General features: G+C 47.3%; 50 protein-coding genes (1 of these 50 running past the window's edge). 19 read left to right on the forward strand and 31 right to left on the reverse strand.

Going from position 1 to position 57,671, the window contains the following annotated elements; genetic code table 11:
* The 15 genes from C6G87_RS05800 to edd form a co-directional block, all read right to left on the reverse strand.
* The coding region (locus tag C6G87_RS05800) for a DEAD/DEAH box helicase (RefSeq protein WP_104752582.1) at positions 1 to 2,166 on the reverse strand (2,166 nt) is incomplete at its 3' end.
* A complete protein-coding gene (locus C6G87_RS05805; RefSeq protein WP_104752583.1) occupies positions 2,167 to 2,574 on the reverse strand; it encodes a bactofilin family protein in 408 nt (135 codons plus the stop codon).
* Complete coding sequence (locus C6G87_RS05810) at positions 2,487 to 3,428, reverse strand: M23 family metallopeptidase (RefSeq protein ID WP_104752584.1); 942 nt, start codon at positions 3,426 to 3,428, stop codon at positions 2,487 to 2,489. Before C6G87_RS05810 ends, C6G87_RS05805 begins: the two co-directional genes overlap by 88 nt.
* Positions 3,415 to 4,347 (reverse strand): M23 family metallopeptidase, encoded by a 933-nt coding sequence (locus tag C6G87_RS05815; protein ID WP_104752585.1) that lies wholly within the window; start codon positions 4,345 to 4,347, stop codon positions 3,415 to 3,417. The genes C6G87_RS05810 and C6G87_RS05815 overlap by 14 nt, the downstream gene beginning before the upstream one ends.
* Positions 4,337 to 5,503, reverse strand: coding sequence for a bifunctional folylpolyglutamate synthase/dihydrofolate synthase (locus tag C6G87_RS05820; protein WP_104752586.1), 1,167 nt, complete (start codon positions 5,501 to 5,503; stop codon positions 4,337 to 4,339). The genes C6G87_RS05815 and C6G87_RS05820 overlap by 11 nt, the downstream gene beginning before the upstream one ends.
* Complete coding sequence (lptE, locus tag C6G87_RS05825) at positions 5,500 to 6,003, reverse strand: LPS assembly lipoprotein LptE (protein WP_104752587.1); 504 nt, start codon at positions 6,001 to 6,003, stop codon at positions 5,500 to 5,502. Before lptE ends, C6G87_RS05820 begins: the two co-directional genes overlap by 4 nt.
* Positions 6,003 to 8,411, reverse strand: coding sequence for a leucine--tRNA ligase (gene leuS, locus C6G87_RS05830; RefSeq protein WP_104752588.1), 2,409 nt, complete (start codon positions 8,409 to 8,411; stop codon positions 6,003 to 6,005). Before leuS ends, lptE begins: the two co-directional genes overlap by 1 nt.
* Positions 8,411 to 8,752, reverse strand: coding sequence for a DUF6394 family protein (locus C6G87_RS05835; RefSeq protein ID WP_104752589.1), 342 nt, complete (start codon positions 8,750 to 8,752; stop codon positions 8,411 to 8,413). Before C6G87_RS05835 ends, leuS begins: the two co-directional genes overlap by 1 nt.
* A gap of 12 nt (positions 8,753 to 8,764) precedes the next feature.
* The gene (secF, locus tag C6G87_RS05840) at positions 8,765 to 9,736 is read right to left on the reverse strand and encodes a protein translocase subunit SecF (protein WP_104752590.1); all 972 of its coding nucleotides are present in this window, start codon (positions 9,734 to 9,736) and stop codon (positions 8,765 to 8,767) included.
* On the reverse strand, positions 9,723 to 11,348 hold the full coding sequence (gene secD, locus C6G87_RS05845; RefSeq protein WP_104752591.1) for a protein translocase subunit SecD: 1,626 nt from the start codon (positions 11,346 to 11,348) through the stop codon (positions 9,723 to 9,725). Before secD ends, secF begins: the two co-directional genes overlap by 14 nt.
* A gap of 3 nt (positions 11,349 to 11,351) precedes the next feature.
* Positions 11,352 to 11,666, reverse strand: coding sequence for a preprotein translocase subunit YajC (gene yajC / locus C6G87_RS05850; protein WP_104752592.1), 315 nt, complete (start codon positions 11,664 to 11,666; stop codon positions 11,352 to 11,354).
* 45 nt (positions 11,667 to 11,711) lie between these two features.
* Positions 11,712 to 13,034 (reverse strand): sodium/proton antiporter NhaA, encoded by a 1,323-nt coding sequence (gene nhaA / locus C6G87_RS05855; RefSeq protein ID WP_104752593.1) that lies wholly within the window; start codon positions 13,032 to 13,034, stop codon positions 11,712 to 11,714.
* A 19-nt stretch (positions 13,035 to 13,053) separates the two neighbouring features.
* Entirely contained in the window at positions 13,054 to 15,861 is a 2,808-nt protein-coding gene (locus C6G87_RS05860) for a RecB-like helicase (RefSeq protein ID WP_158653110.1), read from the reverse strand.
* Between the two features lie 2 nt (positions 15,862 to 15,863).
* Complete coding sequence (locus C6G87_RS05865) at positions 15,864 to 16,499, reverse strand: bifunctional 4-hydroxy-2-oxoglutarate aldolase/2-dehydro-3-deoxy-phosphogluconate aldolase (protein ID WP_104752635.1); 636 nt, start codon at positions 16,497 to 16,499, stop codon at positions 15,864 to 15,866.
* A gap of 10 nt (positions 16,500 to 16,509) precedes the next feature.
* The gene (edd, locus tag C6G87_RS05870) at positions 16,510 to 18,300 is read right to left on the reverse strand and encodes a phosphogluconate dehydratase (RefSeq protein ID WP_104752595.1); all 1,791 of its coding nucleotides are present in this window, start codon (positions 18,298 to 18,300) and stop codon (positions 16,510 to 16,512) included.
* Positions 18,301 to 18,379: 79 nt separating this feature from the next.
* Between edd and zwf the strand changes: the two genes are divergently transcribed.
* Genes zwf through C6G87_RS05900 form a run of 6 tightly spaced genes read left to right on the forward strand, consistent with a single transcriptional unit; the run spans position 18,380 to position 24,988 of the window.
* Positions 18,380 to 19,711 (forward strand): glucose-6-phosphate dehydrogenase, encoded by a 1,332-nt coding sequence (zwf, locus tag C6G87_RS05875; RefSeq protein WP_104752596.1) that lies wholly within the window; start codon positions 18,380 to 18,382, stop codon positions 19,709 to 19,711.
* A complete protein-coding gene (pgl, locus tag C6G87_RS05880; protein ID WP_233709037.1) occupies positions 19,702 to 20,409 on the forward strand; it encodes a 6-phosphogluconolactonase in 708 nt (235 codons plus the stop codon). Before zwf ends, pgl begins: the two co-directional genes overlap by 10 nt.
* 27 nt (positions 20,410 to 20,436) lie before the next feature.
* Positions 20,437 to 21,159 carry a 6-phosphogluconolactonase gene (locus C6G87_RS05885; RefSeq protein ID WP_104752597.1) on the forward strand — a complete coding sequence of 241 codons (723 nt, stop codon included), beginning with the start codon at positions 20,437 to 20,439 and terminating at the stop codon, positions 21,157 to 21,159.
* Complete coding sequence (locus C6G87_RS05890) at positions 21,140 to 22,126, forward strand: glucokinase (protein ID WP_104752598.1); 987 nt, start codon at positions 21,140 to 21,142, stop codon at positions 22,124 to 22,126. The genes C6G87_RS05885 and C6G87_RS05890 overlap by 20 nt, the downstream gene beginning before the upstream one ends.
* Positions 22,123 to 23,787, forward strand: coding sequence for a glucose-6-phosphate isomerase (gene pgi / locus C6G87_RS05895; RefSeq protein ID WP_104752599.1), 1,665 nt, complete (start codon positions 22,123 to 22,125; stop codon positions 23,785 to 23,787). The genes C6G87_RS05890 and pgi overlap by 4 nt, the downstream gene beginning before the upstream one ends.
* On the forward strand, positions 23,771 to 24,988 hold the full coding sequence (locus C6G87_RS05900; protein ID WP_104752600.1) for a sugar MFS transporter: 1,218 nt from the start codon (positions 23,771 to 23,773) through the stop codon (positions 24,986 to 24,988). The genes pgi and C6G87_RS05900 overlap by 17 nt, the downstream gene beginning before the upstream one ends.
* Positions 24,989 to 25,004: 16 nt before the next feature.
* On the opposite strand, the gene ligA is transcribed toward C6G87_RS05900, so the two are convergent.
* Positions 25,005 to 27,149: an NAD-dependent DNA ligase LigA gene (gene ligA / locus C6G87_RS05905; protein ID WP_104752601.1), complete on the reverse strand. Its 2,145-nt coding sequence runs from the start codon at positions 27,147 to 27,149 to the stop codon at positions 25,005 to 25,007.
* Between the two features lie 63 nt (positions 27,150 to 27,212).
* Between ligA and C6G87_RS05910 the strand changes: the two genes are divergently transcribed.
* From C6G87_RS05910 to ppa, 4 genes are read left to right on the forward strand one after another with little or no spacing between them, the layout of a single operon-like run.
* Positions 27,213 to 28,163, forward strand: a complete 951-nt coding sequence (locus C6G87_RS05910) for a chemotaxis protein (protein WP_104752602.1) — start codon at positions 27,213 to 27,215, stop codon at positions 28,161 to 28,163.
* 14 nt (positions 28,164 to 28,177) lie between these two features.
* Positions 28,178 to 29,920, forward strand: coding sequence for an aspartate--tRNA ligase (aspS, locus tag C6G87_RS05915; RefSeq protein WP_104752603.1), 1,743 nt, complete (start codon positions 28,178 to 28,180; stop codon positions 29,918 to 29,920).
* A 14-nt stretch (positions 29,921 to 29,934) separates the two neighbouring features.
* Positions 29,935 to 30,507 carry an adenylate kinase gene (locus C6G87_RS05920; protein WP_104752604.1) on the forward strand — a complete coding sequence of 191 codons (573 nt, stop codon included), beginning with the start codon at positions 29,935 to 29,937 and terminating at the stop codon, positions 30,505 to 30,507.
* 8 nt (positions 30,508 to 30,515) lie between these two features.
* The gene (gene ppa / locus C6G87_RS05925) at positions 30,516 to 31,037 is read left to right on the forward strand and encodes an inorganic diphosphatase (protein WP_104752605.1); all 522 of its coding nucleotides are present in this window, start codon (positions 30,516 to 30,518) and stop codon (positions 31,035 to 31,037) included.
* Between the two features lie 351 nt (positions 31,038 to 31,388).
* Here ppa and C6G87_RS05930 read toward each other — a convergent pair whose 3' ends face one another.
* From C6G87_RS05930 to C6G87_RS05950, 5 genes are all read right to left on the reverse strand, one after another.
* The gene (locus C6G87_RS05930) at positions 31,389 to 32,129 is read right to left on the reverse strand and encodes a glycosyltransferase family 2 protein (protein WP_104752606.1); all 741 of its coding nucleotides are present in this window, start codon (positions 32,127 to 32,129) and stop codon (positions 31,389 to 31,391) included.
* Positions 32,126 to 33,148, reverse strand: coding sequence for a glycosyltransferase (locus C6G87_RS05935; RefSeq protein WP_104752607.1), 1,023 nt, complete (start codon positions 33,146 to 33,148; stop codon positions 32,126 to 32,128). Before C6G87_RS05935 ends, C6G87_RS05930 begins: the two co-directional genes overlap by 4 nt.
* Entirely contained in the window at positions 33,142 to 34,368 is a 1,227-nt protein-coding gene (locus C6G87_RS05940) for a glycosyltransferase (protein ID WP_104752608.1), read from the reverse strand. Before C6G87_RS05940 ends, C6G87_RS05935 begins: the two co-directional genes overlap by 7 nt.
* The gene (locus C6G87_RS05945; RefSeq protein ID WP_104752609.1) at positions 34,365 to 35,141 is read right to left on the reverse strand and encodes a polysaccharide deacetylase family protein; all 777 of its coding nucleotides are present in this window, start codon (positions 35,139 to 35,141) and stop codon (positions 34,365 to 34,367) included. Before C6G87_RS05945 ends, C6G87_RS05940 begins: the two co-directional genes overlap by 4 nt.
* An 89-nt stretch (positions 35,142 to 35,230) precedes the next feature.
* Positions 35,231 to 35,830: a tetratricopeptide repeat protein gene (locus C6G87_RS05950; protein WP_233709038.1), complete on the reverse strand. Its 600-nt coding sequence runs from the start codon at positions 35,828 to 35,830 to the stop codon at positions 35,231 to 35,233.
* Between the two features lie 402 nt (positions 35,831 to 36,232).
* Here C6G87_RS05950 and C6G87_RS05955 point away from each other — a divergent pair, with 402 nt between their 5' ends.
* A complete protein-coding gene (locus C6G87_RS05955) occupies positions 36,233 to 38,422 on the forward strand; it encodes an SH3 domain-containing protein (protein ID WP_104752610.1) in 2,190 nt (729 codons plus the stop codon).
* Between the two features lie 93 nt (positions 38,423 to 38,515).
* Here C6G87_RS05955 and trpB read toward each other — a convergent pair whose 3' ends face one another.
* From trpB to C6G87_RS05990, 7 genes are all read right to left on the reverse strand, one after another.
* Positions 38,516 to 39,694, reverse strand: coding sequence for a tryptophan synthase subunit beta (trpB, locus tag C6G87_RS05960; protein ID WP_104752611.1), 1,179 nt, complete (start codon positions 39,692 to 39,694; stop codon positions 38,516 to 38,518).
* A gap of 217 nt (positions 39,695 to 39,911) precedes the next feature.
* The gene (miaA, locus tag C6G87_RS05965; protein ID WP_233709042.1) at positions 39,912 to 40,790 is read right to left on the reverse strand and encodes a tRNA (adenosine(37)-N6)-dimethylallyltransferase MiaA; all 879 of its coding nucleotides are present in this window, start codon (positions 40,788 to 40,790) and stop codon (positions 39,912 to 39,914) included.
* Between the two features lie 17 nt (positions 40,791 to 40,807).
* Complete coding sequence (gene rsfS, locus C6G87_RS05970; RefSeq protein WP_104752613.1) at positions 40,808 to 41,134, reverse strand: ribosome silencing factor; 327 nt, start codon at positions 41,132 to 41,134, stop codon at positions 40,808 to 40,810.
* Complete coding sequence (nadD, locus tag C6G87_RS05975; RefSeq protein WP_104752614.1) at positions 41,121 to 41,711, reverse strand: nicotinate (nicotinamide) nucleotide adenylyltransferase; 591 nt, start codon at positions 41,709 to 41,711, stop codon at positions 41,121 to 41,123. Before nadD ends, rsfS begins: the two co-directional genes overlap by 14 nt.
* Positions 41,695 to 42,147, reverse strand: a complete 453-nt coding sequence (gene nikR / locus C6G87_RS05980) for a nickel-responsive transcriptional regulator NikR (RefSeq protein ID WP_104752615.1) — start codon at positions 42,145 to 42,147, stop codon at positions 41,695 to 41,697. The genes nadD and nikR overlap by 17 nt, the downstream gene beginning before the upstream one ends.
* A gap of 47 nt (positions 42,148 to 42,194) precedes the next feature.
* A complete protein-coding gene (locus tag C6G87_RS05985) occupies positions 42,195 to 43,454 on the reverse strand; it encodes a GIY-YIG nuclease family protein (protein WP_104752616.1) in 1,260 nt (419 codons plus the stop codon).
* On the reverse strand, positions 43,444 to 43,887 hold the full coding sequence (locus C6G87_RS05990; protein ID WP_104752617.1) for a hypothetical protein: 444 nt from the start codon (positions 43,885 to 43,887) through the stop codon (positions 43,444 to 43,446). Before C6G87_RS05990 ends, C6G87_RS05985 begins: the two co-directional genes overlap by 11 nt.
* A 131-nt stretch (positions 43,888 to 44,018) precedes the next feature.
* Here C6G87_RS05990 and C6G87_RS05995 point away from each other — a divergent pair, with 131 nt between their 5' ends.
* The 4 genes from C6G87_RS05995 to C6G87_RS06010 are packed head-to-tail and all read left to right on the forward strand — an operon-like array spanning position 44,019 to position 49,043.
* Positions 44,019 to 45,149 carry an aminotransferase class I/II-fold pyridoxal phosphate-dependent enzyme gene (locus C6G87_RS05995; RefSeq protein ID WP_104752618.1) on the forward strand — a complete coding sequence of 377 codons (1,131 nt, stop codon included), beginning with the start codon at positions 44,019 to 44,021 and terminating at the stop codon, positions 45,147 to 45,149.
* Entirely contained in the window at positions 45,143 to 46,477 is a 1,335-nt protein-coding gene (gene murC, locus C6G87_RS06000; protein WP_104752619.1) for a UDP-N-acetylmuramate--L-alanine ligase, read from the forward strand. The genes C6G87_RS05995 and murC overlap by 7 nt, the downstream gene beginning before the upstream one ends.
* The gene (locus C6G87_RS06005) at positions 46,477 to 46,824 is read left to right on the forward strand and encodes a hypothetical protein (RefSeq protein WP_104752620.1); all 348 of its coding nucleotides are present in this window, start codon (positions 46,477 to 46,479) and stop codon (positions 46,822 to 46,824) included. Before murC ends, C6G87_RS06005 begins: the two co-directional genes overlap by 1 nt.
* Positions 46,821 to 49,043: an endonuclease MutS2 gene (locus C6G87_RS06010; protein WP_104752621.1), complete on the forward strand. Its 2,223-nt coding sequence runs from the start codon at positions 46,821 to 46,823 to the stop codon at positions 49,041 to 49,043. The genes C6G87_RS06005 and C6G87_RS06010 overlap by 4 nt, the downstream gene beginning before the upstream one ends.
* A gap of 192 nt (positions 49,044 to 49,235) precedes the next feature.
* Here C6G87_RS06010 and C6G87_RS06015 read toward each other — a convergent pair whose 3' ends face one another.
* The 3 genes from C6G87_RS06015 to C6G87_RS06025 form a co-directional block, all read right to left on the reverse strand.
* The gene (locus tag C6G87_RS06015; protein ID WP_104752622.1) at positions 49,236 to 50,384 is read right to left on the reverse strand and encodes an aminotransferase class I/II-fold pyridoxal phosphate-dependent enzyme; all 1,149 of its coding nucleotides are present in this window, start codon (positions 50,382 to 50,384) and stop codon (positions 49,236 to 49,238) included.
* Positions 50,385 to 51,704, reverse strand: a complete 1,320-nt coding sequence (locus tag C6G87_RS09145) for a methyl-accepting chemotaxis protein (protein ID WP_104752623.1) — start codon at positions 51,702 to 51,704, stop codon at positions 50,385 to 50,387.
* An 84-nt stretch (positions 51,705 to 51,788) separates the two neighbouring features.
* A complete protein-coding gene (locus tag C6G87_RS06025; protein ID WP_233709039.1) occupies positions 51,789 to 53,111 on the reverse strand; it encodes an outer membrane family protein in 1,323 nt (440 codons plus the stop codon).
* A 371-nt stretch (positions 53,112 to 53,482) separates the two neighbouring features.
* On the opposite strand from C6G87_RS06025, the gene eno reads away from it, so the two are divergent.
* The 4 genes in view from eno to C6G87_RS06045 are tightly spaced (at most 29 nt apart) and all read left to right on the forward strand, a layout consistent with a single transcriptional unit that may run on beyond the window.
* Positions 53,483 to 54,751 carry a phosphopyruvate hydratase gene (eno, locus tag C6G87_RS06030; protein ID WP_104752624.1) on the forward strand — a complete coding sequence of 423 codons (1,269 nt, stop codon included), beginning with the start codon at positions 53,483 to 53,485 and terminating at the stop codon, positions 54,749 to 54,751.
* Positions 54,748 to 55,236, forward strand: coding sequence for a shikimate kinase (locus tag C6G87_RS06035; RefSeq protein ID WP_104752625.1), 489 nt, complete (start codon positions 54,748 to 54,750; stop codon positions 55,234 to 55,236). Before eno ends, C6G87_RS06035 begins: the two co-directional genes overlap by 4 nt.
* A 29-nt stretch (positions 55,237 to 55,265) precedes the next feature.
* Entirely contained in the window at positions 55,266 to 56,753 is a 1,488-nt protein-coding gene (gene pta, locus C6G87_RS06040) for a phosphate acetyltransferase (protein ID WP_104752626.1), read from the forward strand.
* A 4-nt stretch (positions 56,754 to 56,757) separates the two neighbouring features.
* On the forward strand, positions 56,758 to 57,671 hold the 5' portion of the coding sequence (locus tag C6G87_RS06045; protein WP_104752627.1) for an acetate/propionate family kinase. The gene runs 286 nt beyond the window's last position; the window shows 914 of its 1,200 coding nt (coding positions 1-914); the start codon lies at positions 56,758 to 56,760; its stop codon lies off the right edge, out of view.

The raw sequence follows: 57,671 nt of genomic DNA on the forward strand, positions 1-57,671 counted from the left end.
GGGGGGGGTTTTGGAGTGGAGGGTTTGCACGCTCAAAGCAGGGAGCAGGTCTTGTAGCATTTTTTGGACAATGGGCATGCTTTGGATATGGTTGTAGATGTAAAACACCTGCCCCTTGCGCCGCAATTCTCTTAAAATAATCTCTTTGAGCAATCCGGGGGTTTTTTCTTTCACAAAGGTGCGCACGGGGGGTTTGCTCTCTGGGGGTGTGGCTAAGTAGCTGATGTCTTTAATGCGCGCTAGTGCCATGCTCAAGGTGCGCGGGATGGGGGTAGCTGACATGCTTAAAAGGTGCACATTTTGGCTTAAAGCCTTGATGGCTTCTTTTTGTTTCACTCCAAATTTATGCTCTTCATCTACTACCACCAAACCTAGATTTTTAAAGTTTGCCTCCAAGAGGGCGTGCGTGCCCACCACCACATCAATACCCCCCTCTTGCAAACCCTGTAAAACGCGCTTTTTATCCTTGCTAAAGCGATCGAGTTTGGCAATAGTGATGTTAAAGGGGCTCAAACGGGCTTGCAAGGTGGCAAAATGTTGGGTGGATAAAAGCGTGGTGGGCACAAAGAGCGCACTTTGGTACTTGGCTAGAGCGAGCGCGTAAATTGCCACAAGAGCGACCTCAGTTTTGCCAAAGCCAACATCTCCATTTAAAAGGCGATCCATCACCTGCGCGCTGGCTAGATCGCCTAACACCTCCTCTATGGCGCGCGCTTGATCCTCTGTAAGCTTAAAGGGGCGCGCGTTATGAAAGGCTTTTAATTGGGCAGGATGGGGGGCAATTCTCACCCCCTCAAGCAGCATGCGATTGGCGTGCGCGTGGATAATATCCCCAGCCAAGCTCAAGAGCTCGGCGCGCATTTTGGCTTTGATCTTGCTAAAGCTCCCCTTGCCTAGCTTATCTAGCGTGGGCGTGTTGGGGGCGATGTAGCGCTCCAATAGGTGTAGGTTTTCTACCGGCACAAAAAGGCGGTCTTGGTTTTGGTATTCTAGGGCGATGAAGTCGCGCACACTCCCCAAAACGCTTTGTTGTACCAGCCCCTGAAAAATCCCCACTCCGTAATCTTCATGCACCACAAAATCCCCGCTACTAAGCTCACTGAGCGCGAAGTTTAAGGGCTTGGCTTTGGGGGGTTTGGGGTAGGTGTGCAGGGAGATAAAAATGTGTGTGGGGGTGCTAAAATGCAACACGCAATCAGAAATGCAGGATCGGACATGCGACTCTAGGGGGGGTAAGTTGTCATAGGCGCGGTGTAATAGCGTGATTTGATGTTGGGGGTGCAAAGCGCAAAAATCGCCCAAATCTTTTAAAGGCAGGCGCAAATCCTGACAGCCCGGGGGGTGCTTAAGTTGGGGCAGAGCTAGGATTTTTTCTAATTGGGGGATATGCTCCAAATTGGCGTATTCTTGGGCTTCTTGGTACGCCTCAGCGCTCAAGAGGGTAGGGTACTCCTCCCACAAATAACCCCCCCAATCTTGTAACGCCCAAAAGCCCAAAGAGGCTATATCGGGCACTAAACTATCTGTGTTTAAATCTTCAAGGCGTGCTAAAAGGCTAGCATGTTGCTCTGAGGTGAGGCTAAAGAGAGCGGGGGGGATTTCTAGGCGTTCTAACAGCTCTGAGTCGCTCAATTGTGTGGCTAGCTCAAAGGTCTTAATGTCCTCGCACTCCTCCCCAAAAAAGCTCAGGCGGTGGGGTTTAGAAGACCCGGGGATAAAAATATCCACAATGTCCCCGCGCACGCTCACCTCCCCGGGCAACTCCACCATGTCCACAAATTCATAGCCATAGGCGCGTAAGCGTTCTTGCAAGGCTTCTAAGGGGCAGGCTTCTAGGGCTTGGATTTGGAAGTGTTGGCATAAAAAGGGTTTGGGCAAAGGGTATATTAGCGCGCTCAAAGGGGCGATGAGCAAGCACTCTTGGGCGCGCGCTTGGGCTTGGTAAAAGAGGCGCAACTGGCTTAAAAGCGCGCTTAATTCGGTATAGAAAGCGCGCATGTCGTCCAAATAATGGGCGCGTAGTTCCGGGAAAATAAAAAGGGCTTTTTGGGGGGCAAAAAAACGCGCCACTTGCAAGGCTTGGCGCGCCTGTGCCTCATCTTGCACAAGGAGTATTGTACTCTCAAGCCCCTTTAAAAGCGCGCTATAAAGGCTGGCTTGAATCAATTAGGCTTTCTTTTCTGCCAGCAAAGCATTTTTCTTATTTTCTAGCAGGGGGTGGGCATTGTCTTTAGGGCGGCTTTCTCCTACTAAAATCCCCTTGCGTTCAATAATAAGTTCTGAACTGGTAATCTTGCCATCCACAAAACCCAAGGGCATAATCTCAATCACATCTGCCTGAACATTGCCGTTGAGTTTGCCACTCACAACGAGTTTTAACGCCACAATATCTCCTAGTACTACGCCATTTTTTCCAATCACCACGGTATTGTTAGACTGAATAGAGCCTTCCACTTCACCATCGATGTGAAGATGGCAATTCATATTTAGAGTACCTTGGAGTTTAGTGCCTTGGGCGATGATGGTGGCGGAGCCATTAGTAGTTTGTTTATTGTCGTTAGTAAAGATTGCCATGCAATGTTCCTTTCTTGTGTGAAGATAAAATCGAAGTTTTTCATGTTCCATTTAATGAAAAAGATGGGGTTGATGGGTTTATCCATGAAGCGCACTTCGTAGTGCAGGTGCGGTCCCGTGCTCATTCCAGAGCTCCCGCTATAGGCAATAAGCTGTCCCTTTTTGACAAATTCCCCATCTTTGACGACAATTTTGTGCAAATGTGCATAATAGGTCTTAAATCCAAAGGGGTGGTAAAGCTTGATGAGCCGCCCATAACCCCCATTCCAACCATTGCGTGCCATGCCCACCACTCCATTAGCTGTGGCGTACACCAGCGTGTCAATGGGGGTGCTCAAATCCACACCGGTGTGGTTTTGCATGCGGTGCAAGATGGGGTGGTAGCGTTGTTGGAATTCACTAGAAATGCGGCGATAGGATTCTAGAGGGTTGTCATTGGGGATAAAGCGCATGATAAAACTTTTCTGCGCCCCTGTGATGCTAGCCACATCTAGGCGCGCGCTCAGGGGGGTCTTATCTTCTTGGGTGTCATTTTCTACTCCTACAAGGTCTTCTAAATTGCTCACCCGCTCTCCAGCCAAAAGTAAGTCTTCCACATATCCGCGTACTTTTTCATTTAAACGCGTGTGGGCTTGCGAACTCTTTTCAAATTCTGCATGCAAAAGCTTGGTTTGGGCTTTAGTGCGCGCAATCTGCGTATCAAAAGTATAGATCACAATCACCAAAAACAAGAGTACACTGAGCACCAGCAATAATAGGTAATAAACAATCTGTTTATAGATTGCGTGCACATTGATAGATTTACTGCCATCTTGATAGGTGAAGACAAGAATTAAACGCCTATTTAACCACACGGAATACATCTTTCAAAGATTCTAGCTTGGGTGTTACATTTTGGTAATCTTGGGTTTGAGCGATGTCTTCAATGCTGTAAAAAAGATTTTTCCAATTAATATTAGAGTCTGTGAAGAGTGTATCAAAATTCTTGAGACTCCAGCTAAGGTAAGAGGGCATATCCACTACCTGCCCTAAAAAACGGATTTCATAATGAAGACCTTGCGCGCGCGCATTTTTATTGTTGCCGCTGTAACCGACAAGTTGTCCTTTTTGTACAAAGCTGTGGGGCTTGAGCACAATGCGATCTAGATGGGCATAAATCGAGCTAAAGCCAAAAGCATGTTCTAAGCGCACCAAATTCCCATACCCCTGCTTGCTCAAAAGCACCACATCCACAATGCCACTAGCACTGGCATAAACGGGTGTGTTAGGAGGCGCGTCAAAGTCATAGCCCGCGTGTGCTTGTAGTCTGTTAGGCACGGGAGGAGTGAATGTTTTGCGTGTGTATGTGGCTAAAGGAATACCATTAGGAATCAAGGCTAGAGCTAAGTTCTTGCTCGCCAAAGGAAGGGATTTTAAATCGATATGACTATACACTTGTGCGTTCAAGGTGTCGCCTTTTTTAACCCGCAAAATACGCTCTAAATTCTTGATTTGACTGGTTACAAGGGCAATTTCGTGGCTTTTTTGTTTTACATCTTGTTTTAGCATATTATTCTTATGATAGAGCTCTTGGTAGTTAGATTCTACAATGCTCTTCTCTAAAGTCATTCTACCTAGCTTCTTAACCAAATAACCCAATCCAATCCCTCCGCCTACAACACTTATCAGCACAATTAAAGCAACGATGACAAGATATTTTTTCACATTCCTAGACAATCTGAGTTGTTTTGAACCGCTTTCATCAATAATAGTGAGCACAAGTTTATCTTGCATGATAGCCTTTCAAAAAGGCGCGCACCACGCTAAAAGACCCCCCCACCACCCAAAGCGCGCGCAACGCCTTAAAAGCTTCCCAATTAAAACGTGCCCATGCCACACCCACATCCTCTAAAACTAGTGCGAGTTCTTGCATGTCTATTAACTGGGGATCTTCAAATTCCAACACCCATACACGCGCGATAATGGGTTTTAAACATGCCAAGACACCCCGTACATCTTTTCTAGAGTAGCTATGATACACCAAGTGGATTTTTTGATCGCCAAAGTTCTCTTGCAAGGCTTCTTTTAACGCCTGCGCTCCGCTTACATTGTGCGCCACATCTATAATCAAATGCTCCTCTAGCCTTTCAAAACGCCCGCGTAAGTTTAAAGGAGAGGGATTTGTGGAGGGTTGGGGAATTTGGAGCGCTCCTAGAGCTGTGAGCGCGGTTTGGAAATTTTGGGCTAAAAAAGGGGGATAATAGTGTTGGCTGGCATAGATCATTGCCCTCTCTTGAGGGGGGCTGACGGAGAATAGCGCTAAACCGTATTCCTGTGCCATATGGTGGGCTTGTTGGGCTATCTTTGATTCTTGAGGGGCTAGAATCACGGGCGTGTTGGGGGTGAGTGTGCCCATTGTGGCTAATTTGGTGTGGGCGATTTGCTCTAAGGTGTTGCCCAAGCGATCGGTGTGATCTAAACTAATGGGTGTGATCACCAGTGCCGCGCGCGCGCGCAAATGTGTCGTGCTATCCCATTCCCCCCCAAGCCCAGCTTCTGTAATCATGTAGTCGCAACCCTGCGCGAGGATCACAGCCAGGAGGGTCATATATTCAAAAAAGCTAATCTTGGGGTCTAGGTGGAGCTCTTGTAGGCGCGCATGGGCATGTTCTAATTTCGCATCGTTCACTAGAGCACGATCTTTATAAAAGCGTTCGTTGAGGGTTAAAAGATGAGGGGAAGTGAAATGCAGGACTCTAAACCCGGCTTGCTCTAAAAGCAAAGTGAGAAAACGCCCCGTGCTCCCCTTGCCATTGGTGCCAACGATTTGGATTTTAGGAACATTATCTGCAAAAAATTCCAAAAAGTGCGCGTAAATTCTAGGAAAACGAGCGGGGTCAAAGGGGGCGTATTCTTGCGCGCGTGTGGCTAAAAATTCGCTCAAGCTCATTTGTTCAACTTGCCCTCATAAGCGATTTGGGAAACAAATTGGGTCAAAGTTTGATCTAGGGCTTGCGAGATCGCATAAAAGCGATTATTGTAAGTGGTGAGGGGGTTTTGTAAAGACACCGCATAGTTATAATACCCGCTATTACTATATTTTTTCACCACCCCTTTTTTGTTGTCATAGGTGTAATCCACATATACCGTAGCCCGGTAAAAGGTGGTGAAACCCTCTTGATTTTGGCTAATGGAAGTGTCCGCCACTTTGGTGATCTCTATGGTGATGATGGAGTCTGCTTGTTGCTCGCTAGTTAGGGTGTTTTGGAAGCGCTGCACAATCACGCGATTGAGCATATCCTTAAAAGCCACTGAATTCTTAGGGTTGGGTAGATTAACAACGAGACGCACGAAAATACCCTGCCCCAGCGCATTTTCTGCAAAGGTGGCAATGGGTTTATAGCCGCATGCCCCCAAGATGAAGATCAAACCCACAATCCACACTCTCATCAAATCACAAAATTGACCAATTTAGCAGGCACAACCACTTCTTTACGAATCTCTTGATTCTCTAGCCATTTATGTGCCTCTACTTTGGCTTGGGCTAGCAACGCGTCGCGATCTAAATCCTTAGCCACGACCATGCTCGCGCGCTTTTTGCCATTGATGGTGATGGCGATCTCGATGCTCTCTTGCTCTAGGGCTGTTTTGTCCACCTCTTGAGGTTTGAAATTTTGGCATTTAAAGAGACGATTGGCGATTTCAGAGCACACATGGGGGATGATGGGCTCTAGAATATGGGTTAAAATGTAATAGGCTTCGCTCCACAGGGCGGGATTAGAAGTTTTTTCTAACGCATTGAGCGCCTCCATGCTTGCGGCAATGAGGGTGTTAAAGGGGTAACCGGGTTGTTTTTTCTCAAAGATGGCATGGCATTTTTGCAAGGCGGTATGCACCTTGGCGCGCGCCTGTTTTTCTTGGGCATTGAGATTTTCTAGCTTGGGGGGGTGATCGCAGGGGAGAACTAGAAAAGACTTCTCATAAAAGCGTTTGATAAAGCGCGCCCCCCCCTCTAGGGCTTTGTCATTCCAATCTAGTTCTTTACTAGGGGGGGCGACAAAGTGGATATAGAGCCGTGCGATGTCTGCGCCGTACTTGCTTAAAATCTCTTGGGGGCTGACCACATTCCCCTTAGACTTGCTCATCTTTGCCCCCTCTTTAAGCACCATCCCCTGCGTGGTCAAGCAGGTAAAGGGCTCATCAAGGCGCACATAGCCTAAATCGCGCAACACTCTAGTAAAGAAGCGCGCATAGAGGAGGTGCAAGATCGCATGTTCCACCCCGCCGATGTATTCGTCCACACCCAACCAATAGTCCAAAGCTTGGGGATCAAAAGCTTCTTTTTCCCAGAGTTCTTTGGGCGTGGCATAGCGCAAAAAATACCAACTGGATTGAAAAAAGGTGTCCATGGTGTCGCACTCTCTGAGTGCGGGGCGATTGCATGTCGGGCAGGTGCAGGCTCTAAACTTAGGATGCTTTTCTAAAGGATTGCCCTCCCCATCAATATTGACGTCTTCGGGCAATAAGATGGGCAAGTTTTCGTGTTTTTCAGGCACGAGTCCGCAGTGATCGCAGCGCACCATAGGGATGAGCGCGCCCCAGTAGCGTTGGCGACTAATCCCCCAATCTTGGAGACGATAATGGGTGATGCGTTGCCCTAAACCCTGTGCCTCAAACCAATCGCTCAATTTTTCGCGCGCTTGGGCGGGGGTTAAGCCGTCATAGTCATGGCTGTGTTCTAAAAGCCCCTCTTGGCTGATCACGGATTTAATGGGGATATTTAAAAGCGTGGCAAATTCGTGATCGCGTGTGTCGTGAGCGGGCACGCCCATGAGCGCGCCACTCCCATAGCTCTCTAGAACGAAATTAGCCACATAGATAGGGATGCGCTCACAACTTAGGGGGTGCAAAGCATATAGGGGCAATAACACCCCCTTTTTCTCCATAGATCGCGCGCGCGCGCTGGTGTTTTGCATTTCTATAATGGCTTGTTTGATGCTAGGCTCTAGCAGATCGCGCTCTAAAAGCACGCCCACACTCGGATGCCCGGGGGCTAGGGCGATGAAGGTTACTCCGTAAATGGTGTCTATACGGGTGGTAAAGACTTCAATTTGGGCATGCGAATCTAAAAGAGCAGCGCTTTCAGGGGCTAGGGTAAAGGCAAAAGCCAAGCCCTGCGATTTGCCAATCCAATTTTCTTGCATGCGCAGTACTTGGGCTGGCCAATGCCCTTCTAGGGTTTTTAAACCCTCTAAGAGTTCTTCAGCGTACTGGGTGATCTTGAGGTAGTATTGGGGCATCTGTTTTTGTACCACAGGGGTATCACAGCGCCAACATTTTCCATCAACGACCTGTTCATTGGCTAGAACGGTTTTATCCTTAGGACACCAATTCAGCCACGCCTCTTTTTGATAAACCAAACCTTGTTTGTACATTTCAATAAAAAAGCCCTGTTCGATCTTGGTGTAGTGAGGATCGCAAGTGGCAAACTCCCTCTCTTTAGAAAAAGAAAAGCCCAACGCCTGAAATTCTATGCGCATTTTGGACATGTTTTCATAAGTCCATTGTTTAGGGTGGATGCCATACTGAATTGCCGCATTTTCTGCAGGCATGCCAAAAGCGTCAAAGCCCATCGGGTGCAAGACATTGTAGCCCATTTGGCGGTAATAGCGCGCTAGAGCGTCCCCGATAGCGTAATTGCGCACATGCCCCATGTGGATCGCCCCGCTAGGGTAGGGGAACATGCTTAAGATGTATTTCTTGGGTTTACTAAAATCCTTAAGGGGTTCAAAAACCCCGCTTTGTGCCCAAATATTTTGCCATCTTGCTTCTATGGTGTGTGCGTTGTAGTGTTTCATCAGTACTCCGTATCGGTATTTTTCGCGCCATCAATGATGATCACCACCAAGCAAAAAACATTGCTCACCAGCGCGCCGATCATCAGCGTGTAGGCAAAAATAGAGCTATTGAGAATCTGTAAAAAAATGAAAGCGGGGATAAGGTGTAAAAGCGCAGCCAACGAGCCCCCCAAGAGTTCAGAAGCAAATTGTTTTTGCACCCCGATTTTAAGCGTGGTGGTGATGAGATTGAGCGCGAGCGCGATGAAAAGCACGACCACATTAGGATCGTAAAAAAACCCTGCTATAGAAGTGGTGCTCCCTAAGCTAAAGATCACAAAGGCGACACGACCCCAATCCATGCGACTCCTTACCTAGACACGCCCGTGCTCATAGAGCTGTCTTAGGCGTTCTTTCTCTTGTTTGCGCTTGAGTTTTTTGAGCTCATTGTCATGGTAACGCCCCAAGTCAAAACCCAAGAGTACCGCCAATCTTGGAGCAATGAAGATTGAGCTGCAAGTCCCTACGACTGTACCCACCAACATGGGCAAAGAAAAGCCTATGAGAATTTTAGAGCCAAAGAGATAGAGCACTACTAAGACAAAGAAGACCGTAAGAGAGGTTAGCAGGGTGCGACTAAGCGTGTTGGAAATAGCTTGGTTGATCAGGGCATTTAAATCTTGCTGCTTGCGTGTGAGCATGCCCTCACGAATGCGATCAAAAATAATGATCGTGTCGTTAATAGAATAGCCTAGTAAAGTCAAAAGCGCGGCGATCACCTCTAAATTGAGATCAATGTTAAAAACGATTACGCTCACCGCTGTAACCAAAGTATCATGGGCTAGAGCCAACACCCCGGCTAAAGCAAAACGCCACTCATAGCGAAAACTCACATAGAGCATCATTGCAATGATGGCCAATACGAGCGACAACACCCCCTTTTCTTTGAGTTCGCTCCCCACTCTAGGACCCACACTGTCCAATTTACGGATTTCAAACTTGCCCAAGGGGCTAAGAAGATGACTAATTTGTGTGCCTAAATCCTGTTTAGCACCCTGCTGGGTAGCTAAAAGGGGGATTTTAATCACCATTTCTTCAGGCGCACCAAACTCGCTCACTTGCACCCCTTTAAAGGCGTGCGCCACAGCCTCACGCACTTTAGCCACCCCCACCGCCTTTTCAAAGCGCACTTGCACCACACTCCCCCCGGCAAAATCCACCCCCAAATTAAAGCCCTTAAAAAATATCAAAAGCATACAAACAAGTACAAGCGCGCCTGAAAAGGGTAGTGTAAAACGGGCATAGCCCATAAAATTCAAGACCCTTACACGCTTAAAGAGTTCCATGCTTAGCCTTTTTAGGAAGTTTGGGGTGCGCGTTTAGGCTAATCCCAAACCAAAAGTAAAGCCCTCTCTTTTTGGAGAGTTTAGAGGCAATGGCTTGGTAAAAACCCTGCGTACCAATGATGGCAGTCAGAATAGAAGCCAAAATCCCAATCCCGGTGGTGAGTGCAAAGCCCTTGATCGAGCCCGTACCATAGGCATAGAGCAAAAAAGAGGCAATGAGAGAGGTGAGATTGGAGTCAAAGATCGCGCGCGAGGCGTTGGCATAGCCTGAACGCAACGCTTGTGCCACACTTTCATTTGCTCGAAGTCCTTCGCGGATGCGCTCATTGATAATAATATTGGCATCCACAGCCATCCCTACAGTGAGCACAATCCCGGCCATGCCCGGCAGAGTCAAGGTTGCCCCAAAGAGCGCCATCACCGCGATGATCAAAAAGAGATTGACCACCAACGCTACGCTGGCAATCACTCCAGCCATCGCGTAATAAAAGATCATAAAAGCGATGACCAAGACAAACGCTCCGGCTAGGGCAATCAAAGAGGTATGGATACTATCTGCCCCTAAACTAGGTCCAATAATGCGCTTTTCTAACACACTAATAGGTGCGCTCAAAACCCCACTTCTAAGCGTAATGGCCAAATCACTTGCCTGCTCCACGCTAAAGCTCCCGCTAATTTGCCCGCTCCCCCCCCCGATGCGCTCGCGAATATAGGGCGCAGAGTAAACCTTATTGTCTAAGACCACCGCCATGCGCTTACCTACATTAGAGCCTGAAAAATCCCCAAAAATCTTTGCCCCTCTAGAATCCAAACTAAAGCTCACCACCGGTTGGTTGTTTTTATCATAAGCCACTTGCGCGTCAGTGAGCATTTCCCCATCTAAAATAGGGATCGCCTTTAACAATAATTTACCCGCCCCCCCACTTTGGGGCGCATAGGGCAAGACCACATCGCCTAGCTTGTGAATCTCCTCTGGGCTCAATTCTGCTAGATAGGGGTTTTTCTCCTCATCTACGGCCATCATCTGCAAATGGGCAGATTTAGTGATCAAATCCTTAGCCCGCTGCTCTTCAGCAAGAGTCTTGATCCCGGGTAATTGCACTAAAATTGCGTCCCTGCCCTGTTGGAGCACTGTGGGTTCGGCTAGCCCGAATTGATCGAGGCGATTTCTAATGGTGTTAATGACTTGCAGGAGGGTTTGCTGTTGGAAGGTCTGTATCTTTTCAAAGCCTAGAGAAAGGGTATAATGCTCTTGGGCTACACTCACCTGCACCCCATCCTTGCTAAAATCCTCTAAAATCTTGTTGAGGGCTTTGGCTTCATCGGGGTCTAAGAGATCAAACTCCACTCCCTGCAAAGAAGATCGCAAGTCCTTGACTAAAATATTTTGCGCTTTCAGGTCATAGTCCAACGAGGTGGCGATAGAAGTGTATTTGTTCTTGAGTGCCTCTTCAAGTTGCACTCCTAATAACAGACTCAAACCCCCCCTTAAATCTAGTCCTAAGGTGATCTTGGGTCCCTTAGTCTGTAACAAGCTAGGCAGAGAAAGTCCCACCCCAAAAATCAGCGCGATCACAAAGACGAGTAAGCGCGCGTTAAATACCCGCCCCAAAGACTACTGCGCCTCTTTCTTCAAAGAAATGGGGTTACTAGCAAGCTCTTCATCGATCTTATAGGCGACATAGTTTTTAGCCAGCTTGACTTCCAAGCCCTCGTTTAATCTTACTTTAAAAAAATTCGCTTCGGGCTTGATCACCTCACAGATGAGTCCCCCTTGAGAGACAATCTTATCGCCTTTTTGGAGGCTATCTAGCATTTCTTTATGCTTTTTTGCTTGTGTGCGCTGGGGACGAATAATAAGAAAATAAAAAATAGCAAAGAGTACCAATAAAGGCAAAAGCGAGGTCAAGATTTCCTTAGCTTGATTCATACAACTCCCTTGTGAGATTCAAAACTTCGATTATAATAACTTTACTTAAGGCTTGGCTTTAAGACCCTCTTTTTTATGAATCAAAACCAAGTACAGGGTGCCCAATATCCCTGAAATGATCGAAGCTAACAAAATAGCGACCTTGGAAACCTCCATCGCATCCTTATTATTAAAAGCCAAATTAGACATGAACATGGACATGGTAAAGCCAATGCCTGCGAGCATGCCCGCCCCTAGAATCTGCGCCCAACTCACTCCATCGGGGCGTTTGGTGATCTTAAACTTCTCAGCTAGAAAGGTAATGCCAAAAATGCCAATGGGCTTACCCACCACCAGTCCCAACACCACGCCCCATAAAATTTCATCTACATGAAAATTGAGCTCCTTACTAATAGCCACTCCCGCATTAGCCAACGCAAATAAGGGCATGATGAAGTAAGCGCTATAGGGGTGCAAAGCGTGTTCTAGGCGTTCTAGGGGGCTTTGTAATTTTCTAGTGGCGTCTTGCAAGGTGTAGAGAATGTCGCGTTGCTCTTGTTCTAGGGGTTTGTTGGTGCTGTGCGTGCTGGGGTTAAACGCGCTCTTAAAGTTTTCCACCATCGTGCTAAAACCCTGTACAGCCTGCTTGCGCTGGGTGATTTTAATAGGGATGGTGAAGGCTAGTGCTACGCCGGCGATAGTGGCATGAATCCCGCTATTGTACGTGGTGATCCACAGCCCCACCCCTAAGAGCAAATACGCCCACAAATAGCGCACCCCTAGCATATTTAGCAACACCAACACCAGCAAAATCCCCCCCGATCCAGCCAGCCAAGCCATGTGTAAATTAGAGCTATAAAAGATCGCAATCACCACGATCGCGCCCAAGTCATCGGCCACGGCTAAAGTTACTAGAAACACCTTGAGCGCAGGGGGGACGCGCTTACCTAGCAATAAGATCACCCCCAAAGCAAAGGCAATATCTGTAGCCATGGGAATCCCAAAGCCATGCGCGCTGGCTGTGTTGGCGTTCAAACTATGATAAATCAAGCCCGGGACAATCATACCCCCCAAAGCGGCGATCACAGGAAAGGCGGCTTTGGCAAACCCGCAAAGCTCGCCATAGAGCACCTCGCGCTTGATCTCCAAACCCACCAAGAGAAAAAACAACGCCATGAGCACATCATCAATCCATTGGTGGATAGAAAAACCAAAGAAATGTTCTCCCACCCTAAAGCCCACTTGGGTGTGCCATAACTCAAAATAGTAAGGGGCTAAAAAAGAGTTGGCATAGATCATCGCCCACACGGCGCTCACAAAGAGAAAAATCCCTCCAAAAGATTCGCTTTTGACGAAGTCTAAAAAAAGATTCTTGGGCGTTTGTGTCATCGCTGTCCTTCTTGAGAGATTATAAGGGGCGCACTTGCACGCCCGATTCTAACGCGTAAATCAAAACCCCCTGTACTTGGCAATCCGGATAAACGCGTTGCACACTTTGTTGGTAAGCTAAGATTTGTTGGCGGTGCTTATTTTGATAGCTCTCTCCACTCTTGTAATCCAAAATGCATAAACGCGTGGATTCACTCACAAGCATGTCCATTCTGATCACATGCCGTCCTGTTTTAAAAGAGAGTTCCACAGCAATATCGCCATGCAATAGAGCTTGAAACGCGCCTGTGTGCTCCAGGGTTTCTAGGCGCGCTAAAACCCGATCTATGTCCACACCCTGAAAGCCATAATGATACCCTAAATAGTCTTTTAAAGTGGGTCTATCAATCCCATAACCATAGTGTAATTCTAACGCCTTGTGCAGCACCTCCCCAAACCGCAACGCCTCACTAGAAAAATGCGAATCCTCTTGTGTTTGTTGCAAGTGATCGTCCTGCCTCCCAAAGGCGCGTTGGCGATCTAGCAAAGCGGGGGTATCCTCTAGCAGGGGTGTGTGCGGGGGAGTGGGGCTAGGCACGATTGTACCCTTTTCTAAGGGCTGGAGTTGCAGGGATTCAAAGGCGCTTTTTTCTGTCTGCTGCACAAGGATCAAGCTGTGTTTGGCGCGCGTGCATGCCACATAGCGTACATGCTTTTCTTCGGCACTCTGACGCTCTTTAAAGGCTTGCAAAGCTTGCGCATAGTCCAAATCAAAGTGTTCACGCCCCTTTTGGCGATAAAAAGGTGTCAAAGAGCCCTTTTGATAAAGGGTGAAAAACTTAGAAGTGTCCGCCTTGCTCCCTCCCAAAGGCTCGACCACGAGCACATGCCCAAATTCCATGCCCTTAGATTTATGGATCGTCATCACTTTAATCCCCTGTGCGCTTTGGTGGCTAAAGCCCAAATCCTCTTTTTCTAACACCTCTATAAAGCGCGTAGGGTCATGGTGGGCTAGGGAGAGTTCTAAAAAATGGCGCGCTGGAGGGCTATAGAGCTGAAAATGGCGCATGAGCGCTAGAACAAACCCGCCTAAATTGGCGTTGAATGCGGGGACATCTAGAGAGGCGTTCAAGGGCAGACCTAGCAATTTGAGCATACATGCGCGGTGGTAGGGTTTGTATTCTTGGGGGGCTAAAGCGTGTTTAAGCGCGTGCATTAAGATTTTAGCCTCTCTTTGGGCTAATAGATGGGTGTCTGTCTCGCTGATAATGGGTACGCCCCGCAGGGCTGGGGTGGCTTCTTGGGCTTCTAGCAGATGATCTTTAATACAGATCGCATCTTGGTTTTTAAAGCAAAGAATGGTGATCTCTGAAGGGTCTACGCGCTTTTGCAACAGTGCACACACTTCTTGAGTGAGGGTCTTTAAAAGATCCTCTTTGGGCGTTTGGCGTACTTTAACATAGCCTTCTTGGGCATCTTGATAAGGTTCCTGGGACTCATAATCTGTAAACACTTGAGAAAAGATCGTATTAACAAATGCTAGGATGTTTTTATCACTACGGTAATTGTGGGTTAAGGGCTTGCTGTGAAATTGACCGCACACTTGTTTAAAGAGATCGCTATAACTCCCCCTAAAGCCATAAATGCTCTGCTTCACATCTCCTACAAAAAACACGCTCCGCTGGGCTAAATTCTGCCCCTTACCCGCTTTGATTTCATCAATCAGGGGTTTTAGAATTTGGTATTGCAACACGCTGGTGTCTTGAAATTCATCGACTAAAATGTGGCTAATACGGCTATCGAGTCTAAAATAGAAAAAATCTCTATCAAGCAGACTCCCCGCTAAAAGGGCATGCGCTTTGAGGGCAATGGCATTAAAATCCAATTGGGTAGGGCTGTGGGTATGGGCTTGATAAAGGCTTAGAAAACGATTCAAATCTTTAAACGCCAAAGACTCTTGAACTTGGTAATACAAGGCGATGTTCTCTTGCAAAGCTTGGAAATCAGGAGTTAAATCCTGCAGGGCATATTTTTTAAAGTAAAGGTAGGTCGCGCCCTCTATGATGGGCTTAAAAGATTTGAGGACCTCTTGGATAGAGGCACATTTAAGAGCATTTTGGGCGCGTGGGGTGCTCACCCGTTTTTTGATCTTGCCTTGGAGCGCGCGCGCTTGGTGTAGAATTTCTGCTTCAAGGGTGGCTATATCAGGGGTACTTAGGATTGTGGGAGGGATGACACTAATCCCGCTGTAATACAGCTCTAAAATCAAGCCCAACGCGTGAATGGCGTTAAAACTATCCCCAGTGTCCAAAATGCGCTGGCAAAAGCCCCGTAACGCATGCATATCCCTAGCCTTGAGAGACAATAAGAAGCCTAGTAATTTGTCCTCCACGCTCAGATAACTCACCTTAAAGGACGCGCTCACCCCTACAAAGTAGCTAAACTTGCGCAAGACTTTTTGCAAAAACGCGTCAATGGTCATGATTTGGGCATTGTCTTGCAAGAATTGCGTATAAACTTGAGAGATGTGCTTGGCGATGGTAGGGATTTCAAGGGCATATTCTTGTTCTAATGCCTTTAAGAGATTGTTATTTTTAAAATTTACAGGCGTGCCACTTTTATCACTTTGTATGTAAGTCAAGCCATCGCTTAATAGATTCTCTAGGGCTTGGATGATGCGTTCTTGCATTTGCAAGGCTGCTTTATTGGTAAAAGTGAGCGCTAGGATTTCATGGGCGCGCGCGCCTTTCAATAACAACGCCACATAGCGCAACACCAGCGCAAAGGTCTTGCCGCTCCCAGCTGAGGCGCGCAACGCCAAATAGGCATTTTTACCAGCGGTGCCCATGCCTATCCCTTTTGCGCTTGCACTGCTTGTAAACTCTTTTGAGCAATCTGGGTAATTTGATCCCATTGCCCCTTTGCCATCAAGTCTTGAGGGGTCAGCCACGATCCCCCCACACAGGCGACATTCTCTAGGGCTAGATACGCGCCCATGTTCTCTAAGCTAATCCCCCCAGTGGGGCAGAATTGTACCCCCTTAAAGGGCGCACTCAAGGATTTGAGCAATTTCACCCCCCCCACCGCCTCAGCCGGGAAGAGTTTGAGCGCGTCAAAGCCGTATTCTAAAGCCAACATCAATTCGCCCGCGCTGGCTACGCCCGGGATCAGGGGAATATCTATGCCTTGGGCTTCTTTGGCAAACTTGGCGTTGATCCCCGGGCTAATGGCAAAGCGCGCCCCGGCTTCTTTAGCTTGTTTGAGCATGGGGGCATTTAAAATCGTGCCCGCCCCCACAATCGCCTCGGGGACTTCTTTAGAAATCAAGGCGATCCCCTCTAGCGCGCCTGCTGTACGCAAGGTGATCTCTAAAATCTTAACCCCCCCTTTTAAAAGGGCATGGGCTAGGGGCACGCCTTGTTTGGGGTCTTGCAAAGTGATCACAGGGATTAACGGGCCGGTGTTTAAAATCTCTTTAGCTTGCATGGTGTTCTCCTCAATGTCCAAAACTGGTTGCCCCATTCTCTGCGCTGGTGGCTAAACTCCTAAAACCGGCAAAGAGTTCGCGCCCACTGCCCACATGGACGCGCTGTATCAGATCAGACTCCCTAGCCTCCCATTCTCTAGGTTCTACAAGCGCTTCTAACACCCCCTCTTGTGCGTCTAAAAGCACCTCATCGCCCTCTTGCACGCGTGCGATCGCCCCGCCTAGCAACGCCTCCGGGCTGATGTGGATGGCAGCGGGCACTTTGCCTGAAGCCCCACTCATACGCCCATCGGTGAGCAAAGCCACTTGAAAGCCTTGATCTTGCAGAGTGCCTAAAATGGGGGTGAGTTTGTGCAACTCGGGCATGCCATTAGCCCGGGGACCCTGATAGGGCAAGACCGCGACAAAGTCGCGATTCAAATCCCCTTGCTCAAAACGATCTATAAATTCTTGTTGGGAGTGAAAGACTAAAGCGGGGGCTTGGATTTTTTGGTGTGCTGGAGCGACTGCGGAGATTTTGATCACCGCGCGCCCCAAATTGCCCTTTAAAGTTCTAAGCCCCCCGTCTGCACTAAAGGGTTCTTTTACAGGGCGCACGATATTGGTATCCAAACTCTCTAATACGCCCTCTTTGTAGGTGAGCTCACCCTCAAGCAAATAGGGGTTTTTGGTGTAGGCTTCTAGCCCAACTCCCATGATGGTCTGGCAATCCTCATGCAAAAGCCCGGCTTTTAGCAATTCACGCACCACGAACGCTAGCCCCCCTGCTGCTTCAAATTGATTCACATCGGCTTTGCCATTAGGATAGACGCGCGCCAGTAAGGGGGTGATCTGTGAGATCGCATCAAAATCATCCCAATTAATGATAATCCCCGCGGCTTTGGCGATGGCTACAAGGTGGATGGTGTGGTTGGTTGAGCCCCCGGTTGCCATCAAACCCACCATCGCGTTGACAATATTCTTTTCAGAGAGCAACACCCCAATAGGTTGCACTTCTTTAGTCGCCATGTGTGTAGCGGCTGCTTTAACTAGGGCTTGTCTTAAAGAGGTGTTGGGGTTGATGAAAGCCGAATTGGGCAGGTGTAAACCCATTAACTCCACCATCATTTGGTTAGAGTTTGCCGTGCCATAAAAGGTACAAGTGCCCACAGAATGGTAAGACTGCATTTCGCTCTCCAAAAGCGCGTCCCTAGAAATCTTGCCCTGTGCAAACAGCTCCCTAGTTTTAGATTTTTGCGCGTTAGAAATCCCGCTAGTCATAGGACCTGAGGGCACAAAAATACTGGGCAAATGCCCAAAACTTAATGCACCAATGAGCAATCCGGGCACAACCTTATCACACACGCCTAAATAAAACGCCCCATCAAAGACATTATGAGAAAGCGCGACCGCGCTGCTCATCGCGATCACATCGCGTGAAAACAAACTAAGCTCCATACCCTCATAGCCCTGTGTGATCCCATCACACATCGCTGGCACTCCCCCGGCAAATTGCGCGCTCAAACCATGTTTAGCTAGCTCTTCTTTGATCCAATCTGGATAAGTTTTAAAAGGCTGGTGGGCAGAGAGCATGTCATTGTAAGCCGAGACAATGGCAAAATTGCGCCTTTGGGTGTCCTTGATGGTGGCTTTGAGATGATCGGGCAGGCTGGCATAGGTGTGGGCTAAATTGGCACAACCCAAGTCCTTACGGGCGATCTTGCCCCGATGTGCGGCGATGCGCTCTAGGTAAGCTTGGCGGGTGGGTTGGCTGCGTTCTATGATAATTTTTGTAACATGTTCTAGGGCTTTTAGTGCCATCAATGATCCTTGTGTATCTAGTGTGCGTCTAAAGTATGCTATCTTTTTGGTAAAAGTATCCCACATATAAAGGATTTGAATGCGCGAAGGCCATTTTATTTTGTTGGGCGCAACGGGAGATTTAGCTTTGCGCAAAATTTTCCCCGCCCTCTATGTGGCCTTTAAGGATCAGTTATTAGCTCCTCGTATCTTAGCTACGAGTCGTTCGCGCCTCAGCCAAGCGGAGTTTTTACAAATATTAGACACCAAGTCAAAATCGCATCTTAAAAATCTTGATTTGACATTATGGGAAAGTTTTACCCAACATATTGAGTATGTGGCGATGGACTTGACCCAAGCGCAGGATTTCAACGCCCTTACAGCCCGCCCCCTCCACCCTAACACGATCATCTATTTCTCCATCGCTCCGGAGTTTTTTGCCACCACTTGCGCGCACTTAGCCCAAGTGGGGCTGAATGCCCCCCAAGTGAAGATCGTGCTAGAAAAGCCCCTAGGGGTGGACCTGCACTCCGCGCGCGCCATCCACAAGAGCATCGCCCAGCACTACCAAGAAAACCAAATCTATCGCATCGATCACTATCTGGGCAAACAGAGCGTACAAAATCTCTTGCATCTGCGCGCCTCTAATGCGCTCTTGCAAACCCTTTTGCATAGAGATCATGTCGATCATGTCCAAGTGAGCGTGTGCGAAACTTTGGGGGTGGAGAGTCGGGGGGGCTTTTACGATCCTATGGGGGCGTTGCGCGACATGCTCCAAAACCACATGCTCCAAATGCTCACCTTGCTCACCATGCCCTTGCCCTCAAACCTAAATGCCTCCTCTATCCGTCAGGCTAAACTCTCCTTACTCCAAAGCCTCAAACCCCTAGAGAATAAAAACTTGGCTAGCCAGGTCATCCGTGCCCAATACAGCGCAGATGGCGCGCTTGCAGGTTATCGTCAAGAACCCCATGTCAATCCTAACAGCCAAACCGAAACCTTTGTCGCGCTCAAATTAGAGATCGATCGCCCTGAGTGGGCGGGCGTGCCCTTTTACTTGCGCACGGGCAAGCGCATGGGGAGTTCTTTTGTGGAGGTGGTGGTTAGCTTTAAGGGGGGTGCTCCCCTTGTCTTTAGGATACAGCCCAACCCCGCCATTTCTCTAAATCTGCATGCCAATACCCCCCTTGTGTTGCAAAGCGCGCTAGAGAGTGGGATGGACGCTTACCAACGCCTCATCTTAGACGCGTTTGACTCCAATCAAAGCGCGTTCAACCACCAAGACGAGCTAGAAGCCGCTTGGGTGTGGCTCGATCCCATCTTGCAGGCATGGCAGGCAAACCAAACCCCCTTGTATTTCTACCCAGCGGGGAGTTTTGGACCACAAGAAGCCTTTGAACTTTTAGAAAAAGAGGGGCGTGCGTGGTTTTAAATTTTTTTGAACTTGCCAATAAGGGCACTCCTCAAGGATACCTAGAGGATTTTGGATGCCATGCTAGCGCATTCATAAATGATCTAGATCATCGCCATGCCAGAGAGCATCACCAAATCCATATCGCCTTTTCGGGGGGTAAAAGCCCGATCCCCTTTTTAGAGTATATGGCAGGATTTAAGCGGTGGGATGGCTACACACTGAGTTTAGTAGATGATCGCATTGTCCCCCCCGATCACGAAGATAGCAACGCGTCTTTGATCCATAGGCATTTTTTGGACAAGGTGCGCTCTAAATTTAACATTGAAGTGCCCTTTAGCCCCTTGGTAACAGATGCTAGCCTACCCCCTGAGATGATCTTAGCAAAAGCCCTAGAGAATTATCAACAACCCGATTTAGCGCTGCTTGGCATGGGCTTGGATGGACACACCGCCTCGCTTTTCGCTGATGCTCCTGAATACGAGCACGCCCTAAGCACCACAGATCCCCTTGTGCTCACCACCCCTCAAAACGCCCCCCACAAACGCATTAGCATGAGTTTGCACGCCCTGCAGAGTTGCAAAGAAACTTGGTTGCTCATCTCTGGGGAGGAGAAGCGCAGGGTTTTTGAGGAGGCTGCTAAGGGGATCAACCCCAAGCTTCCCATTTCTTTTATTCTGCATTCCAAGGTGCTTTGTAATATCTTCTATGTCCCATGAAACCTACCGCTACCTCAAGGAGTTATAATGATTGTGTTTTTTAAAGAATTCCCCGCCCAAAGGCCTCAAGGGTCTGAAGATAGTTATGTAACTGTAGCCCATGGGATTTCAGGTTTTGCAAGCGATTGGCTCACCTTTCCTCCCATTCAACAAGATCATGTGCGCATGGCTTTTTCTGGGGACAAAACACTCATTCCTTTGCTAAAAGCACTAGCAGAAATCTACTCTCCTTGGTGGGAGGACTTTTCTATCTGTCTTGTAGAGGAACAGGTGGTAGATAAAGATCATGCGCAGAGCAGTGCTAGATTGATTGAAGAGTATTTTTTAAAGAGGTGTAGGGCTAACTTTTCCGTGCCCTTGCCCTTTACCCCCCTTGTGTGCGATGCGACCTTGCCTCCGGAGGCTATCCTCCAAGAAGCGCTTTTTCAATACCAACAGCCCGATGTTGCCCTACTAGGCATGGGTGCTGATGGGCGCATCGCCTCGCTTTTCCCCGATGCGCCTGAATACGAGCACGCCCTAAGCGCCACAGATCCCCTTGTGCTCACCACGCCTACCCACGCCCCCTTTAAATGCTTAGGCATGTCTTTAAGCGCGCTTGAAAATTGCAAAAGCATTTTTTTGTTTGCCTCTGGGGAAGATAAAGGGGCTGTGCTTGATCTAGCCAAAAAGGGGATCAACCCCCAACTTCCTATTTCCTACATCTTACATTCTGAAAAGGTAGAGTGCTTTGTCTTCTGTATCCGATAAAACTTACCCCCGCCTCTTGGCTGACATTGGAGGCACGAACGCGCGCTTTGGGCTAGAGGTCGCCCCTGGCAAAATTGAATCCATTGAGGTTTTACCATGTCAAGATTATAACACCGTCGTAGATGCAATCAAGACTTATTTAACCAAAACCAACAACCCCCCCGTGAAATACGCTGCCATCGCCATCGCTAACCCGGTGATGGGTGATTGGGTGCAGATGACCAACCACCACTGGGCGTTTTCCATTGAAACCACGCGCCAAGCTCTCAAGTTAGAGGTACTTATCCTTATCAATGACTTCACTGCCCAAGCCCATGCTATTTCTAAGATTAACTCGGAGGAATTGTTACAAGTGGGGGGGAGTGTGTGTGAGATCGACGCGCCCAAAGTGGTCTTAGGGCCGGGTACGGGGCTAGGGGTGAGCGCACTCATCCCTTGTTGTGATGGCTCTTACACAGCCTTGGCCGGAGAGGGGGGGCATGTGAGCTTTGCGCCCTTTGATGACACCGAGATCATGATTTGGCACTACGCGCGCAAGAAGTACGGGCATGTTTCTGCAGAGCGCTTTTTGAGTGGGGCGGGATTAGTGCTTATCCATGCGGCTTTAGCTGATAGAGAGGGCATTAAACCCACTAAGATGACTCCTGAGCTTATTAGTCAGCAGGCTTTAAGTGGTAAATCACCCCTATGCCGCTTGACTTTGGATATTTTCTGCACCATCTTAGGCACGGTGGCTTCCAATATGGCTTTGATCTTGGGGGCACGCGGGGGAGTGTATCTATGTGGGGGCATTATCCCACGCATTATTGATTATTTTAAAACTTCGCCTTTCCGCTTGCGCTTTGAAAACAAGGGGCGTTTTGCTGCCTACTTGGCGGCTATTCCGGTGTATGTGGTGCTCTCTAAATATCCCGGACTTAAAGGGGTAGCAGTCGCCTTGGACAATCACTTAAAGGCTAAAGTATGAGCTTGACAACCCTGAATGCTTTTAAGGCTTTGCACGCGCATTTTCGAAACTTAGAACAGGTGCATATGAAAGATATGTTCGCGCGTGATCCAGAGCGCGCCACGCGTTATTTCCTCAAAGTGGGGAATTTATCTTTAGATTATTCCAAGAATCGTATCGATGATGAAACCTTGAAACTTCTAAGAGACCTCGCTCAAGAATGCGCCCTAGAACGCAAGATTGAAGCCATGTTTTCTGGAGAAAAGATCAACGCCACAGAGGGGCGCGCGGTGTTGCACACGGCGTTGCGCAAGCAAACCCAAGAGCCCGTTATGGTGGAAGGGCAGGATGTGATGCCTAAGGTGCGCGAAGTGCTCACGCGCATGGCAGATTTTAGCGATGCGGTGCGTTGTGGGCGTTGGTTGGGTTATACCAATCAAATTATTACGGATGTGGTTAATATTGGTATTGGGGGCTCGGATTTGGGTGCGCTAATGGTGTGCAAAGCGCTGAAACATTACGCCCACCCACGCCTAAACATGTATTTTGTCTCCAATGTGGATGGGATTCAAATCCAAAGCGTGCTGGATAAAATCCATCCTGAGACCACACTTTTTATTGTGGCTTCTAAGACTTTTTCTACCCAAGAAACCTTGACTAACGCGTTGAGCGCACGGGCATGGTTTTTAGCCCATGCTCATGATACGCGCCATATCGCTAAGCACTTTGTAGCGCTCTCTACCAATAAGCAAGCCGTACAAGACTTTGGGATCGACACGGCAAACATGTTTGAGTTTTGGAGCTGGGTAGGAGGGCGTTATAGCCTATGGTCAGCGATTGGACTTTCTATCATGATCTATTTGGGCAAGGAAAATTTTCAAGCGCTCTTGCAAGGAGCGTTTGAGATGGACATACATTTTAGAAGTACGCCCTTCGAACATAACATGCCTGTAATCTTAGCTTTGCTGGGAATTTGGTATGTGAATTTCTTTGATGCGGGTAGCCATTTGATCGCCCCTTATGATCAATATTTGCGCTATTTTCCTAGATTTATTCAACAACTAGACATGGAAAGTAATGGCAAGCGCACCACTTTAGGGGGGGAAGTGGTGGATTACGACACCGGACCCATCATTTGGGGGGATATTGGAATCAACTCCCAACACGCCTTTTTTCAACTACTCCATCAGGGCACGCATTTAACCCCCATTGATTTTATTGCCTCTTTGAGTAAAGAGGGCAATTTGCCCGGCCACCATGAGATTTTACTTAGTAATGTGTTTGCTCAAGCGGAAGCGTTTATGAAGGGTAAGGGTTACCACGAAGTGCTTAATCAAATGCTAGAAAAGGGGATGTCCCTTGAGCGCGCGCGCGCGCTCGCTCCCCACCGCGTGTTTTCAGGTAATCGCCCTAGCAATATGCTTTTACTCGATGCGATCACGCCCAAGAGTATTGGGAGTTTGGTCGCGCTTTATGAACATAAAATTTTCGTGCAGGGGGCTATTTGGGACATCAATAGCTTTGATCAATGGGGCGTGGAATTAGGAAAAGAGTTAGCTAAAGATATTTTGGTCCAATTGCGCGAGGGGAGTGCACAAAATCCCCATGATAGCTCCACACAACACTTAATCAATCTCTATAAAATCTATAATAAAGGAGTTTTGCATGCAGACCAAGAGTAATAATTTTGCTCTAGCCAGCCTCACCGCGCTGTTTTTTATTATGGGATTCATCACGGTGCTCAACGATATTCTAGTGCCTCATCTTAAGAAAATCTTCGATCTTAATTATTTTGAAGCGGCTTTAATCCAGCTTTGTTTTTTTGGCGCGTATTTTATTACGGGGGGACCTTTTGGGAAACTTTTAGAGAAGATTGGTTACCCGGTTGGGGTGGTGGGGGGTTTTTTGATCACTGCTTTAGGTTGTGTTCTCTTTTACCCGGCCGCTTCTACAGGATCTTATCCCATCTTTTTAGGCGCGCTCTTCGTCTTGGCTAGTGGGATCGTGCTTTTGCAGACGGCGGGTAACCCTTTTGTAACCCTATTGTCTCCGGGTAAAGAAGCCACCGCGCTCACTCTCGTGCAAGCCTTCAACTCGCTAGGCACATTCTTAGGTCCACACTTTGGTGCTCTGTTAATTATTTCTGGCACAGCTGAAGTAGCAGATAAGATTAAAGAAGCTGAGTCGGTGCAAATTCCCTATTTGATCATTGCCGGGGTGTCCGTCTTGTTAGCTATTGTGTTCTACTTACTGAAGCTACCTGATGTGCGCGCGCGCGCCGAGCAAATCAGCGAAGAGAATCACGATGGCAAACAGAGCATGTTTGAATACCCTCATCTAGTGCTAGGGGCATTAGCGATCTTTTTTTATGTGGGTGCGGAAGTTTCTATTGGCTCATTCTTAATTTTAACGATGGAAAAAGTGGCTAGTTTAGATGCCAAAACTAGCGCACACTATATTAGCTTCTATTGGGGTGGAGCGATGGCAGGACGCTTCTTAGGAAGTGCTATCATGGCTAAGATCGCACCTAATAAATGTCTAGCCTTCAATGCAATCACAAATATTATCTTAATCGCTTTAGCCATTGTTTTTGATGGACAGGCTACAATATATCTCTTAATAGCTATTGGATTCTTCAACTCTATTATGTTTCCCACTATTTTCTCTTTAGCGACTAAAAATTTAGGTAAATTCACAAGCCAAGCTTCTGGACTTATTTGTATCGCCATTGTTGGGGGCGCGCTTGTACCCCCTGTACAAGGGATTATTGCCGATTACATGGGACTTATTACTTCCTATCTCGTGCCCATGGTCTGCTACTTCTATATCGTCTTCTTTGCCCTTCAAGGCTACAAGGTCATAACAGACAAAGAACACCTCTAGGTTAAAAAGGAGGGGGTTAATCTTTCAGCATCTGCCACAGCTGGGTTTGATCCATAACGGGGATGCCCCGTTCTTGGGCGCGCTCTAACTTGCTTCCCGGATTGTCCCCATAAATGAGTAAATGGGTGGCCGCGCTCATGCTGCTTTTCACACATGCCCCTAAACTTTCTAAACGCGCGCTCAAGGCCTCTCTAGAGACACTAAAAGTACCTGTCAACACGATGTTTTTTTGATTGAAAAAAGAAGACTCTTGTACAAGGGTACTAGGAGGGGTGGGTTCTAGCAGGTGCAATAATTGGGCGATGAGATCGCGATTTTCATGCATGAATTGCTCTAACGCGTTAGCCATCTTGTGCTCAAAGCCAGGCAGGGCTTTAAAATCTTGCGCGCGTTTTGTAAACACCTCTAACCCGAAGGCTTGGGCTAGGGCTTTGCTCGCCCCCTTGCCGATGTACTCAATCCCCAAGGCGTTGATTAAACGCCATAACGGGGCGTGCTTGGTGTTGGCAATGGCATCTAGGAGATTTTGGGCGCGTTTGCGCTTCCAGCCCTCTAGAGTGAGCAAGGTTTCTAGATCGAGCGTATAAAGGTCAGTGATCCCACCAATACACTTTGATTCTAGCAGTTGCGCCACCACCCTATCCCCCAATCCGGCAATATCCAAACCATGCTTAGAGGCAAAATGTACAATTTTTTCCTTGAGTTTGGGGGGGCAGTGGGGGTTAGGACAAAACAAGGCGCGATCTCTGCAGGAGAGGTCGCATGCGCAACGATGGCAATAGGGTTTATATTCTAAAACCCCTTCACACACCAAACAATGCGTACTTAGGGTATTTCTGCCATATTTACGCATAAAGGCATGGCAGGTGGGGCAGAAGTTGGGCTTGTTTTTCAGGAGTAAAGACATCTTGCACGCGGGGCAGTGGTTGAGTTCTTGTTGGGCTAGGGGAGTATCACATGCAGGGCAGTGGGTGGGGGGGATGATGGGGGTTTGCGTGCCATCGCGCAGATGGATTAAAGGCTTGATGAGTTTAGGAATCACATCCCCACTTCTAACCACCACCACCATGTCATGGAGCATAAAGCCCCTTTGCTGAATTTCGGTGTAATTATTGAGCGTGGCTTTAGAGACTCGCGCCCCATCAAGCACTATGGGCTCTAAAATCGCCACTGGAGTGATCGCCCCTGTACGCCCGATTTGGGGAGATACCCCTAAAAGTTTAGTGTGCTTTTCTGTGGCGGGAAATTTGTAAGCGATCGCAAAACGGGGGGCTTTGAGGGTGAATCCTAACTTGACTTGCAACGCGAAAGCATCGACCAAAATCACCATGCCATCCATGCCCACCTGTGCATGCGCGCGTTGGGCGTGTAACTCTGTATAAGCGCGTTCGATCTCTGCAAGATTGGTGCATGTTAAAAAGCGCGTGGGTAAAAAACCATCGCCCATGATCTCTTCCATCATGGTTTTAAAGCTGGGACTAGTGGGTTGGCAACGCCCCAAGCCCCAGGGCATAAAGGTGAGTTTGCGCGCCGCGCAAATTTTAGGATCGAGTTGGCGCAAACTCCCCGCTGCGGCATTTCTAGGGTTGGCAAAGAGGGGTTGTCCTTGATGGAGGCGTTCTTGATTCAATCTTTCAAAATCCGCGCTCTCAATGACCACTTCCCCGCGAATTTCTAGGGGTCCTGTGTAAGCAATGCGTAAAGGGATGGAGGGGATGGTCTTGGCGTTGTGAGTAACAAGCTCCCCTTCAATCCCATTCCCCCGCGTGGCAGCACTCACTAATTTTCCCTGATGATAAAAGAGATTGAGCGACACCCCGTCGAGCTTGGGCGAACAGGTGAAACTAGCATGGGGGTAAACTTTAAAAATGCGCGCAAGCCATGTTTGTAAGCCCTGCGTGTCAAAGACATTATCCAAACTCCACATGCGCTCTAAATGGGTGTGTTTGGGCAAATACGCGAGCAAAGCCCCGCCCACGCGCTGGGTGGGAGAATGCTCTAAAAGATGCTCTGGGTGGCTGTGTTCGTAATCCTTGATCTGCTGGTAGAGGGTGTCGTACTCTGAGTCGCTGATGAGGGGATCGTCTAGCACATAGTAGTGGTGTGCGTACACGCAAGCTTGCTCGACACATTTTTGATAGTCTTGAAAAGTTTGTATCATTTCCTAGTCTTTGCTATAATGAAGGGCATTGTAGCGGACTTTAGGTTAAGATAAAGGACAGGCTTGGTTAGTGATGTGGACACCACAATCTCTTTGCATTTGAATAACGAGGCGCAGTTTTTGTGTTTCACTTTGAGCGATGATAGCAATAACGATGCCGAACTCTATGGCATCAATATTTTTAAAATCCGCGAAATTATTTATTACGATGGGGATGTTACCGAAACGGTGGGGGGTAACGAGAGCATGATGGTGGGTTTTTTGACCATCAGGGGGGAGTCTGTACCCTTAATTGATGTGAGTCGTTGGTTGCATTATGAACCTGACAATCCCAATAAAGATTTGAGCGGTGCATCTATCCAAAGCGAAGAGAATCTAGTGATCGTGTGTGAGTTTTCTAGCTGTGTGGTGGGGTTGAGAATCTTTGCTATCAAGCGCATAGTACATAAGAATTGGGGCGATGTGAGTGTGGGGGATAAACAAGGTTTTGGCACAGGGGGTAAGGTGAGCGCGATCACACGCTTTGAACAGGATCGCGTGATTCAAATCTTAGATGTAGAGCGTATGTTAATAGATACCTTCCCAGCTTTGCGTGAAATCAATCAGCTTAAAGCGCAATTTGTGGAGGCGATCAAGAGCGATAAGGTGATCTTCATCGCCGAGGATTCTCAAGTTGCAATGAAGAACCTAGAAAGAATTGTAGAAAATTTACATCTCAAATACGAAGCTTTTCCCAATGGCGAGGCGTTGCTCAAGCGACTTTTTACAGATGATGCGCTTGCGCGCGTGGGAGCAGTCATTACCGACTTGGAGATGCCCGTTATTTCCGGCTTTGAGGTGCTTAAGCGGATCAAAGAGGACGCACGCACCAAGCATCTGCCCGTCATCATCAATTCTTCGATGAGTAGCGAATCTAATAAGCAGCTTGCCGACTCTTTGCATGCTGACGGGTTTGTCATCAAATCCCATCCTGATGAAATCCGCGAACTCTTGCACGCGTATTTGCAAGTCTGAATAAAAGGAAATTAATGTTGAGGACGCATTTATGTGCCCAAGTGGGCGAAGCGTTGCTGGGGCAGAAGGTAGAATTGTGCGGGTGGTGTCATAATTATCGCGACCATGGGGGGGTGATCTTCATTGATTTGCGCGATAAAAGCGGGTTGGTGCAATTGGTGTGTGATCCTAGCTCCCTAGCCTACAAAGAGGCTAATTTAGTGCGCCATGAATTTGTCTTGATCGCACAGGGAATCGTGCGCTTGAGAGGAGAGGGCTTAGAAAACCCCAAACTCCAAACCGGCAAGGTAGAGGTGGTGCTAGAGAGTTTGCGTATTGAAAATAAGAGTCTGACTCCCCCTATTGCCATTGGGGATTCAAGTGTGAATGAGGACTTACGCCTGCAATACCGCTTTTTGGATTTGCGCGCCCCTAAGAGTTATGAAATCTTCAAAATGCGTAGTCATGTGGCTAAGGCGGTGCGCGATTGCTTGCATGCTTTGGACTTTTTAGAGATAGAAACCCCTATGCTAGCCAAAACCACCCCTGAAGGGGCTAGGGATTTTCTCATCCCTAGCCGTGTGCATGATGGGGCGTTTTTTGCTCTACCCCAAAGCCCACAACTCTTTAAACAGCTTTTAATGGTGGCGGGCATGGATCGCTATTATCAAATTGTCAAGTGCTTTAGAGATGAGGATTTGCGCGCCGATCGCCAGCCCGAGTTTACTCAGATCGATGTAGAAATGAGTTTTTGCACCCAAGAAGATGTCTTGGAGGTGGCCGAAACCCTGCTACAAGCCGTCTTTAAAAGCGTGGGCATAGAGGTTTCTACTCCCTTTAGGCGCTTAGACTACATGGAAGCGATGGAGCAATACGGAAGCGATAAGCCCGATCTGCGCTTTGAATTGCCCCTAGTGGAAGTGGGCGATCTCTTTGTAGATTCTAGCAATGACATCTTTAAGAAGATCGCTAGCGACCCCAAAAAGAATCGCTTTAAAGCCTTGTGCGTGCCCGGGGGGGATAGCCTTAGCCGTAAATATTTGAGTGAGGCGGAGAGCTTTGTGCGTGCCTTTGGGGCGCAAGGTTTGGCGTATTTGCAAATCAAGCCTGAGGGAGCTAAGGGTCCTTTAGTAAAATTTTTAAGTGAAGCGCGCTTGCAGGAGATCTTAGCGCGTACACAGGCGCAAGTGGGCGATCTAATCTTCTTTGGCGCGGGGGCTAAAAAAATCGTCTGGGATTACATGGGGCGTTTGCGCTTAAAGCTCGCCCAAGATTTAAACTTGGTTGACACTAACGCCTTTAATCTCTTATGGGTGATGGACTTCCCCATGTTCGAACAAGCAGAGGGCAAACTCAGCGCCGCACACCACCCCTTCACCATGCCCAAGAATTTAGAAAGCGAAGATTTAGAAGACATGCGCTCAATCGCCTATGACATCGTGCTCAATGGGGTAGAATTGGGCGGAGGGAGTGTGCGTATCCATAAGGAGGAGGTTCAGGCAAAGGTTTTTGAATTGTTGGGCATTAGTCCCCAAGAAGCCCAAGAAAAGTTTGGCTTCTTCTTAGAGGCGCTACAATACGGCGCGCCCCCACATGGGGGCTTTGCGCTGGGATTGGATCGCCTTGTAATGTTGCTAGCCAAAGTGCCCAGTATCCGCGATGTGATCGCCTTCCCCAAAACCCAAAAAGCCACCTGTTTACTCAGCCAAGCCCCTAGCCGTGCTTCTGAAGAACAACTTAGAGAATTGCATATCCGTTTGAGAAACCCTAAACCCTAAGAAAGGACGAATCCATGAAACACTTATTCTTGATTATTGGCGCGCCCGGGAGTGGCAAAACCACAGACGCACAGCTGATTGCCCAACGCAATAGCGCTAGTATGGTGCACTACTCCACTGGCGATCTCTTGCGCGCTGAGATTGCCAAAGAGAGTGAGCGAGGAAAACGCATTGCCGAGTTTGCCAATAAGGGCGATCTCGTGCCCCTAGAGATTGTAATTGACACGATTATTAGTGCCATCAAAAGCGCACCCAAAGATGTGATTATTATCGATGGTTACCCCCGTAGCGTGGAGCAGATGCACGCGCTTGATCGCGTCCTTAAAGCACAAGAAGAGGTGCATTTGCGGGGAGTAGTCGAGGTTAAGGTAAGCGAACCAGTGGCTAGAGAAAGGGTTTTAGGGCGTTCAAGAGGAGATGATGACAATTTAGAGGTCTTTAATAAGCGTATGCGGGTTTATTTAGAACCTTTAGAAAGTATTTTGGAGTTTTATAAAGCCCTAGAGGTGCACCAAGAGATCAATGGGGAACGGAGCATTGAAGACATTGTAAGCGACATTGAAAACTACATTAAAACTAATCTATAAGGACACAGATGCAAATCCAACACATTAAGACAGGTCAAAATCCAAATGCGATCAACGCCATTATTGAAATCCCCTATGGCTCAAAAGTGAAATACGAAGTGGATAAGGATAGCGGGGCGGTGGTGGTCGATCGCGTGCTTTACCCCTCTATGGTGTATCCGGCTAATTACGGCTTTGTGCCCCACACTTTGGGAGGCGATGGCGATCCGGCTGATATTCTCGTGCTCAATGAAGACCCTCTGCAAGCGGGGAGCGTGATCAAATGCCGTTTAATTGGGGTGCTCTTTATGGAAGATGAGGGCGGGGTGGATGAAAAGCTCCTAGCCCTACCGGTAGAAAAAATCGATCCGCGCTATGCTAAAATCCAAAGTCTAGAGGATTTACCCGCCATCACTTTAGAAAAAATCAAACATTTCTTTGAAACCTATAAGGACTTAGAAGCAGATAAGTGGGTTAAAGTGAAAGGCTTTGGCAATAAAGCCCAAGCCCAAGAGGTGCTAGATAAGGCGATCAAAAATCATCAGAACTAAGATAAAAGCTCCAATTTTTGCTAAGCAGGCTCGCCTTGAGCAGACGGAGTTTCCGCCACCTCAGGCTTGCGGACATTTGACATACTCCCCATCACTAAAGTTAGGGGATTCTAACTTTAGCGGAGATTGTGGCTTCAAGCGGGACAGCTCGCTTAGGAGTCTTATGTTCCCTATTGCAGTTGGTTGATGCCCTAATCCTAAGGGTATAACCCCTTGATTGCGACTATTCGCACAAGGCTACTGCTAACCAACTATCTCCATAACTAAAGCTAGGGGTTTTAGCGCGCGAGTGGTAGAACGCTTGACATCTTCAAAACCAAAGGTGTGGCGGGCATGGAGGATGAGTTGTTGTTAGCCTCTATGCCATAACCCCCAAATCTTATAAGGATACTTCAACAACATCGTCCCCCAATGCGCCTTGATCCCATTTTCTCTACAAGCCCGTAGATTCTCTTTATTGGATAGCCATAGGCTTTTGAGCCCCCGCGTGCTCACCCCCCCCACGCCCATTTTCACCCACACCTCTGGCACATACACCGCCCTTAAGCCTGCCACATACAGAGTACGCAATAAAAACTCATAATCCGCAGAGATTTTATAGTCAATCTTATAGCCCCCAAAGCGATCATAGACTTCTTTGCGCACAAAGAGGGTTGGGTGCGCGGGCACTTTGCCATAAAAAAAGCCCTTTTTGCTAAATGCCCCGCTCTTATAATAGCGCACAATGCGATCGCCCTTGACATAGACCAAATCCGCATAGACCATGTCCGCTTGTGGGTGCGTTTTAAACGCTTCTAGCACTTGCGCCAAAACGCCACTATGCGCGTAACTATCATCGCTATTAATGATCCCCACAACCTCCCCTTGCGCGCGCGCAATGCCCTTATTCATGGCATCATAAAGCCCTTGATCGGGCGCGCTAAAGACTTGCAAATGGGGGTAGCCTTGCAAAATCTCTAGCGTGCCATCTATGCTCCCCCCATCCATGATCCAATGCTCTAAGGGGGCAATACTTTGGCTTGCTACAGATTCAAGAGTGGCTTTAATGGTTGTAGCTCCATTGAAAACGGGGGTAATAAGAGAGATTTTCACAAATACGCCCTTATTTGCTCCCTATCTTTGCGCGCCAAATCCCATGTACTAGCCCCCTTTAAAAGCGTGGGGTAAGAGTCTTCTAAACTCTGCAAAAGCCCTTTTAAAGCCCCCTCATCTTTAGGGTCAAACACAAAGCCGTTGAACCCATTTTCTACTAAAACCTGCGCCCCGCACGCACGGCTCACCAACACCGGCAAACCCACCCCTAAGGCTTCTTCTACCACCAAGCCCCAAGATTCGCTAAGAGAGGGCAAAATCAACGCGTCATGGGCGCAAAGCAGGGCGGCGATTTGGCAATTTGCCACAGCCCCCAAAAAGGCAACATTAGCACTTGCCATGCCTTTTAATGTGGCTTCTAGCTCCCCTGTGCCCACAAGGCTTAAAGACATTTGGGGCAACTCTTTAAAGACCTTTAGCAAAAACTCTAAATTTTTCACGGGGGTTAAGCGGGCGATGCAGATAAACTTTTTAGAGTAGGGGCGTGGCTCTCTTTGCAACTTAGGGGGGGTGATGATCCCCACCCCGTGCGTGGTTTTAATCACCCCCTTAAAGCCCAAAACCTCTAAGAGTTGAGAGTGCCAATCCCCACACACAAAGGCAATAGAGATTCGTTTTAAAAACAGCCGTTTCAAGCTAGCCTTTAGCCCGCTGGTTGTACTCTCTTGAATGCTCGACTCCACGACCACAGCATTTTTAGATTTCACGCTCAAAGCCCACCCCGCCCAAAACTCCACACAATCCCACCCTCCCAGCAGCAAGCGTTTATAGGGGTGTTTTTTTAAGATTTTAAAGAGTTTGCGCGTATTTTGCCAAGTAGGGCGCTCTTGCAATGCCCCCTGAAACAACACTTCATGGGCAAATTGCGCCTTCTCTAAGGTGTTAAAATCCTTGGCGCGGGTTTCTTTGGTGTCCCTAGCCAAAAACACCACAAAGATTTTTAAACGCTGGGCTAGGGCGTTGTAGAGATGGATTTTATAAAAAACGGGCAGGGGAGTGATGATGAGGTAGTCTAACATGCTTTGATTTTTTCATAAAGGGCGCGGTATTGCTTGGCAACCACCGCCTCACTGAAACACTCCAAAACATGCGCACGCGCGCGATCGCACAGCTTAGGGTAATGCGCTGTGTTTAACACCCACACTATCCCCTTTTTTAAATCCAAAACATCAAAAGGGCGGGCTAGATAGCCATTTTCTTGGTGTTTGATTAGATCGCCATTGCCCCCAATGTCAAAGCCCACAACCGGCGTGCCACACGCCAAACTCTCTAAAATCACATTGCTTAAATTCTCTTGACGGCTAGGCACCACCACCACATCTAGGGCATTGTAGAGGGCAACTAGGCTCGCATTGTCTTTAAGCACACCTAGATAGCGGGTTTTAAAAGGTAAGTTGGGCATGTGTGTGTGCGCGCCAAACACCACTAATTCTATATCTGCTAACTCTAGCTTAGACAAAGCCTCTAGCAAGAGATCATAACCTTTATTAGGATCGCCAATATCCATTGCCCCAAAACCTATTAATTTTTGCGGCAAGGGCAGCCCTAAAAGTTGGCGGCAAAAGGCTTTATCTAGAGGCTTGTATTGATTGGTGTCTATGGGGTTGGGGATCACTAGGTGGGGCTTGTCTTGTAAAAGCGCGCTTTGCTTGGCGAGTCTAGAAATCCAAGAACTCACCCCCACCACGCTTAAGTGAGAAATTTTAGTATAGGCGCGTTTTTTCATAGAAAAACCCAGTGTGGCTAGGTCGCATTCAAAGGGGCTATTTAAAATGCAAGAATGCTTGTAGGTGCGTTCATTTTCATTGTTGTAGTAGTGATCGCCCCCAGTAAAAGCCCACATGTCATGCAAACTCCACACCAAAGGGGCAGGGATTTTAGGCAAATCCCTTAAGGGTAAAACCCCCCGCCCTAGCCAGTGTAAATGCACAATGTCGGGTTTTAAAGCATCGATCGCACTTAGGGGCAAACTAAAGGGCAACCAGCCCAAATTAAAAGTACCTTTTTTGCGCTTGGGGTAGAGCAGGATCGGGGCTTTGTCCAAATAAGGGCGCACAAACGCCCACGCTTTGGCTAGGCGCATTTTTGGGCTTAAGACATTTGGCTCTAAATTTGCCCCCCGCCCATCTTGCACCCATACAAAGCTCTCAACCCCCTCTTTTAAAAGGGCTGTGTGTAGGCGCAAACACGCGCGCGCCGCCCCCCCAGTGAGTGTGGCGTTGAGGTGGAGGACTTTCATAGCGTGGCTACTTGGTATTTGCGGATACGCCAAATCTCATGGAGCTTGAAATTTTCTACAAGCATCACACGGGGCAGACAGGTTAAAAAATCTCGATGTGCGGGGTAAAGCGTGCCCCGTCTTGTCGTTACAGCACTTCTAAGCCCTAATTCCTGCACCACTTCTACCTCCCTTAGCCCACATGCATTCACGCCTCCATAAGGATAAGCAAAGTGGCGAATCTCCTGCCCTAAGCGTTCTTTGAGAATGGCATGTGCCCCTTGAATTTCTGCCATAACTTCCCCCCTCTCTTTGATTTGACTCAATTTGGGGTGGCTTTGAGTATGCCCACCAATGGTACAAAGGGGTTCTTGATAGAGGGTTTTCACCCCTTCCCAGTCTAGCATGCCTGCTTTTCCAAGGTAATTAGTACAAATATAAATTGTGAAAGGGACATCATGGGCTTTGAAAATAGGCGATGCGTTGTTGAGCGTGCTTTGATAGCCATCGTCCAAAGTAAAATGCACCGCTTTATGAAAGAACTTGCCCCTTTGCAAGAGATCGCAGATTTCATCTAGACTTACAAAGCTGAAGCCTTTGTTTTTAAGAAGGGTGATCAAGAAATCTAAAAAGGCAACAGAGACACTAAGATCAGACTTGACAGAGGGCATGTTCAAGACTTCATGGAGCATAAAGATCACGCCCTGTCCTTCATAATAACGCTGTGCCCATGTATTGTTGGATAGCTTACTGAGTAAATGCAGAATAGGAAGTCTTAGAAATGTGTTTAGCATCAACAACCTACTTATTAGGGATTAAAGGCGGCTTGATGGAGGCAGGAAATCCAGCTAGAAACCTTTTACTTTTCACACACTAACAGCTATTACAGCGTACCCCCTAAATTGAAATATCTCTCGGTATTCTTCATATCCCTCGCTTTTTGATAGTATTGCAACGCTTTTTGATAATCCTTTGTAACACCATCACCACTACCATACATGTCTGCTAGAAAATAGTAGGCTTTAGCTTCTCCCATATCCCCCGCTTTTTGATAGTATTGCAACGCTTTTTGATAATCCTTTGTAACACCATCACCATGGTAATACATGTTGCCTAGCCTAGTATAGCCTTCAGCCACTCCCATATCAGCAGCTTTTTGATAATATTGTAGGGCTTTTTGGCAGTCTTTAATCACACCTTGCCCATTGACATACATATCGCCTAAACTACTGTAGGCTAAGGCTACACCCATATGAGCGGCTTTTTGATAATATTCTAACGCTTTTTGCGTGTCTTTTGCTACGCCTTGCCCATTGTAGTACATCATCCCTAAAATGGCATAACTCCTAGCATTCCCCATCTTTGCAGATTCTTGGTAGTATTGTAGCGCTTTTTTGTAGTCTTTGCTTTTATATGCCTCGTTAGCAATTGAGAGTTCTTGATCGCCACTCTTCTTAGCATACATGTTCCCTAAACAGCACATGCCTATCAACATTATCTTTGATATGCTTTTAAACGAGCTTGCCATCATCGCCCTTTCCCCAATTTTAAAGATTCTAAAGGGCGTAATTTAGCTTATGCGAGTATTAAATGGGCTTAAATCAATACCATCTTTAGATTTTTAATATAATGAGATGAATAATTGTAACAGATTATTTTATAGATTTCTATATTTTAAGCTTTTGTAATATTAAATGTATTTGAACTTTACCGATTATGTGAAATACCCTATCATATGAAGCTCCCAAATGCGTAAGACTTTGGGTCCTCCTAGGCTGATTGCCCATAGAGGACAAGCGCACCGCATTTCTTGAGTGGAATTTCTGCCAAAGAGTTTTGAAATGCAAAATTCGCGCCTGTCGGATTGTCCTCAAGGATACAGCCTATGCTACAAGCCTTAAAATTCTTGAGCGTGATTTTAGGGATTAGCGTATTTCATATGGGATGCTTAGAGCACGATCAAGCTCTAAGCCCTGCAAGCCAATATCACCAAGTTATAGCACCTGAAATTACCGGCACCACTCCAGATCAAGCCACTACAGCGCCCCCTACACAAGTGGAAAACAACCAAGAGATTAAAATAACACTGACAGCCAAACCGATAACCGATACCATACGGGAGATAATTAAGACTCCAAAAACCAAAGTGCAGACGGAATCGCATACATCAGAGGCACGTAAATTACACCACAATGTAGAGCGTGCTCAAAAAATCTATAAAAGTCAAGATTATATTAACACAGAACTTTCCTATCAAAAACTAGCTAGCATGGGCGATGCTAGGGGTTATTATGGTCTGGGTGTGCTGTATAGCACTTACTACTATGATCGGCAAAATAGGGATATCCCACCCAACTACCCTAAGGCTCTAGAGTGTTTCCAAAAAGCAGCCCATCTAGGAAACACCCAAGCCTATATCAAGCTAGGCGACTTGTATGTCGAAGCTAAAGGGGTTTTTCAAAATCCTCAAAAAGCCATTGAATACTACCAAAAGGGTGCGAATTTGGGCGATGCACAGGGCTACTATAAATTAGGAATCTTGTATCGCGATGGCAAGGGTGTTCCCCCTAACTTCCAAAAAGCAGTCCTGTATTTTGAAAAAGCAGAAAAAATGGGAAATGTCATGGCTGGGTTAGCTTTAGGTGTGATGTATAGAGACGCTCAGGGCGTCCTTCAAGATTACGCTAAAGCCCTCAAGCACTTCCAAAAAGCAGCCCATAGGGGTAGCGCCATAGCCTATACACTTTTAGGCGATACATATATGAATGGCTATGGTGTCCCCAAAAACACGCAAAAAGCTAAAACTTACTATGCGAAAGCCATCACCTTAGAACATAAACCGCGCAATGAAACGCCCATAGACCAAGATTCTCTACTGGATCTTCTCCGTCTGCCCCAAAAAGCCACACACTACCTCTCTCAGAACACTTTTCTTATTCCCCCTCCAAATAAGCTCAAAAGCGCCTATTTAAAACAATGGTATACCCCTTGGGAATCGATGAAGGTGATACGCAAACACCAAAAAATCTTTTGGATGCAATACAGCTTTTTTAAGCCGGGTTATAGACAAGATGGAACACGCCATAATCTTAAAGAATTACGCCGTATCTACGAGGATATGGATATTCCCCACTATCCTAGCGTCGCGCTCAAAGCTGTAATTCTTACTAATACTTCTGTGCGCGCTGCCCCTACAGAGATGTCCTACTATCTCACGCAGTACAGCTATCCCTCCGACCTATGGCAAAACTCTTTGATTTTTGCAGGCACTCCCGTGCTCATCACCCACTATAATAAAGCTAAAACCTATGCTTTAATCCAAAGTAGCTTTACAACAGGCTGGGTGCGCGTGCGCGATATTGCCCCAATCCGGACAAAAACCATTCAACAGATCTTAAATTTAAAAGATTATCTCACACCTCTTAAAGATAGAGTCTCTAGCGGTGCGCGTATAGGGCAGATTTTCTTAAAAGTTCCTCATACCTCTAATAAAATCTATACCTTTTCTAAAGACGCACAGGGCTTTGCTCAACTCACCCAAACCCTCATCAATCCTAAAAATTTTGTACCTTTTCCTCGCCCTTTCACCCCGCAAGCTATGGCGGCTGTCCTTGATATGATGTTAGGACAGAGATATGGTTGGGGTGGATTGGATCAAAACCGCGATTGTTCGGCTTTCACGCGTGATAGTTTTGCGGGTTTTGGGGTGTTCCTACCTAGAAACTCTTTGGCACAGGTGCGTTATGCACGTAACACCATCGATTTACATAAAATGTCTCCCTCTCAGAAAGAAGCCTTTATTGTCAAGCACGCAACCCCTTTTGCCACAATTTTATGGCTCAATGGACACATCATGCTTTACTTGGGCACCTACCATAATCAGCTCATCGTGGCGCACAGCATTTGGTCTATCTCGATCTCTAAAATCCGCAAACGAGAACATGTTTACCATGTGGAAAAAGCCGTCATCACTACCCTCAAATTAGGCGAAGAACATAAACATCTTGCCACACAGCCTAATTTTCTTATTGACCGCATCAGGGCGATGTCCGATCTTTACCCAAACACGCCGTAAAATCCCCTAACTTTGAGTATGGGGAGTATGTCAAAAAGTTTTATATATCTGCAAGAACGGAAGTGTCTCTCAAAGGTCAAATGGATCAATTGGCTAGTGGACTTCTAAAGCTTCCTGCACGCTGGCTAGATCCTTATCCCCCCGTCCACTCAGATTAACCACCATGAGCGTCTCTTGTGTACAATTTTGGGCAATTTTAAGCGCATAAGCTAGGGCGTGTGCGCTCTCTAAAGCCGGGATAATGCCCTCGCTTTGACTCAGGCACACAAAGGCATCCAAAGCTTCTTGATCGCTCACAGCGACATACTTCGCTCGTCCACTTGTCTTTAAATAACTATGTTCTGGTCCCACTCCCGGGTAATCTAGCCCAGCACTCAGACTATGACTTTCACAAATTTGCCCCTGCTCATCTTGCAAAATATAGGTCTTGCTCCCATGTAGAATCCCCACACTTCCCTTACATAGCACAGCCCCATGCTTATTGGTATCTAGCCCGAGTCCAGCAGGCTCAACGCCTATTAGTTGTACCTGCGTGTCCTCCAAAAAAGCAGAGAACATACCAATAGCGTTAGAACCCCCGCCCACGCATGCAATGACCATGTTTGGTAAGCGCCTTTCTTTTTCTAAAATCTGTGCCCTCGTTTCCGTGCCAATCATGCTTTGAAAATGTTTAACCATGCGTGGGTAAGGGTGCGGTCCTGCAGCTGTGCCTAGCAAATAATGGGTGGTGGCATACGAGCTAGACCAGTCGCGTAAAGCTTGGTTAATGGCATCTTTGAGTGTAGCACTCCCGCTATTGACACCAATCACCTCAGCTCCCATCAGACGCATACGGAAGACATTTTGTTCTTGGCGCTGTATATCTTTTTCTCCCATATAAATCACACACTCTAACCCTAGTAGCGCGCAAGCAATCGCCGTTGCTACCCCGTGCTGCCCTGCACCCGTCTCGGCAATGATACGCTTCTTTCCCATTTGTTTAGCCAGCAACGCCTGCCCTAAGGCTTGATTAGTCTTGTGCGCTCCACCATGGATTAAATCCTCGCGTTTGAGATATAACTTAACCTTAGGATTCTTTACCATATTTTTCACTAAAGTTAGGGGACTAGGGCGTCCCACAAAGTCGCGCAAAAGTGCATTGAAACTCTCTTGAAACGCGCTGTCATGCAAGCACGCTACAAATGCCTCTTCTAATTCTCGTAAAGCAGGAATAAGAATCTCAGGCACAAAACAACCCCCAAAATCTCCAAAATAAGCCTGTCGTTCTTGCATTTGTACTCTTTTGATTGAAATTCCCTTATTACAAGGGGTTTTGCAGGGCATTATGGAAGCGATTTTCTAATAGAAAAACTTAGATGATTCTTAAGAGGAAGTGTATCCCACGCTAAAAACAGATCCACCCCGCATGAGCTTTCCATTTTTAGATAGAAGTTCTTAAACAATGTAGAACGCTCGAGATAGTCCGTCTTTGCTGATCCCCAAATCTAAGTTAAGATGTGTTGCCCTTAGCGTATTCTAAAAGCGCTCTGTAAAGGGCATCGGTTTGCAATGAGGTGATGTTTTGAAACTGCGTTTTGTTGAAGGTGGTTTGCCGTTTGGCTAATTGGCAGGTGTGGGTGTGGATCGCCTCTTTAAGTGCCTCTAAACTGAGCTTGCCCTCCAAATGCGCCAAACACTCCTTAGGTCCTATCGCCTTAAAAGGTTGGTGGTGCGTGCCATATGCACGCGCAAGATGTTCTACCTCCGCTACGATCCCGCGATCTAGCATGCTTTGGGTGCGCTGGGCAATTTGGGCGTGCAAAACCTCCTTAGGTAGAGTGAGGGCATAAAGTTTAATGGGCAATGCAAAGGGGATTCTAGGATGGGCTTTGAAATACGCGCTAGGGGGGGTGTGGGTGGCTAGAAAAATTTCTAAGCCCTTTTGGATGCGATAGGTGTCCTTAGGGTGGATTTTATGCGCATAAGCGGGGTCTACTTGCGTCAAAAAGGCATAAGGATCGCATAGATGAGCGACTTGAGCGCGCACTGCCTTGCTAATAGGGGGCATAGGGCTCAAACCCTCTAAAATTGCCTTGAGGTAAAAGCCGCTCCCACCCACCAACAATAACACGCTCTTTTGCGTGAGGGCTAAAGCTTTTTGCAATTCTTGCATGAACACGGGGGCGTTGTTGGGCTGGTGGATCTCTAAAACATTGATGGCGTAATGTTTGACTCGTTGCAAATCCTGTATGCTAGGCTTGGCAGCAGCGATGTCAAAATCTTTATAAATGCTCAAAGAGTCCAAAGAGAAAATTTCTGCGTCCAAATCTTGGGCGAGTTTGAGGGCTAAGGCGCTCTTGCCACTCCCGCTTGCCCCCAAAATGGCGATGAGAGTTGGGTTTGCCACTAAGGGGCTTTGTAGGTGGTTAAAAATCCTTCTAGATCAAAGCGCACGCGTTGATCATGGGTGAATAAATGCACCATCATATCGCCCAAGTCGATGATGATCCACTCCTCATTTTGGGCATCTATGGCGTAAAATTCTTCGCCTAAGGGCTTTAGGGTGCTTTTGAGATGATCGAGCAGAGCTAGAGCATGTTTGGGGGCTAGGGTGGTGGCGATGATGACTTTTTGGGTTACATAAGCGCGATCGCTCAAATCAAAGACCACAATATCGCTGGCTTTTTTATCTTCTAGCAAGTCTACAATTCTATCAATTCTAGGATCGGGCATGAGTCTCCTTAAAAGCTTGCACCACGCCCCTTTGCAAGATGGGGGGTAGGTGAGCAGGGATTTGGTGTTGGGCTAAGAGGGCTTTAATTTGGCTCGATGAAATGCGCTCTTGAATCTGGGGCAAGGGGATACAAAGCGAAGAAAAAGAAGGCTCTATGGGGTAGCCCTCCCTTTGCACAATCACAAATTCAGTGAGTTTTTGCATCGTGGTATAGCCCTCCCACTGGGACAAATGCGCCAAATTATCCGCGCCCAAAATAAAGTAAAGCTTGCTAGGTTGCAAGGTGTGGTGAAAATGCAAGACACTTTCTACACTGGGTACAGGGCGTTGCGCGCGAATCTCAAAATCGCTCACCTCCACTTTAGCCAACCCGCTTAAAAGCCTTTGCATCCAAGTATAGCGTTGGGTGGCGCTAAAGCAGGGCGCGCCCTTGAAGGGGTTTTGATAGGCGACAAGCACGATGAGCTGATCAATCTCTAAATGCTCTAAAGCCTGATAAATCACCTCCAAATGGGCGATATGGGGGGGGTCAAAGCTCCCGCCATAGAGGGCAATTTTACTAGGTGTTTTGCTCAAAACTAGATGCCTTGGTGAGTTTAGAAAATTTCACGCCCTTTAGCCCCCCGATCTCCAAGTGCAAATGCATGATCTCTGAGGGCTTGCCCTTTAAAATAATGGTTTCTAAGCAGTTATTGGCGTTGAGATGTACATGGGTGGTGCACATAATGGTGATGTGGCTCTCATGTTGGATGTCGATGATCTTTTGATTGAGTTCGCGTTGGTGGTGATCGTAAATAATGACCAACACCGCCACAGTGAGCCCCTCCTTTGCTTCGCTCAAATCCTCATCGCTCGACCAATTGTCTTCTACGAGCTTTTCACGAATCATGTCGCGCACCAACTCCGATCGCGAAGAATAGCCATTTTTGATAATGCGGTTGTCTAGCTCGTCTAATAGGTTCTGCTGCAAAGACACAGAAAACCTGATTATAGCGTCGTCCTTATGCTCCATCATGACCCTTATTTGCAAAAAATTCTTTTACTTTATCCTAATTTGACTTATTGCGCGTTAATTTGGGCTAAAAATTTGTGGCGGTGGAAAGCTAGGGCGTAACGATGCGCTTCATCTCTCAAGCGTTGCAAGAATTGCAAACAAGGGTCATTTGCCCTTAAGCGCAACACCCCATCGCGTGTGTAGAGGATGTCTGGGACATCGCCCAAAGATCGGCGGGTTTTGCTGGCTATCTTCGCCTTAGCAATGCCCACCACCTCTACATGGATTTGGGCGCGCTCTAAAATCTGCACAGCCAAGCGCACTTGCGCGCGCCCTCCATCTAAAAGCCACAGGTGGGGGAGGTGTTGTAATCTCTTAGCGCGTCTCTCTAGCAATTCGCGCATTTGGCTGTATTCGTCCTTGCCTTGCAAGATGTAGCGCCGATAGGCGCTCTTCACCCATGCCCCCTTGTCAAACACCACCATCGCCCCCACACAATGGCTTTGGGCGTGGTGACTCACATCAAAAACCTCCACGCGTTCTACAGGGGCACTAAGCCCCAAAAGAATTTGCAAGGCGCGCGCGCTCCCCTCTAAAGGTCCTTGCAAGCGTTGCAAGAGGGCGTGAATTTTGCTCCAACGATCGCGCTGTATTGCTGCCTCTTCAAAGCGTTCTTGAGAAGAAAGCGCGCGCATGCGCGCCTCTAAAAGGGCGCATAACATGGGCAGATTTTCTAAAAGTTCTACCCCCTCTTGCATCAAGTTGGCGTAATCTTTAGGGCTAATTTTGCCCTCACAAGGGGCAAGGCAACGCTTGATCTCATAGAAAATACAGGCGTGTTTGCCCCGCACACAGCCCGGGCTCTGCACTAGGGGGATCAAATCTAACACGCTTTCTAAAATCTCTTTGGCTGCAGAGCTAAAAGGTCCAAAACAGCGCAGGTGATCGCAGGGGTGTCTTTGTAGGTGCCAGACCGGATAGGGCAGAGTGGGATCAAAACAAACATAGGGGTAAGTCTTAGAGTCCTTGAGCAAGATATTGTAACGGGGCTGGTGTTTTTTGATCAAGCGATCTTCTAAGAGCAGGGCTTCATGTTCGTTAGAAGTGAGATGTAATTCTACATGCGCGATTTTAGCGACCATATCGCGCACCCGGGCATTGTTTCTTGGATTGGGCAAGAGTTGCTCCCCTTGCACACTGAAATAACTTACAATGCGCTTTTTGAGATTCTTTGCCTTGCCGATATAGAGCAACTGGTGGGCGCGATCAAAGTAAAGATAGACTCCACATCGCTCCGGTAGGTTTTCAAGTTGGCTACTTTGCATGCTTTTGGATACACAAACGGATGCGCTCAAAAACAGCCCGTAACTGGGGGTCTTGTGCGTGGTTGGTGAAAGTGCCTTGCGCGCATTCGTGGTAATAGAGTTTGGGAGATTTGGGCTTGAACTTTGCCATGACAATGGAGGGCAAGTAGGCTTTGACCACGAGGTCTTCAGGGATTTCTAACTCTAGGCGTTTTACCTCTCTGAGTAGAATTTGGCTAAATTCTTGAGCGTGCATGCAAAAATAGTTGTGCGCACTGGGGTGGTTGAACGCAAGCAAGAGTTTAGAGTTTTTGATTATAATGGAGCTCACCGCCCCCCTAATAGAGAGGGGCAAAAAGAGCTTGAGTTGGCTGAGTTTGAGGCGTGTGTCTAGGGGTTTTAGAAAGGCTTTGTTTTGCAAGACAGAAGAGAGAATATCTTGAGAGTTTTTCATGCCGGTATCTTAGCATGTTTACTAGCAGGCTGTGGTTACAAAGCCCCCCCTTTTTACAAAGCAAAACCCTCACCCTATCCCCATGCCCAAATGCCTAACTCCGAGCATTCTATCCAAGAGAGTACCCCTTAATGCAATTTGCCCCCTATCCCTTTGAGCGCCTGAGCGCTCTTTTACAGGACATTACCCCTCCAAGAATGATCGATCTGAGCATTGGCGAGCCCCAGTTCCCCACGCCTTTATGTGTCCAACAAGCCCTGCAAGCCCATACAGACACGCTGAGATTTTACCCCAAAAGTGGGGGTGAGGACTTCTTAAAAGAGGCACAGAGGCGCTTTATAGAACACCGCTTCAAAGTGCGCTTAAGCGCTGATCAAATTTTGCCCACTCTAGGCTCTAAAGAAGCCCTTTTTAACTTCCCCATTTTCTACTTGCATGACAAGCCCCAACCCAAAATCGCCATGCCCGATCCGCTTTATCAAGTCTATTTAGGGAGCGCGCAGGTGGCTAAGGCACAACCCCTCTTTATGCCCCTGAGTGTGGCTAACCACTTCACCCCTGAACTAGACCCCAAATTAAAACCCCATCTAGTCATTTTAAACTCCCCCAACAACCCCACCGGGCGCGCTCTGAATCTAGAAGCGTTAAAAGAGTGGGTGTTGCGCGCGCTAGAGGAAAATTTTGTACTGATCAATGATGAATGTTATAGCAATATTTACGCCACCACCCCCCCACCCTCCATCTTGCAAGCCTGCACAGAGGTGGGCAACACCGAGTTTAAAAATGTCCTAGCGATCAACTCGCTTTCTAAGACTTTGAGCGTGCCGGGTGTGCGCAGCGCGTATGTGGCTGGCGATGCAAATATTCTAAGAGAATACAAAATTTTTAGAGGTTATAGCGGGTGTGCGATCCCTTTGCCCTTGCAATATGCTAGCGCGGTGGGGTGGTTGGATTTTGGGCAACAAGAGCAAATCCGCCAACTCTATGCTACCAATTTGACACTAGCCCAAGAAATTTTAGGCGTGCCCATCGCGCCCACAAGTTTTTATGTGTGGTTAGAGGCGCATAGGGGCGAAGATTTTGCGCGCTATCTATTTGCCCACACGGGGATTAAAGTGTTGCCAGGGGGCTTTTTAAGCCCTAGTCATAGCCCCCATAGCGCGCCCTTTGTGCGCGTGGCGTTGGTTTATGAATCCATGCGCCCTATCTTAGAAGATTTAAAGCGCGCCCATCAAGATTATTTGAAGAGTGTGGCATGTTAGATCGCCCCATTCATACCTATAAAATCCATTTCATCGGCATTGGGGGGATTGGCATTTCTGGCTTGGCAAAGTATTTAAAAGCACAGGGCGCACTGGTGAGCGGCTCGGATTTGGTGCAAAGCTCTATTACCGATTACCTAGCCAACTTGGGCATCCCCATCACCATCCCCCATGATCCTAGCGCGCTTTGCGATCAAGAAGTGGTGATCCACTCTGCCATTATCAAGGTGGACAATGTCGAAATTGTCGCAGCGATGGAGAAAAATTGTGTGATTCTCTCGCGCAAGCGGGCGTTAGAATACATTTTGGGGGATAAGCGAGTCTTTAGTGTGTGTGGGGCGCATGGCAAGAGCACCACCAGCGCGATGTTAAGCGCATTGTTGCCCCACTTTGGGGCGATCATCGGGGCGACCAGTAAGGATTTTGGCTCCAATGTGCGCGAGAGCGATAGTTCTAGCTTGGTATTTGAAGCCGATGAATCCGATCAAAGCTTTTTGCATTCTAACCCCTATTGTTCGCTGGTAACCAACGCTGAGGTGGAGCATTTAGAGGGTTATGATTACGATTTAGACGCTTTTTATCAGGCGTATACAGATTTTTTAACAATGGGGCAAAAGCGCGTGATCAATGTGGACGACCCCTTTTTAAAAGAGTTCAGAGCAGAGGCGATTCGCCTAGACCCTGCTAAGGACATCAGCCAAATTAGCTATTTTTTAAGAGAAGATGAGCCCTACACCCGTTTTAAGTTCAAGGATTATGGCTTTTTTGAAGTGTGGGGCTTGGGGGAGCACACGGCGAGCAATGCGGCTTTGGCGATCCTAGCTGCCCTAGAAGAGTTGCCCCTAGAGAGTTTGCGTGCCAATCTGCTCAATTTTAAGGGGATCAAAAAGCGTTTTGACATTCTCCAAAAAGATTCGCTCTTGCTCATTGACGACTACGCCCACCACCCCACAGAGATTAGCGCCACTTTGCAGGCGTTGCAAACCTATGCGCATTTAAAGGGCTTGCAACAAAGTATTGTCATTTGGCAACCCCATAAATTCTCCCGTCTCTTGGACAATTTAGAGGGCTTTCAAGCGTGTTTTAAACACCCCATTGTGAGCCAACTCTACATCTTGCCCGTGTGGCGTGCGGGCGAGAAGCCCCGCGAAGTGGACATGCATGCCCTCTTTGGGCATTTGCAGCCCACTTTTATCGATTCTGTATGGCGCACCTCAAGGGGCTTAGAACTCTTTGTACAGGGGGTTAGGATTCGCACCTTGCATAGCGGATTGGTGATAGGCTTTGGCGCGGGCGACATCACCACCCAACTCAGAGGGGAGATTTAATGGGGGCGTGGATTGTCTTAGGCTTAGTCTTGCTCTTGTTATGGCTACTGCTCAAGGATTTTGGGCTGGTGCGCTTTAAACAAAAGTTTATAAGTGCGGGCATACTCTTGCTTTTAGGGGGTGTGGTGGGGTTTTACACTTACGAGCAAGATCGCACTAATCGCACGCAGATGGATCTGCAACGCGCCTTTTTGCGGGGCGAAACCCTGCTTTGCAGCAACCATGTAGAGGTCAATAACAAAAACTTCAATCTTGTAACGGGCACTCTGAGTTTTTTGGGCAAACCCAATGGTCCCATGAAAGACACCTTGATCGATTTGCAATCCTGCCAGAAAAAAACCCCTTGAACACGCTAGCCACTTCCTTAGATTTAGAACGCTTTTTAGCCCATTTTGCAAGCTTTTTAGCCCGCCCCAAAGAGGTAACCCTCAATCCACGCCCAAGCGTGTGGGAGCATTTGCAAGAATTTGAACGCTTGGATTTCACCCCCCCTAGTGCGATCATCTGCTTGAAAGAAGCCCTTAAAACCTTAAAAAAGGGGGGGATGTGGCGCTTAGAAATTTTATTTGAATTTGTGAAAATCACGCGCTATTTTTTCTACCTTAAAGGGCGTGCGCGCTTTAAAGATCACCCCCATTTATGCGCCTATTTAGAAAATATCCACTTTCCCCCTCCCTTGTTGGAGTTGGAGGCGCGCATGCAAGATGTCCCCGCTCTCAAAGAGGGCTTTTACCCCGAATTGGACGCGCTCTTAGAGAGTTTAGGGCGTTTGCAAGCCCAACAAAAACAAGTCTTCAATCAGATTTTAAGCCGATCGGCTTTGCAAATCTATCTAGCCGATCGCCAAGTGCATTTTGTGCAGGGGGTAGAAACTTTGCTGCTCAAGCCGGGCTTTTCTGCCGCGCTTAAGGGCGTGGTGGTGGCGCGCTCCCATGGGGGGCAATTTTACATAGAACCCTTAGAAGTGAAGAGTTTGGCGCGCAAAATCCAAGAAGTGCGCAACAAGGTAGAGGAGAACATCGCACAAATTTGCACACAATGGAGTCAAAGTTTACGCCCCCTTTTTTTATTCTTGCGCTTCATCAACCACGAGTTTGACTATCTCGATCATCTACAAGCCCGTGTCTGCTTTGCCAAAAGCGCGGGGCTAAGTTTTATCCAGCCCAATGTCAGCGGGCATTTTGTGCTCAAAGACTTTGAGCACCCCAATCTCAACAACCCTAAACCCCTCTCTCTTGTCTTTAATCAGGCTCTGTTATTGGTTACAGGGGTCAATACGGGGGGCAAAACGATGTTGCTCAAATCCATCTTGAGCGCGGCGTGGCTAGCTAAACACTTCTTGCCCTTTAAAATCAACGCGCACCACTCTCAAATCCCCTATATAGAGAATATCCAAGCCATCATCAACGACCCGCAAAATAGCCAAAATGACATCTCCACCTTCGCCGGGCGCATGCTCGACTTTAACCAAGCTCTCAACACTCCCCAACTCTTGCTAGGGGTCGATGAAATCGAGCTAGGCACGGACGCATCAGAGGCGAGTTGTTTATATAAGGTGTTGCTAGAAACATTGTTAGCTAAGGGGGCTAAGGTGGTGGTTACCACGCACCACAAGCATCTAGCGATGTTGTTGGCTAAAAACCCGGCTGTGCAATTGCTTGCAGCCAATTACGATCTGCAAGCCCAAATGCCCACCTACACCTTTACCCCGGGGCTCATTGGCAAGAGTTACGCCTTTGAGAGCGCGTTGCGTTATGGCGTGCCTTTGGATTTGATAGAGCAGGCGCGCGCCCTTTATGGTGCAGAGCAAACCCATTTAAACGCCTTGATTGAGCGCACCAGCGCGCTAGAGCAAGAGCTCCTTAACGAGCGTGCCCAACTAGAAGACGCCAAACAAGCCCATATGCAGAGCGTGCAGGCGCGCCTAGCACAAATGCAAAACGCTCAAGAACAACAAGAAGCCAAGCAACGCGCCCTAGAGAAGAGCTACCAGCAGGCATTAAAAGCGTTGCAAGAAGCGCTCAAAGAGTTTGAGCGCGCCCAAAATAAAAGCCGTGCCCACCAACAAATCCAAGCGATCCAAGAGGGTTTAAAACGAGGCAAGCCCTTAGAGTCCAAGCCTTTAGAAACTTCTTTGGCTATTGGCATGGGGGTTGTCTATGGGAAACAAAAAGGGCAGATTGTGGGTTTGAATGGGGAATTATTTGTCGTACTCCTAGAAAATGGGCTCAAGATCAAAACTCGCGCCCATGCCCTCAAAATATCCCACACGCCTCCTAAAACCCCCAAACCCCAAGTCAAATTAGAGCGCAAGCCCCAAGCCCATGCCAATATGCGCCTAGATGTGCGCGCCTTAGAAGTACAAGAAGCCCTAGAACAAGCCCAAGACTTCTTAGCCAACGCGCTTTTAGCCGGCTTTGAAGAAGTGTTGATTGTGCATGGCAAGGGCAAGGGGGTTTTACGCCAAGCCCTCAAAGGGTGGCTCAAAACCCACCCTAAGGTAATCTCCTTTGAGGACGCGCCCTACAATTTAGGCGGCTCTGGGGCGCAAGTGGTGAAAATCTAAACCCCTGCACTCCAAGAGCACAGAGCGCAAAAATCTATCAAATTATTGGTATGTGAAGGGTAGAAGTGTATCGCGCTTTGGTATGCCCTCTGTGTTGGCACAAGAAAAGGTTTGGCGTGCTACGGGCAGATGTCCTAACTGCAATCAAAGCAATGAAGGCGTGCATATGGAGGCACGCCCACACTCAAGGCACTATGAGTTTTCTAAAATCTGTCCGTTTCTCAAGCAAGTGAACGACTGGCGAGCAAGAAGGGTACACAACGCGCCTAGGGTTTCTAAAGTGTGGCTAGGTTGCACATTCAAAGAGATACGCAACAAGGGCTTTTGCACGGTAGGGGGGCGAATGGGTGCGCATAAGAAACCCGCTTCAAGTAAACTTGTATGCATGTTCAATAGGCTTTGAACACGTTCAAAGGGCAAAGTTAAAATATTGCTAGGGGTGCTAAAGCCTAGAATCTGTGCGCAACATACGCGCATCTTTTCTAGTATAGAAACATAATTAGACAGATGGGCATAAAGGTGTTCTAAATGGACTAGAGCCAATGCGCTATCCAGCAAGGATAGACTAGTGGTATAAATTACACTCTTAGCGCGGTTACACAAGAACTCTACCACTTGCGGACTTGCCCCAATAAAAGCCCCATAACTGCCATAGGCTTTAGACAAAGTGCCCAAAACGATAATACGAGGCGTAAGCTTGAGATGATAGTAACTTAAATACCCCCCCAAGTCCCGCCCTAATACACCCAAACTATGAGCTTCGTCTAAAATCAGGTAAGCGTCATATTCTTGAGCGATCGTATAAAACTCTTTGGGAGCAACTTGCCCATCCATAGAATACACGCCCTCTATCGCAATAAAGATGCGTCCTTTAGGGTGCTGTGCACGTTGATTTTTGAGTTGTTGGACTAAATCTAGCGTGTTATTATGAGAAAAAAAGTGCGCATTGGGTAATTTTTTAGCTAGAAATTGCCCACTAGCGTGGTAGTGTGCATCCATAAAGAGTATGTCATTTTTACGCACTAACGCATCTATCAAAGCCACATTGCCCAAAAAACCACTCCCCACCAACAAGCAGGCTTCATAGCCAAAGCGTGCACACAAAAATTCCTCTAACTCGCGGTGCAAGGGATGATAGCCATTAAGCAACATGGAAGCTTTAGGCGCATGGGTAGTTAGGGAGCGCACTTTCTCAAAAGCATGCTCCAAAAGGAGGGCATGAGTACTCAAGCCCAAATAGTCATTAGAAGCAAAATCGTGCAGGTGAGCGGGGTAAAGATGGCGCTCGCGGTATAAACCGGCACGCCTAAGCGCGCGTAATTCAGATGAATAGGTGTCCAATTAGTGATGCCCTGCGTTGAGCCCCTCTGCCATGTTGGCGATTTTTCGATTGAGTTCATCGCGTTTTTCATAAAACATTTTATCAATAGTTTCGCGCACGCCCTTAGCATGCTGTTCAACAGCACGGATACCTTGCTCAATGGCGCTGGGTGTAGCTCTATCGGGGTCCTTGAGCAGACTAGCCAATGCATTAGCTTCGTCATGCACGCCGTTATGACAGGACTCCAAAGCGCGATAACTAGGAGTGCTAGAGAAGTGTTCTTTGCCACTACCTTCATGATACCATTTACCCAAACGGCATTCGCTACCATTAATTACCTTAAAGCTATTAGGCGCACCAAAGACCAAGCCATAGAGATTACACTTATAGACCACATGATCGATCTTAGCCAGTCCGCAAAAAGCGCGGTTATTCACATTCTCAATAGAAAAAAGGGCTGCATCCGCGACAACCTTATTGGCGTGAGAAATATTTTTCACATTGTCTACATCACTCTTAATGCTTTGAACGATGGTGTTTGTCTCATGTGTATTGCCTTGAATGTCGCTCGCTTCTTGTTGCATGGACTTGACAACCACGGCGATTTCTTTAGTGGCTTTTTGGGTTTTTTCGGCAAGCTTGCGCACTTCATCGGCTACCACCGCGAAGCCCCGCCCATGTTCGCCCGCGCGTGCGGCTTCGATAGCAGCATTCAGAGCTAAGAGGTTAGTTTGTTCGGCAATGTCATCAATCAAAGAAATTACTTGGGTGATCTCGCTACTGCGCTGGTTGAGCGAGTCAGCCAAGACAATAGCATTTTGCATTTTTTCATAAAGTGTATCGATCTTATCGCTTGTTTTAGATACATGACCGAGTGAGTCTTGAGAGTTTTTACTTCCATTACCCGCCGCTTCGATCAAGGCATCTGTATCGGTCAGGATACTTTGTAAAGTTTGCTGAATACCCTCTATACCTGTTTTCATACTATTGTAATAGAGGTTAAAAATGCTATTTTTGCCTAGCCCAGCCAGTGCGTCAAAATCCTCGCTTAAAGAGTAATAAAGCGTGTCATCAATGCGCTTGCTTTTAAGGTGGTAAGTATGGTTATTGAAATGGAAGGTTTGGCTAGCATGGGCTAGTTCGCTCGTTTTTTGTTCTAAGCCACTGATTTCTGCAATTGCTCCACTTTTAAAGACGATCTGATTTTCTTTGATGCCAATCAGCCCTTCGCGGGCGCATAACTCCACAAGTTGCTGGTAACAATCCAGTTTTTTTTGCAAAGAGCGAATCTGTGCGTCCTTGTCGTCTACTTGCTTGTTACGCTCCTTAGAAAAAAACATGCCGAGTCCCTTTTCTCATTTATTTTGTTTAAGGCTTATTATATGCTTATTATATGGCGCTTTAACTTAATTTTAGAGCCACTCTTATAATTCGTAACTGAGTGAAGTCATTAAATAAGAACGATCTTGAGTGGTGGGTGCGAAATCGGGGTTAAACGCACCAAAATAAGCCACCTTATAGCCACGATGCATGAAAACTTGATAGCCATTGAGTCTAATCATGGCGTGGATATGTTTCGTGATGTTGTACGTGCATGTCAAGCCCAAGCTACGCGAGTCAGCGCGCGGTGAGTAGGTAAGCTTACCCAACAAGGCACAGCTTAAATTCTTGTAGCTAGCTCCTATAAAGGCAAAGGGGGTTACAGAATTGGCGTTATAAAGGTTAGTATAAGCGTCTTCATAGGGGGTATCGTCTGTAGTGTCAAAGGGGATGGGCGAGCCGTTCCAACCTAGTTGGGCGTTAGCGTTACCAAAATTCTTGTACACTCCCCAACCAAAATTCACATGCTTTACATCAAAGCGTTGGCGCACCAGTAAACTAGCTGTGTCTTTACCTATGAGGTTTCCGCGATAATAAGTGTGCGCTAGAGCCGCACTATAAAGGGGAAACCACATGTAAATACGGGTTTGAATTTTCCACTTACCCGGGCTAAAGTGCGCACTCACATGCAACCCCGGGGCGTTAAAATTTTTAGGGTAAAACCAAATAAAAGGGGTGATCTGCCAGTGTTTGGATTGCCAAGTAGCGCTGAAAGCGTGCATGCCATAATTGGTACGCGTTCCATTGGCAAAATGATACTGCACGGGAGCATAAAAGTCGCGGATAAATTGAATATTAGCCAACCCACGCCCATAGGTGCTAAACCAATCTAACCTAAAATTTTTCCAGTGCACAAAAGCCTCAAAGCCCTGATTATAGCCGCGTAAGAACAATGCCCGATCACTTTTATAACGCCCTAACTTGATTCCAAAAATGTCTTTGTAAGTGTAGTCTAAATAAGCGTTGTAAAGGATATAATTACGCGCGTGTACTTCGTCGCCATAGCGTGAAGTGTGCCAAGGCGCATTCATCAAGTAACCCTCCCAACGCCCCATATAATACCAGTTTGCCGGCTGAAACCCGGCGCTAGGATCGCTTTGATCGGTTAAGGTTCGGGTGGAATCAAAGGCTAATCCGCCAACCTGTCCGCCGATCCCTGCACTGAGTTTGTGCGCGCTTACAGACTTAGGCAGTAAGTTGACATCAATTTGCAATGCCCCGATGGCCGTAACATAACTGCCTGTGGGATAAATCCCTTTATCCGAGTTAATTTCAGAATTATTAAACCCGATGCGTGAAAACGAGCCTGCCCTACCTCCAATTTTATAGTCTAGGGCGCATAAAGAAGAAAGAAATGACGAACACAAAAGCACACCCCAAACAAAAGTTAGCCCCGCACCACTATGTGCTATCCTTTGCAAAGTGTTTTACCTGTGGCTTGAGAATCCCTATCTCTTCTTAGGTTCACCATATTCTCCTACTACAGCTCCCATACCTTGGGAACTTTAGGGTGTTGCTTGTTTTTGTAAGGCACTTTATTTTTTAGATGCCATGCCCTTAACTTCGTCTAAGTTCTTTTAAGCACACGCACAACTTGGGGGTTATAACATATTTTGTATGAAGTCCCCTTAACTGACATATTCCCCATCGCTAAGGCTAGGGATTTTACGCTGAGTTGTGGACACCTATATTTTCTAACAATCTTTTGCTAACATGCCCGTTTTGCAAAGGAGCATGCATGCAGATTCAAAATATCAGTGCTAGCCAAGTCTTGGATAGTCGAGGTAACCCCACCTTAAAAGCTAAAGTGGTATTAAGTGATGGGAGTGTGGGCGTGGCAATTGTGCCTAGTGGGGCGAGCACGGGCAAAAGGGAAGCTTTAGAGCTTAGAGATGCCGATCCGCATAAATTTTTAGGTAAGGGGGTTTTACAGGCGTGTAATTTTGTCAATCAACATATTAACACTGCCTTACAGGGCAAAGATCCCTATGATCAGACAGGTGCAGACGCAAATATGTTAGCTCTAGACAACACACCTAATTACGCGTATTTAGGCGCAAACGCTGTTTTGGGGGTTTCTATGGCTCTAGCGCGTGCCAGTGCGCAATCTCTACATTTACCCCTGTATCGTTATTTGGGCGGACTCAATGCACGCGTGTTACCTGCACCCATGCTTAATGTGATCAATGGGGGTGCTCATGCCAATAATTCCCTTGATTTTCAAGAGTATATGGTCATGCCCCTAGGGTTTGACGATTTTGCTGAAGCCCTGCGCGCAGGAGTAGAGGTTTATCACCATCTTAAGGCGATGTTAAGTCAAGAGGGGCATAGTGTGAGCGTGGGCGATGAGGGGGGATTTGCACCTAATTTCAAAAACAATACAGAGCCTTTAGAGTGGTTGCTTAAAGCCATTGAAAAAGCGGGCTATAAGGTTGGAGAACAAATTGCCTTGGCTTTAGATATCGCTAGCAGTGAGCTTTTAAACAAAGAGGGGCGCTACACTTTGAGCAGTGAAGATAAAGAACTAGAAACTGAAGAGCTTATTGAACATTACAGCGTGCTGTGCCGTCAATACCCCATTGTGTCGATTGAAGATGCCTTATCTGAAGAGGATTATGAGGGATGGGCGCAACTAACTAGCACTTTAGGGCATAAAGTTCAACTTGTGGGTGATGATCTGTTTGTAACAAACAAAGCTCTTTTAGAAGAGGGTATTGCGCGCAAGCTAGCCAATGCGATCCTTATCAAGCCCAACCAGATTGGCACACTTTCCCAAACCCTAGAAACAATTCAGCATGCACAACGCGCAGGCTATGCTTGCATCATGAGTCATCGTAGTGCAGAGAGTGAAGATAGCTTTATTGCCGATTTCAGCGTGGCGCTTAACACCGCCCAAATTAAAACAGGCGCACCAGCTAGAGGGGAACGCACCGCAAAATACAACCGCCTACTTGAGATCAACCAAGAAATTCAAGGGGAATATTTGGGGGCTAAACTTTTTAAATGAAATTATGGCTTATTGGATTTATGGGAAGTGGAAAAAGCACTATTGGGGGTTTGCTTGCCTCCAAATTAGGCTACTCCTTTATAGATACCGATCTCATCATTAGTCAAGAGTGTGGACTGAGCGTGGAAAAGATCTTTGCGCGCTACGGAGCTCCTCATTTTAGAACTCTAGAAGCCCAGCTCATCGCACGCCTTCGTGCTAAATCCTCATGTGTGATAGCTACTGGAGGTGGCATGCCCATCTATAACAAGCTAGGAGAGGGATTAGTATGCTATCTATGTGTCGATTTTGAAGTGCTATACATGCGTCTTTTGCAGGATGGCACTCCCCGTCCACTTTTTAAGGATAAAACAACGCTTTATCAGCTTTACACAGAACGCACTCCTATTTACGCACACCTTGCGCAACACACTTTTAGCGCTAACCAAACCCCTCCTCAAGTGGTCGCAGAGATTTTAGCACTCTTACGACAAGTTGAGTTATAATAACGGCATCTTATTAAGAAAGGATTGCTATGGGTTGTGGGATCTTGGTTGTCGCGCCATGTGTCGCATTGGAAGATAAGATCGTGGCTTGTCTAAGTGGTATGTTAAACGCACAGCACAAGAGTTTTAAAGTAATGGAGGCGACTTTTGGGCTGGTGGACTCAGAAATCGTTACCCAATACGCACAAAGCGCATGGGGGAGGTGGCTAGACACCTATGAGGCGTTACGACCAAAACAGGATTATCTTTTGTTGCGTGCCAGCGCATTAGAAACCTTGCAAGCCCTAGAACCTAACATAGCTATCAAGCTTGCTCAGCATTTGAATTTGCTTGTGGTTAATGGCGTACAGGGTGGAGCGAGTGCGTGTGCGCTCGCCTGCTCTAGTCTAGCACATGCCAACCTAGCTAACCCTTTAAGCTTTGCGCATGGTTATGCCCAGCAAAAGCCTGATCACATCGTGTTGGATATAGATACTCTCCCCCAAGATCTGAGCCCAGTCTTCCAGGTTTTACAACAAACTAAGAGTGCATGCGTGAGCCCAGTACGTTTCCAAACGGGTTTGCTTAAACGCGCTAAAGGTGCACTCAAAACAATCGTTTTGCCCGAGAGTCAAGACCCTAGAATCTTGCAAGCCGCCCATACAATTTTACAAAACCAGGCCGCTAAACTCATCTTGCTAGGCGAAGCAGATAAAATCCATCAAGACGCACAAAAATTAGGTTTAGATTTGCAAGGATGCACTTTAATTAACCCTAACACTTCTGAACATCTTGACGCCTTTGCTAATACTCTTTATGCGTTACGCCAAAGCAAGGGCCTTAGTTTACAGCAAGCTCAAGAGCTGGTAAAAACTCCAACTTATTTTGGGACCATGTTAGTCTATAGTGGGCATGCTGATGGAATGGTTTCGGGTGCAACCCACACCACAGCTGATACTGTGCGCCCTGCTTTACAGACTATTAAATTGCACCCGGGTGTGAATTTGGTTTCTAGTGTTTTTTTCATGTGCTTAGACACCCGTGTTTTGGTTTTTGCTGATTGTGCCATTAACCCTAATCCTACCAGTGAAGAGCTCGCCCACATTGCCCTTAGCTCGGCGCGCACAGCTAGAAGTTTTGGCATTGAACCTAGAGTTGCGATGCTCTCTTATTCTACCGGCACATCTGGTAAGGGTGTGGATGTCGATAAGGTGCACCAAGCCTTGGAAATCGCGCGAAGCTTAGATGAAAATTTACTCATCGATGGACCTTTACAATTTGATGCAGCCATTGATCCTAAAACCGGGGCTAAAAAAATGCCCGGAAGTAGTGTAGCTGGGCAGGCGAATGTCTTTATCTTCCCTGATCTAGATGCGGGCAACATTGCCTATAAAGCCGTGCAAAGGACTGCTAAGACTCTAGCCATTGGACCCGTGTTACAAGGACTTAAAAAGCCTGTCAATGATCTAAGTCGAGGCTGTTTGGTAGAGGATGTGATTAACACCATTATAATAACTGCTATCCAAGCACAAGGGTGAGAACATGCATATTTTGGTTTTAAATCTAGGTAGTTCTTCCATCAAGTTTCAGTTATTTCACATTGAGAGACAAAGCGTGCTTGCTAAAGGGCTTGTGGAACAAATTGGTGGGGATTGTTCCCAAATCCAAATCTATTCTCATGAAGGGTGTGCTAAGATCAGTCAAGAATGCATGCGCATCTCCACTTACGAAGAAGGGCTACAGCATATCGAGTATGCTCTGCGTGATTTGGGCATTTTGGAGAGTTTAGGACATGTAGATGGTGTAGGGCATCGTGTTGTGCATGGAGGGGATCTGTTTATTAAGCCCACTCTCATCACTGATGAGGTGATCGCTCACATTGAAAAACTCGCCTTTTTAGCTCCTCTCCATAACCCCGCCCACTTAATGGGTATTAAGACTCTCAAACAAAAAGCCCCTCATGTGCCCCAAGTTGCTGTTTTTGACACCGCTTTTCACCAAAGTATTCCTGCACATGCGTTCATGTATGCCCTACCTTACGATCTCTATGAAACCTACAAATTGCGCCGTTATGGCTTTCATGGCACTTCACACCATTTTGTAGCGATGGAGGCGGCTAATTTCTTGGGTATTCCTTATGAGCAATTTAATGCCATCTCTCTACACTTGGGCAATGGAGCGAGTGTGTGTGCCATTGAAAAAGGTAAGAGTGTAGACACTTCCATGGGACTCACCCCCTTAGAGGGCTTGATTATGGGCACCCGCTCAGGCGATTTAGATCCTGCTTTGTTGGGCTATATCATGCAAATCCAGCGTGAGAGTTTAGAAGAGGTCAATGATGTTCTCAATAAAGAAAGTGGCTTAAAAGGGTTGTGTGGCAAAAGCGACATGCGTAGCGTGGAAGCCTTGATTGAGAAGGGCGATGAAAAAGCGCAATTGGCTTTTGACATGTATGC

Source organism: Helicobacter baculiformis (genome assembly GCF_900197685.1).
Classification (GTDB): Bacteria; Campylobacterota; Campylobacteria; order Campylobacterales; family Helicobacteraceae; genus Helicobacter; species Helicobacter baculiformis.

Coding starts and splice junctions, on each gene's coding strand:
- C6G87_RS05805 (WP_104752583.1), bottom strand. CDS start 2,574: ATGGCAATCTTTACTAACGACAATAAACAAACTACTAATGGCTCCGCC.
- C6G87_RS05815 (WP_104752585.1), bottom strand. CDS start 4,347: ATGCAAGATAAACTTGTGCTCACTATTATTGATGAAAGCGGTTCAAAA.
- C6G87_RS05820 (WP_104752586.1), bottom strand. CDS start 5,503: ATGAGCTTGAGCGAATTTTTAGCCACACGCGCGCAAGAATACGCCCCC.
- lptE (WP_104752587.1), bottom strand. CDS start 6,003: ATGAGAGTGTGGATTGTGGGTTTGATCTTCATCTTGGGGGCATGCGGC.
- leuS (WP_104752588.1), bottom strand. CDS start 8,411: ATGAAACACTACAACGCACACACCATAGAAGCAAGATGGCAAAATATT.
- C6G87_RS05835 (WP_104752589.1), bottom strand. CDS start 8,752: ATGGATTGGGGTCGTGTCGCCTTTGTGATCTTTAGCTTAGGGAGCACC.
- secF (WP_104752590.1), bottom strand. CDS start 9,736: ATGGAACTCTTTAAGCGTGTAAGGGTCTTGAATTTTATGGGCTATGCC.
- yajC (WP_104752592.1), bottom strand. CDS start 11,666: ATGAATCAAGCTAAGGAAATCTTGACCTCGCTTTTGCCTTTATTGGTA.
- nhaA (WP_104752593.1), bottom strand. CDS start 13,034: ATGACACAAACGCCCAAGAATCTTTTTTTAGACTTCGTCAAAAGCGAA.
- C6G87_RS05860 (WP_158653110.1), bottom strand. CDS start 15,861: ATGGGCACCGCTGGTAAAAATGCCTATTTGGCGTTGCGCGCCTCAGCT.
- C6G87_RS05865 (WP_104752635.1), bottom strand. CDS start 16,499: ATGCAAGCTAAAGAGATTTTAAACACCGGCCCGTTAATCCCTGTGATC.
- edd (WP_104752595.1), bottom strand. CDS start 18,300: ATGGCACTAAAAGCCCTAGAACATGTTACAAAAATTATCATAGAACGC.
- zwf (WP_104752596.1), top strand. CDS start 18,380: ATGCGCGAAGGCCATTTTATTTTGTTGGGCGCAACGGGAGATTTAGCT.
- C6G87_RS05885 (WP_104752597.1), top strand. CDS start 20,437: ATGATTGTGTTTTTTAAAGAATTCCCCGCCCAAAGGCCTCAAGGGTCT.
- pgi (WP_104752599.1), top strand. CDS start 22,123: ATGAGCTTGACAACCCTGAATGCTTTTAAGGCTTTGCACGCGCATTTT.
- C6G87_RS05900 (WP_104752600.1), top strand. CDS start 23,771: ATGCAGACCAAGAGTAATAATTTTGCTCTAGCCAGCCTCACCGCGCTG.
- ligA (WP_104752601.1), bottom strand. CDS start 27,149: ATGATACAAACTTTTCAAGACTATCAAAAATGTGTCGAGCAAGCTTGC.
- aspS (WP_104752603.1), top strand. CDS start 28,178: ATGTTGAGGACGCATTTATGTGCCCAAGTGGGCGAAGCGTTGCTGGGG.
- C6G87_RS05920 (WP_104752604.1), top strand. CDS start 29,935: ATGAAACACTTATTCTTGATTATTGGCGCGCCCGGGAGTGGCAAAACC.
- ppa (WP_104752605.1), top strand. CDS start 30,516: ATGCAAATCCAACACATTAAGACAGGTCAAAATCCAAATGCGATCAAC.
- C6G87_RS05935 (WP_104752607.1), bottom strand. CDS start 33,148: ATGTTAGACTACCTCATCATCACTCCCCTGCCCGTTTTTTATAAAATC.
- C6G87_RS05940 (WP_104752608.1), bottom strand. CDS start 34,368: ATGAAAGTCCTCCACCTCAACGCCACACTCACTGGGGGGGCGGCGCGC.
- C6G87_RS05945 (WP_104752609.1), bottom strand. CDS start 35,141: ATGCTAAACACATTTCTAAGACTTCCTATTCTGCATTTACTCAGTAAG.
- C6G87_RS05950 (WP_233709038.1), bottom strand. CDS start 35,830: ATGTGCTGTTTAGGGAACATGTATGCTAAGAAGAGTGGCGATCAAGAA.
- C6G87_RS05955 (WP_104752610.1), top strand. CDS start 36,233: ATGCTACAAGCCTTAAAATTCTTGAGCGTGATTTTAGGGATTAGCGTA.
- trpB (WP_104752611.1), bottom strand. CDS start 39,694: ATGCAAGAACGACAGGCTTATTTTGGAGATTTTGGGGGTTGTTTTGTG.
- rsfS (WP_104752613.1), bottom strand. CDS start 41,134: ATGCCCGATCCTAGAATTGATAGAATTGTAGACTTGCTAGAAGATAAA.
- nikR (WP_104752615.1), bottom strand. CDS start 42,147: ATGGAGCATAAGGACGACGCTATAATCAGGTTTTCTGTGTCTTTGCAG.
- C6G87_RS05985 (WP_104752616.1), bottom strand. CDS start 43,454: ATGCAAAGTAGCCAACTTGAAAACCTACCGGAGCGATGTGGAGTCTAT.
- C6G87_RS05990 (WP_104752617.1), bottom strand. CDS start 43,887: ATGAAAAACTCTCAAGATATTCTCTCTTCTGTCTTGCAAAACAAAGCC.
- C6G87_RS05995 (WP_104752618.1), top strand. CDS start 44,019: ATGCAATTTGCCCCCTATCCCTTTGAGCGCCTGAGCGCTCTTTTACAG.
- murC (WP_104752619.1), top strand. CDS start 45,143: ATGTTAGATCGCCCCATTCATACCTATAAAATCCATTTCATCGGCATT.
- C6G87_RS06005 (WP_104752620.1), top strand. CDS start 46,477: ATGGGGGCGTGGATTGTCTTAGGCTTAGTCTTGCTCTTGTTATGGCTA.
- C6G87_RS09145 (WP_104752623.1), bottom strand. CDS start 51,704: ATGTTTTTTTCTAAGGAGCGTAACAAGCAAGTAGACGACAAGGACGCA.
- eno (WP_104752624.1), top strand. CDS start 53,483: ATGCAGATTCAAAATATCAGTGCTAGCCAAGTCTTGGATAGTCGAGGT.
- C6G87_RS06035 (WP_104752625.1), top strand. CDS start 54,748: ATGAAATTATGGCTTATTGGATTTATGGGAAGTGGAAAAAGCACTATT.
- pta (WP_104752626.1), top strand. CDS start 55,266: ATGGGTTGTGGGATCTTGGTTGTCGCGCCATGTGTCGCATTGGAAGAT.